The organism is Blautia liquoris, assembly GCF_015159595.1.
Classification (GTDB): domain Bacteria; phylum Bacillota; class Clostridia; order Lachnospirales; family Lachnospiraceae; genus Novisyntrophococcus; species Novisyntrophococcus liquoris.
In genome coordinates, this window is record NZ_CP063304.1 from 3,458,405 (window position 1) to 3,516,075 (window position 57,671).

A 57,671-nucleotide genomic window follows, 5' to 3' on the forward strand; every position below is an offset into this window, starting at 1 on the left:
CTATGCAGCTGCACTTTCCTAAAGCAGTTCACCAAAGTTATAGATATATTTGTCGGCCTGTTGTATGATCTCCTCTTTTTCATGGTCCGAGTGTATATCATAAACACCAACAGTATAAAAACCTCCCGATTTTGCTCCCTGAATGCCTTTTAAAATGTCCTCAAACACTATGGAGTCAGAAGGTACACATTGGACTTTTCGGACGGCTGCTTCATACACATCCGGATATTCCTTTCCCCTGCCATTCACGTCACGTACCGTTGCAATATGTTCAAAAAAGTGCAAAACTTCGTTGTGCAAAAGCGCTGGTTCGAACAGTTCAGGATCGGATGAAGTTGCTCCTGCAATATGGATACCTTGCTCTTTCAGTATCTCGAGGTATTCTTTGACATGAGGCTTTAACACCACCTTAGATGCATAGGCATCTCTTGCTATATCAAACCACTCTCGTATGATTGATTCCGTCATATCCTTCAATCCGAAACGACTCTTTGTATAATTTGCCGCAACATCATTCTCCATAGAATGAACCATCTTTAGATAATCATCCGGCATCGGAATTCCTCTTCTTCTTAGAAACTCGACATCCACAGATGCCCAGACTCCAATCGAATCCAAAAGTGTACCATCCAAATCAAAAATTGCTGCCTGGAAATTCTTCATTTGATTTTCTCCTCAATTCCCTGTCAATCAGCGAGTTTAAAATACCACCTGCACCAACAACATATAAACCGCGGTTCCGCCTATAATTGAAAGCAATGTATTATGTTTCAACTTGTGCAAGATTGTAACTATCAAAAGTGCAAGGATCTCGGGAATGCCGTGTGTTCTCCCGGTAAATGAGATGTTCCTCAGACAATAGACAACGAGCATGCTCATGATGGCATATGGAAACACATTTCCAAGATAGAGCACAGCCTTTGGTATATGCTTTCGAAATACTGCGAAGGGAAGAATTCTTATCATAATCGTGACAATGGATATCACCGCTATGAGCAGCAAAGTGTATGTATTTTTAGTCATCTATTACCTCTTCCTCCAGCCAGTGCTTTTCTGCAATAAGAACAACTGTGATGATAAGCATGCTCGGTATCAAAAACTGATCCGCTCCGAATATAATCAGACAGATAACTGAAATCGCCAGACCTGTAACCGAGGCAATATGATTTTCTGACTTCTCCCACTGCTCCAGCCATATAATTGCGAACAGAGCTGTCATCGCAAAATCAACCCCCGTCGTGTCAAATGACAAAGCACTCCCTATCAAACCGCCGAGAATACTGCCGAATACCCAGTAGAACTGATCCAGAGCCGAGACATAAAGATAGTATCTTTTTGACTCAACAGATTGTGGCAGATCCGGTGAGCACACCAGCGAAAATGTCTCATCCGTCAGAGAATAGATCAGATACGGTTTGGCCTTTCCCGTATTCTTATAGCGATTCAACATCGTAATTCCATAAAACAGATGTCTGATATTCACCATAATCGTCATCAGTGCCGCTGTAATCAAAGATGCACCACCCGCGATCAGATCCACTGCGACATACTGCATAGACCCGGCATAAATCGATATGCCCATCAGTGCCGCCCACCACCAGCCATAGCCCTTGTCCTGCAGCAAAATGCCAAAACCCATTCCAAGAACCAGATACCCCGCCATTACGGGAATTGAGGCCTTAAAAGCATATTTAAAAGTGTGTTTTTCTACGGCCATATCTTCCAATCAAAACTTCCTTTCCTCGAAATGTAAACCCATATTTTCGTATCCGTGCATCAGGTTTAATAATATTGTGACCTACTCCCACCACTTAAATCTCATGATTTTGAAGTGAGGGCTTCCTGTTCAATAGCCCCAACGGGCTAAGTATCTGCAGGCTATCCCCGTGTGCCCCACGGTTTTTGCCCGGTTACAGGCATTTTTTCGGTGAAGTTATGCACATAATATTTTTCTTCCCTCTTCACGGATATTGATTGCCGCGTTGACATCCCTGTCCATCCGGTTTCCACAACGACACTCATATATCCGCTCCGATAATTTTAATTCTTTTTTTACTGCTCCACATTTACAGCACGTCTTACTTGATGGATAGAACCTATCTATTCTCACCAGCCTCTTTCCCTGATCCGTCAGCTTGTATTCCAGCATTCCCAGAAACATTCCATATCCATTATCCATAACACTCTTCCCAAAGTGCAGACTCCGGCTCATGGTTTTCATGTTCAGATCTTCTACGCACACTGTATCATAACTGTCCGCCAATTTTCTGCCCGGCTTCCGTCTGAAAACACCGCCATACCGCTCATGGCAAAGTCCATTCCCAACATCTTTTCTACCACCTCTTTCTCCTCACTTATTTGGCTCTCATAAGTATAGAGAAGACTGGCATAATATTTTCCGGACGGTTCCTGAGTGACCGTCACCGATTTCAATTGATATTCTTTCGGTATCTGTCGGTGCTGTACCAGTTTTACATGAGACATTTTCGGAAGCTTCAGCTTTCCTTCTTCCAGTTTGATATTTCCATTTACTACATTCGTCGTATAACTTGCACGGCTTCTGTGTTTTGATTTGAACTTTGGAAAACCACTCTGCGGATTTCTAAAAAAGTTCTGATATGCCCTTTCCAGATGAAGCTGCACATTGGCTAGTGCCAGTGAATCCACCTCTTTCAGCCACGGATACTGTTTTTTATAAAAAGCCGGCGTATTCTTCAACCGCTTTTTACTTTTTTGATATTCTTTCATCTTATCTTCCAACATCACGTTGTATAGAAACCGGCAGCATCCAAAGGTTCTTGCAAACTGTTCTCCCTGCTCTTTATTTGGATAGATACGAAATTTTATGGCTTTGTTCATGCTTTCTCACCCTGACTTTCAATATAAGCCCGTATGGTTTCGATTGGTGCTCCTCCTGCACTGAGCAGACAAAAACTCTGGCTCCAGAATGCTTCTTTCCAAAGTTTCTCTCGAATCTGTGGATATTCTTTCTTAATTAACCGACTGCCTGCACTCTTATAGGCATTGATAAATTTGCTGAGTTCGCTTTTCGGCTAAGCCCGGAACATCACATGAACATGATCTCTGTCATGATTCCATTCTTCCAAGGTAATTCCATACTTGGGTGCAATATAAGAAAAAATCTCCTCCGCCCTTTTAGAACTATCATCATCAATCACTTTTCTCCTGTATTTTACGACCATAATCAGATGGTAATACAGGAGGAATACTGAATGTGCATTATTATCCAATTTATTTACATTGATCATCTCTTTTCTCTTATCGACTGATGATAGCATAACACATTTTTGTCATAAGAACAAGTGTTCTCTCCATGTTTTAGAAAAAGTTTTGGAGGATACAGTGCAAAAAGCAACGATCCCTATACTGGTCGCTGTATATAATCTTTTCCAAAGATTTGGACATTATGGTAATTCATCCCGCCACCTGAAGAGGAAGGGGAATTCTTGCTAATTTATGTTAAAAATTCATTACAGGCTGTGGATTGCCCGCAATCGTTCTGGCGGGTTCAGCAAAAGTATCTCACATATGCTCCACTTGCTGAAGTTCTATTAACGGGAGATAAAGGAATTATCTTTTTCAGATTAAATACTATTAACTGATTAGGCAAGGTTACTGCATCAGCTCTTGCGCTATCTTCTATTCCATATTAAACTATAACCATACCAAAACTAGTGCCTCCATATATATGGTATCTGGGGTACCTTTGTACGGACATGGTTTCCTCCCTTTTATCAGACGGCTCGTTTTGCCCTGGGACGCATGCAATATGAATATTCATCTTTTTTTCTGGATGAGTATTCTTTGAACGGAGTAACCCTGAAAAAGGGAGATAAAGTAATCAATATGCATATCCCTTCATCCGGTTCTTTTTCAGAAAAGACTCGAATGGATTCCTACCAAAGAGCATATCGATTTTTTGAGAAAGACTTTCCTGAAAAAACCGTACCCATTGTCTGCAGTTCTTGGCTCCTCTATCCGGGATATCGGGATATTACTGACTCTTGGAGAATCTTTGGAAAGGATGCCGGGAAACCACCTGTTGATTTGCCCAGAGACACTTCTCTGCAAAAAGCTTTTGCAGAATATCTGGAAAAAGGCGGAACTCCAGGTGTTGGTTATGGGATCTTATTTTCCACATGCAGCAAATAAGGCATTCTGGTTGGGGAGATATCATTGGTTATTATTCTAACTCCTGGGTGCTTTATAAACAATCCACGCTCCGTAGACATCGCCCTTCATTTATAGTAGAATGAAAGTACAAAATGTCTGGAGGCCGCTATGAAGCTCAATATTATGCGGGAATTTGTACGGCTGTCTGCCACCCGTAATTATTCTAAAACCGCAGATGAACTGTACATTGCCCAGTCGGCATTAAGCCGGCATATGTCAGCCCTGGAGGATGAATTAAATGTAAAGCTCATTGACCGAACCAGAAATTCCTTTGAGCTTACTCCTATGGGAAAAATAGTCCTTGAGGACTTTAAAAAAATTCTGAAAAACTATGAAGACCTGCTGGACAAGATAGCCAAGCAGACGGAAATCGAAAACGGGGAACTACATCTTGGATTCCTTTATTACGATATGAATTATTATGTGGCAAAAATCCGTCATATTTTCCATAAAAAATATCCAAAAATAAAGCTGATTCTCCACTCCTACCAGCCGATGCAACTGGAGGCAGACTTATTAGAGGGTAAACTTGATGTGGCCTTGATTTATGGTATGTCCGGGTGCTGCCACAGGGATATTGAATATATTCCATTCCTGAAAATCCCTTACTCCTTGATTTACTGTAACAATCACAGGTTTGCATCCCGAAAAGATATCCGTATTTCTGATTTAGACGGAGAAAGACTTCTCTGCCCGGAAGCACCATTTGAGCTCAACCATGTAGGTGATATGCTCGAGAAAATGTTTGCGGAAGGCGGAGCCCATACCTTTAAAAAAATCCAGATTCACAATTATGACGAAGTCCCCTGGCTCATGAAGGAAAACGACGCGATTTATATTTCGCCTATGGTCAACAACCAGGCATACGGCAGTGACACAAAATATCGTTTTCTGCTTCCGGAACTTTACCATACGGATGTCAGCGCTGTCTGGCTGTCTAAGAATACAAATGCTGCCATTCATCTCCTGTGTTCTGCCATCAAGGTCTGTTATCCATGAAATTTCATATTCTTTTATCTCTTTCATGCTGTTTTTGCATAGCTTATCCGAAAATAGAATAAGCTATGCAAAAACAGCATTTTACTTTCCCCCGTATCAGAAATTATAATGATTCTATGGAACAGTGGAAGGTGTGTTTCAAAATTATAATGAATGTGGAGGTGTTTTCTATGAGCAATGAAGTAAAAAAAGATGTACTCGATGTGGAGCCGTATTATCCTGACGTCTATAAATACGGTAATATTATGACAAAACACATCACCTGGGAGGGTGATCCATGGTACGAGGTGGGACAGAGCTATTTTGAAAATTCCTATATTCATGCAGGTCTCTCAGGACTGGAAGAAACTTTTAAAGGTCCTGATGCAGCAAAGCTTCTCTCTGATTGCAGCATCAATAACGTATATAAATGGAAAAGCGGAAAGTGCAAACATCTGGTTGCATTGACTCCGGACGGACTGGTTGCAAATCATGCACTTTTTTTTAAAGATGCTGAAGAAAGTTTCCGCACAACTGCGGGCTGTTCCGTTCCTTATCTTACGGCGCTTCAAAGCGGCAGCTACCAATGTGAATATCTTACCAAAAAAGTATTCATCTTTCAGTTTTCCGGGCCTTTATCTCTGACCATCCTGGAAAAATCGACACAGACAAGCCTGCGCGATGTAAAATTCCTTGATTTTTGCCCAGTCTCAATTCCCGGTATCGAAGCTGAACTGGAAATCTGCCGCATCGGCATGAGCGGGACACTCGCATATGAAGTCCACGGGCCGGCCGAGCTTGGACCAGCTGTCTATGACCACATTTACCAGATTGGGAAGCCAATGGGTATGAAGAGAATGGGCTGGAAGGATTATACTGTAAACCATACATTTGGCGGTTTCGCACAGATGACCGTTAACTTTGAGACATCCCTGTATCAGAGTCCTGAATTTTGTGCAAATGCCCCTTTCCCAATGGTGTGCAAAGGAAGTGTAGACCCAAAGGATATTCGTGCACGCTTTCGGACACCTCTGGAATGTGATTGGGCATGGATGGCAAAGCTCGACCACGAATTTGTAGGCCGGGAAACTCTGGAAAATGAGATTGCAAACCCAAAGAGAAAATTAGTAACCCTAGAATTTAATACAGATGACCTTGCAGATGTTTACCGTTCCCAGTTTACAGACTCTCCATATAAATATATGGATATGCCGTGTGCAGATCCGCAGCCGGCCGGCGGACATCAGGATTATGTAACCGATAAGGACGGGAACGTAATTGGCATTTCCGCTGATCCGACTTTTAGTTCCCATTTCCATACTATGATTTCACATGCGATTCTGGATGTTGATCAGATTGAAGAGGGAAAAGAAGTACTGGTGCAGTGGGGCGACTATGGGAAAAAGATCAAAAATCTCCGGGCATCCATTGCCAGATTCCCGTATATCCATGGTGTAATGGACAATCGTGATTATGATTTAAGTACCGTGCCCTCAGGAATTGAATAATTTATTTTTGCAGTAAACATATTGACGGGAGCTTCTTTGCTAAATAGAAGCTCCCGTCTTTCATAGGGAGGTACGCATTAAATCTGTATATATTGTATCCCAAATATGCTTTGCAGCAAAATCAGAACCAGCTGCCGATGCATGGGCACCATCTTCATAATACATCTCCAGGTTCGGCCAGCTTTTCATATATGGCCACCAGTTTTCGCCCACAGGCGCAAGCAATGCTCCTACTTCCTCCGCAATTTGCCTATGCGCATCAATCATTCTCTGTTGATTATATTCCTCATCTTTTTTCGCCCATGTCATATAAATAACCGGTTTGCTTCCGGTCTCCCGAATCCACGCATTTAATTTTCGAACCGCGTCAAAAAATACATCTTCCGGTCCAAACGGATGAGAATGCTCCTGCAAAACCACATAATCATAATGCCCATAGAAAATATTAAAGCGGACATCCGGCTCGTCCAGATGCTGTGCCAGAAACCAGCCTCCATGTGCGATCATCGTTACTTCACAATCATACCCACATTCTCTGGCTCTGGCAGCCACCATCCCGGGCATATCATTAAAATACGTATGACTGTTACCTATAAATAAAATTCTCAGTTTTTTGTCCTTTGTCAAAATTATACACCTTACTTTTCTTTGAAATCTTCTCACATTCTCTGGATATCTGCTCAAAATTCATCTGATCCTCTTCACCCAATTGTAGCAATTCCGGGTAATATTCCAATGCTCCCATCCCTGTACTTCCGACTATTCCCAGTCTTTGGACAGGGCGGACTGACACCGGAGATACACCTCTGGAAAGCAACATTCTGTCCACCAGCAACCGTCCCCATCCATCCGGAAGGCTGTCTGCAAATACACCAAATATGCCTTCAAAATTGCCCGATTTAGGCAAAAAAACTTTTTCGTCCAACGGCAAACTAAAGGGACTTATATCTGCTATTTTTATCAGTGAAACAAAAGAAATCTCTCCGGTCTGCTCAAAACGTTTTAAAGATGCAAGACTAACTCCTGCCCTCTTACTCAATTCTACCTGTGTCAGTTTTCTTTTCTTTCTTTTTTTCTTTTCCTGCAAAGCAATATCCTTTGCGATTTCTTGTGGAAACTTAAATCCGCCAAGCATTTCCCCCTCCATAAAGGCTATTATTTTATCTTATATTTTATTAGTTAATTACAAATTATAAGGCTTTACATACCTTCTTCCGTACAATTGGCAGCATCAATGGCGATTACAAGCATCATCCCCATTAACTCATCCGCCGGATTATCTATATCAATCACATAGGTATCACCGAAGCGGAGTAATTGCTTGGAAATGTGTATAATCGGTCTGCCACTGGAATACACATCATAATTCCAGCCAAAGAAGTCACCCTCCACGCTCCACTCATTACAGTCAATCTCATATTTGGGTTTCAAGAACGTTAATTTCTTCTGGATTCTTCCTCTTGTCACTCCACCAATCTCAATCTCAAATGCCGGAAGGAATGTAAGCAGCTTTTGCTTTATCATGCCTATCTCATTCCGATTTGCATCGTATATATGAAGTCTGTGCCCCAGTGCTATCAGTTCTGCTTTTACAAGGTATCTAACTCGTTCACTTTCATCATAGATATCATAGGAATCTGTCCAGGAAAACACTCGTTGTTTTATAAGTAATTTCATCAATTTTTCCCCTTTCGTTTTAGAGAAAATCCATATTTTTTATCTGCGTATAACATGATGAAATTATATCATACTTTCTATAATATTTCTTTTAAATTTATTCTATATTTTGCCTTAAGGTACAATTAAAGAAACGCTTTAGTGGGGAGGGTATAGTGGAAACAGTACTCCTTGAATCTACACTTTCTGCTTGTTTCTTAAAACGATAACAGCTTAAAATTGCACCTCGCACTTCTGTTTCGTTCAGAACAGGTACGATTGTTGCGATCATTGTTATTCGTTTCATCCTGACAGAGGCTGGATAAATGTCACGGGTTCCACTCAGGATTTCATTCACAATGTCCTCATCTATCTCGGTAACTACCTCTGTCAGCTTTTTCGAAATAAGGCTGTCACCAGTTTCATTGATCAACATCTCAAACTTTTTGTTTACATTTGTGATAATTCCGTTCCGATTGATCTTTATAATACCATTGATGGATGTGTCCAACACAGTTTCCATTTCGGCATTATAATCCTGTTCCGTCTCAACGGCAAACATTTCCCCACAATTCGGATATTATCGCCTTGATTGATCGTTCTGTAGGACAGGTGGCGATTGTGCCTGCTTTTGAACGTTGGGTGTGCGGCACGTTTCTGAAAGAAGTTTACAAAACCCCTGTCAAGGTCACGTAAAGACTGTTGCAATGCAATCGAATCCACCGCTTTTAGAAATGCAAAATCTTCACACTTTTTCAGGTCTGTAAGCATGGCAGATGTTTGTGCATAGCCAACTTTATTTCCATTCTTAAACGCATCTTCACGCATAGCAAGACCTCGGTTGTAGATGAGTCTGCAGCAGCCAAGGGTTTGATTGATTAAGTTTTTCTGCTCCCTGTTTGGGTAGATTCTAAACTTTATTCCTTTTTGCATGATCCCACCCTGTCCTTTGGTCTTTGCGATGTTTACTTTGGATCCCACACCACATGATATTGGCAAGAATAGCCTACGTTGTCATTTGACTTATATGTAATGATACCAGAGTCCCAAGGTCATGCGTTTCATGCTCGCATGAAAAAGCATGACCTTGGGACCCGAACAAACATGAGAAAGCAACCCGATTAGGGTGTATTTCGAATGTTTGTAAGATTGTGAGAGCTCGAAGAGCGTAACAATCTGTGTATCATTAGCGTCAAAATACCTTTTGACGCTTTCATCAAGTAATATCTATATTTGAATTATACAATATGGTTTTATCTTATACAAGTACATTTGTTCCATCTTCAATTACTTGCGCAAATTCGATGGAAGTGTCTTATATCCCCATAGCTAAAGCAAGGGGTTTTACGACACATGGGATAAATCTTTACCGGGAAATTTTCGTTGTATATTGAAAGAGCCGCACTCACATGCTATGATTTAATATATCTGAAAACATCATGATCCTACCTGTTCCTAACCTTAAGGAGGTGGCACAATTGTCTTTCCTACCAAATGATCCCAGCCAGCAGCAACTTTCTTTTCTTGATCCTTATAATACATTGACTGACCGCGAAAAGAAGGCTCTTAACCAGTCCTGGGCAAAATACTTTTTTGATCATATCTTCTCAAATATTGATGAGATGCCCTATGCCGTTCTATACAGTGATAAAGAATCCAAGCCCAATACTCCGGTCAATATTCAGGTCGGAGCTTTGATTATAAAAGAACTCCTCGGTTTATCGGATGAGGAGTTCATGAATGCTCTGATGTTTGATATTCGTTTTCAATATGCACTACACACAACTTCTTATATCGAGCAGCCTCTCAGTGTCAGAACCTTAAGCCGCTTTCGTGAGCGGTGCAGCACTTATAAGAAGGAGAGCGGGATTGATCTTCTGTGCAGCACACTTGAATCCTTATCTGATGAGTTAAACGAGATTTTGCATGTCGATCATTCTCTTAGACGAGTTGACAGCCTGACTGTTTGTGCCAACATTGAGAAAATGAACCAGCTGGAACTTCTCTATAACTGCGTTTCAAACCTTGTGAAAGAAATCCATGCAAATGGAGACTCTCTCCCGGAAGAACTGGTACATTATACACAAACTGATGACCGTAACGGCATCATTAACCATAATCGAAGTGAGGAGACCACAGATAAGATTAATACTCTCCTTGCGGATGCTCAAACACTAAAATCATTCTGTGGATCCGAATATGATGAGTCCAGCTGCTACCAGCTGCTTCTTCGTGTATTAAAAGAACACATGGCAGATGGTGCATCTGTTATTAAAAGCACTTGATGCAACCCTAACACACTGTAGAACCACCCTATGATACACGGAAATAAAAGGGGACTGCCTGGGCAGCCCCCTCATTCATTTTCCTGTTTTTACTCTTTCATAATTGTCTTCAACAGCCTTCCAGTTAATCACATTGTAGAAGGCTTTTACATAATCAGCACGGACATTCTTATACTTCAGATAATAAGCATGCTCCCACACATCAATTCCAAGAATCGGAACATATCCCGTTCCTTCCATCAGCGGATTGTCCTGATTGGGACTGGAGGACAACTTAATATTCCCGGCCTGATTTGCCGACAGCCATGCCCACCCAGATCCAAATTGACCGACAGCAAGCGCTGATAGCCTATCCTGGAACGAGGAAAATCCTCCGAAAGCATCATCCAGAAGTTTTCCAAAGGTTCCGCCGGGTTCTCCCCCGCCATTCGGAGCAATTGTGGAGAAGTAGAGGTTATGGTTATAAAACCCTCCGCCGTTATTTCGGATAGTCTTGCGCAGCCCCTCATCGGGAATCGAGTCCAGAGAAGAAAGAAGACCTTCGATATCCTTGTCAATCCCTGCTTTTTGTACGGCATCATTCAGATTATTCGTGTAAGTTACGTGGTGTTTGGAGTAATGGGTTTCCATTGTAAGTGCGTCAATATAAGGTTCAAGAGCATCATAAGAATATGGCAGTTTATATTGTGTAAACATAGGCAAAACCTCCTTATTAACTGTAAATTCAAGTGTTTGGTTAGTTATTGCTAACTTATGGATTTATCATACCAAACTATACTGAATATGTCAAGTTATAATAAATAAAAATAAACCTCTTCTCTTCTTTCCTATATTCAAATTCTTTTGTTTCGTGTATACTATGAGTTAAAGGTAAAAAGTATTTCCCCCAATCCTAAAAACATTCACAATCCACCTGTGGCGGATTATATCAGAGGTATACTACATGGCAATTAACCCTACAGCAAAGAAAATATTAAAGGCTTTATCTTTTGATGGAATCGAAGTAGAAGCCTCCAGACATCTGGCAGACCTAAAGAGGCTGGATCCTTTAAAGATTTTCTACAAGAAGATAGATTATCCGATCTATAACGGAGCACATGAAGTCCCCACCAGAATCTTTTTTCCACATGAGCGAGCATATGACAATTTCGAGACTAATCAATATAAAGTCATGATTTTTATTCACGGCGGAGGCTGGGTAACGGAAAGCATTGACAATTATGAGCGAATTTGCGCAAGACTTGCGAATGCCACCGAGCATGTTGTAGTCTCAATTGATTATCGGCTGGCACCGGAGAATAAATTCCCGACAGGTCTCGAAGACTGTTATGCCGTGACAAAAGCAATCTTTACCAATCAGTTTATTCTGAATACACAGCCGGAGGATATTACACTGATTGGCGACAGTGCGGGAGGGAATCTGACTGCTGCTCTCTCTCTGGCGGCGAGAGATAAAGGAGAGTTCATACCTCATCGGCAGATACTCATCTACCCGGCACTTTATAATGATTACTCTGAAAGGTCGCCATTTCCTTCCGTGAGGGAAAATGGTTCTGACTACTTACTTACTGCCGGAAAGATGCAGGATTATACCGATCTTTATGCCAAAGATGAAAACGATAAACAAAATCCATACTTTGCTCCTCTTCTGGAACAAGATCTGTCGAACCAGCCGGACACCCTTCTGATCACAGCCGAATATGACCCCTTAAGGGATGAAGGGGAAACCTATGGACGGAAACTTCGCGAAGCAGGAAATTATGTGGAAATCAGACGTATACCGGATGCACTGCACGGCTATTTTGCTTTAGGTATCAAAAATTCAAATGTAAGAAAGAGTTTCGATTATATAAACCGCTTTCTTGAAAACGAATCGGACAGGGAGGTGTAAAGAAGTGCCAAAAAGAGCACACTGGAGGAAGCTGGATAATGCCGCAAAACTATACTCTGCGACGAGTAACAAAAAGGATACACGAGTATTTCGGTTTTATTGTATTTTAAAGGAAGACATAGATCCTCGGAAACTGCAAGAGGCTCTTGATAAGACACTCCTTGTCTATCCTGTTTTCTTATCTGTCATGCGAAAAGGTCTCTTCTGGCATTATCTGGAGAATAGTACGCTTCATCCGGAAGTTGTAAAAGAACACAGAGAACCTTGCAGTACTCTATATATTAGGGATAAAAGGACTCTCTTATTTGAAGTCACCTATTTCAAAAACAGAATTAATCTTGAAGTTTTTCACGCACTAACCGATGGTACCGGAGCAACTGAATTTTTACGGGAATTGATAAAGAATTATCTCTGTCTCTCTCATAAATCAGAGGGACTTTCCGATATTTCCCTGACAGATCCAGACATTACCATACAAGATCAGGAAAATGACAGTTTTTCAAAATATTATACAAAGATGCAAAAACCAAAAGAGAAAAAGCCAAAAGCAGTACAGATAAAAAACCTTCAAAGAGAAACCGGACTTTTAAATATTGATGAACGAATTCTTTCTGTAAAGTATGTTCTCGCCCGCTCGCGAGAACTTGGCGTATCTATGACCGTATTTTTAACCGCCGTATATATGATGGCCATTCATCAGGAAATGTCCCATCGTCAGGAAAAAGATCCGGTTGTTCTCATGATTCCTGTCAATTTGAGAAAATTTTTCCCTTCTAATTCTATGCTTAACTTTTTTAACTGGATTGAGCCTGGATATCATTTTGACAAAGGCAGAGACACCTTTGAAGATGTCTTAATCTATGTAAAGGAGTACTTCAACACAGAACTGACTCTGGAACAGGTTTCCCGCCATATGAGCGAACTGGTTGCCCTGGAAATGCACCCTGTGCTCAGACTCGCCCCTCTGGAGTTAAAGAACCTGTGCATTCGGGCCGGTGCCTATTACGCAGAAAAATATGTTACTGCGATTTTCTCTAACATGAGTGCTGTTCACATGCCAGAAGCGTATTCCCCCTATATCGAACGTTTCGGTGTGTTCACCAATACACCGAAGATGGAACTTTGCGTGTGTTCTTTCGAGGATAAACTCTCCCTGGGATTCACTTCCCGTTATGAGACAACAAACATTCAGCGTAATTTTTATAGGATTTTGGAAGAACAGGGAATTCATGCGGAGAAACCCGAACCCGAATATCCCGAGCCAGACGTCCCCAGAAAATTGAAAGTTCGTATCTTTCACATCTATTCCTTTATTTGTCTGGCAGCGATACTCGCTTTCATCGCATTGAATTTTATGTTTCATCCAAAAACTCACTGGTCTTTATTCACCGCTGCCGGAATCGGCAGTATGTGGCTTGCAACCTGGATTGGTGTTTCGAAAAGATATAACCTGATGAAGAACCTCATGTGGCAGCTGATCCTGATGTCAGCAGGATCTTTCCTCTGGGATCTCTCAACAGGATGGCACGGCTGGTCCGTGGATTTTATACTCCCTGCCGTCTGTATCTCCGTTTCGCTCTCTCTGTTGATAATCGCAAAAATACAGGGACAAAGTGCGAGAGAATATATGATTTATTTTGTCATGTCAGGGTTATATGGAACTATATTACCATTAATCCTCCTCCTTGCAGGTGTAACAAAATTTCAGATTTTATCCCTCGTCTGTATTATCGTATGTTCTCTGATCCTACTGTCACTGCTCATCTTCCGATGGAAAGAACTCCAGGAAGAGATGAAAAAAAAATTTCATGTATAAACATACCGGCAGTGACTTCAAGTTCACTGCCGGTATGTTTTATAGATACAATTGTCACCTATACTGTTTTTTCAGCTGCAGGATTTCCAAAAGCCAACTTCATGGCAAACGGATTCGTAAACATAGAAATCACGAAGCAGACAAGATACATAGGAATAAAGGTTCCAAAAAAAGCAAAGATAAATCCCGGAAACTGTCTTACGTTATAAGCATTTAAGATCAATCCAATGATCACTACAAAGATAAGACAGACTGGAATATTCCCCAAGAGTCTCCCTGCAAAAGACTCCGGCGGCTGTTTGAACAGCTTTGAAAATTTTTCTGCAATCAGCGGAATTGGCACTGCCAGATTGACGATACATGCCAGCAGAAATGCAATCACAATATTTTCCATGATGTTGGAAAATACCATGGGAATTCCCATAACTAATGGTGCTGTGACAGACATGACAATCGCCATAGGTATGTTGTTGACAAGGTTCAGAACGACCACCGATTTTAAAGATGGTTTTTGTTTCATTTTGACAATCCTCCTTTTAATGGCCTGCAGCAACTGAATTATTTCTCCAAACAGCTTACTCTAGGCTGGTATCTACAGAATAACAGTTTTGTGCAGAATTACAATATCTATTTTTAGTGTTTGCCATAAGTAAATGTGATTTGTTTGTATAATCTCTTTAAATTAGATTTTCTATTTTGTATATTTTTCACAATAATACCTTCTCCTCGAATACGCTATACGGATTTTATTTGTTTTAATAAGTTTTTCTTATAAGATGTCGCACCGACCTTCGCTATAACTTCCCATGATTTTCGAACAGGTTTACTTTTATTGACAACAAATCGTATCAAAGCTATACTTATTTCGTATGACTTTTTAATTTTGAAAACTATAGTTCAATGTACGAGGAAACTCTTGTTTCGATCCTATATAGAGAAAGGCAATATTTATGACAAAAAAACAACTGGCACTTGAGGTAATTGAGCGTTTAAAGAAAGAGTATCCCGATGCAGGCTGCACACTGGATTATAACGAGGCCTGGAAACTGCTTGTCAGTGTTCGCCTCGCCGCTCAGTGCACCGATGCCCGGGTAAATGTAGTCGTACAGGATTTATATGAAAAATTTCCGGATGTTGATGCTCTGGCCACAGCAGATGTAAAGGAGATCGAAGACATCGTAAGGCCCTGTGGACTTGGAAAAACAAAGGCACGGGATATCAGTGCCTGTATGAAAATATTGAAGGAAGAATATGATGGAAAGGTTCCGAATGATTTCAATCAGCTTCTAAAACTTCCAGGCGTAGGCCGAAAAAGTGCAAATCTTATTATGGGAGATGTCTTTGGAGCACCTGCCATCGTGACCGATACGCACTGCATCCGCCTGACAAACCGCATCGGTCTTGTAGATCAAATCAAAGAACCAAAGAAAGTAGAGATGGCACTTTGGAAGATCATTCCGCCTGAAGAGGGTAATAATTTTTGCCATCGTCTGGTTATCCACGGCAGAGAAATATGTACAGCACGAAAAAAACCGTTCTGCGATAAATGCTGCCTCCATGACCTTTGTGAAAAGAATGGCGTGGAACCTGTTCCTGCCAGATAGGCAGAAAGGATGCTCACTTATGAATGAACATGAAAGATTTTCCACCCGCCGTCCTGGTATTATCGGCGGGCAACATTTTCATCAATACTCCGTACTGATCCCATTGATTTTAGCTTCTGACGATATTTATCTATTGTTCGAAAAACGTTCTGGATCCTTAAAGCATCAGCCCGGGGAAATCTGCTTTCCCGGAGGAAAACAGGAAAAGAACGAAAGTTTCGAAGAATGTGCCCTCCGCGAAACTATGGAAGAGTTGCTAGTTTCTTCTGAACAGATCGAAATCTTCGGTCCGGGTGATGTCTACATATCTCCTTTTAATCAGATACTCCACTCTTTTATAGGAACACTTCATAACTATCAAAACACATTCAGTACAGATGAAGTTGAAAAACTCATCAAAATCCCACTGAATTTTTTCAGAAAACAAGAACCAGAGAAATATGACAGCAGTGTCATTAATTGTCCACCGGAAAATTTTCCTTATGATAGTATTCCCCACGGTGAACAATACCCATGGAAAAAAGGGACGCATGAGATATTATTCTATCACTATGAAGATACAATTCTGTGGGGTATGACTGCACAGATCGCCAAATCTGCCGTAGACCTGATTGATGAATACCACCTGCTATAAAATTCCCACTCGATAAACCTTCGATTTTTACATTTTTATGGATAGATATTCGTCCCACCGCGCAAAACAGTCTGCACCTTTTGCGGCGTTAAAAGGTTATGAAGAAGCGATCCAAAGAAAAGAAGAAATCTTTTCTCCGTACGCGGAGCTCTCTGATGACAGAAAAGAAGAACTGGACTGGAAACTGCGTATGCTCAGTTACCACGATATGATTACCGCAACCTATTTTCAAAAAAATACAGCCCTCCCAGGCTGCTTTGGAAACTATCAGACAGATACCGGAAACATAGAATACCTGAACTCAAAGAAAATACGTGTCAGCGGAACAGACATTGATCTGGAAAATCTTGTGGATCTTCAGGGAAAATGCTTTTTTAAAGGGACAAAATCTTTTTCTTAAAGTTCTGTCCCTTTATAGATCATCTCATGAATTACAGTGGCGGTTTTGGGAATCCCTCCAGCTTATCAAATTCTGGATTGAAATAATAATAGTTTCTGGGATCCAGTTTATCCTTCGTCTTCTCGAGAGCTTCTCCAAATCGCTGAAAGTGGACAATTTCGCGAGCTCTCAGGAATTTCAACGGCTCCCTTACCTCAGGATCTGTGATCATTCGAAGCAGGTTATCATACACAGTTCTGGCTTTTTGTTCTGCCGCAAGGTCTTCTGTCAGGTCTGTGATCGCATCACCTTTTGCTGTGAACTCCAATGCTGAAAATGGCAGTCCGGCTGCTGCCTGCGGCCATAACGCTTTTGTATGGTCGACATAATAGGCATCGAATCCTGCCGTTTTAGCTTCCTCTATGGTAAGATCTCTTGTAAGCTGATAAACCATAGCACATATCATTTCCATATGTGCCAGTTCCTCTGTTCCTATATCCGTCAACAATCCTCCAACTTCTTTTACCGGCATGGTATAGCGCTGAGCGAGGTATCGCATGGAAGCACTCAGTTCACCATCCGGTCCTCCATACTGGCTGATAATCATCTGAGCCGTTTTTGGACAGGTCTTTGTAATTTTTACCGGAAATTGAAGTCGCTTTTCATAGTTCCACATTTAAACACACGCTCCTTCCCATGGGGCCGGCCCCAGTGCCCACAAGTTCTCTTGTCCTGCTCTGCTGCATTTTGCAATACAGTCACAGGTAAGAGGATAGAACTTCTCGGCAAATTCATGCATAAGCTCCGCTCTTTCTCTCACTTTGTCTGTCAACACATGTAAAGCATCCCGATCCTCACAATGGGTATCCAGATACAACGTCAGATCGTTTACAAAGAAAGAAACTTTATTTATTTTATCCATCAGCTGTTCCCGTTCCATCTGTTGTGGATCCACAGCAGCGGATCTTTTTCCCTGGGTAAGCGGGCTGTCTGTTGCAGGACACGTAACAAAAAATGGCTTATTCAAGTCAGGAAATACTGTTCCATTCGTCAAAGCCGTATTCTCATCAAACAACTGTCCCCACTTCTGACAGGGGACCGATGCAATTGCAAGTGACTCATTTGTAAATGATTCATTTGGCTCCATAATCATATCCACCTTTCTTTTAAAATATCAAAAAATTTTGACACGAATAGTATTTGTATTAATGGACATATTACTAAGGCAAAATTTTTTAAATAACCCAAAGAATAGAAAATAATAATCAATTCATCACCGCAAACACTTCCTTTTATCTCTTATTTTTCCATCATGCAATAGTCGACAGGTATATAAACGAAGCTTGTTTAAAAATCTCTTGTCGGAAACTGCCCTTAATCTGTCCCCAATCTTAAAGAAAACTGCTTAAAGAAATTCTTGTCGGAATGATTGATTTTATAAATGAACTATGTTAATATATAAGAGTTGCAAAACACTGCTTTAGCAGTGGGCTGCTATCTCCTAAGGTTACGTAAAATATAACCCTTAGGAAAAAGGAAAATGGTTACAAGTAAAAATTTTTAATAGATGTCTCTGTAGCTCAGTGGATAGAGCATTCGCCTCCTAAGCGAAGGGTCGGACGTTCAAATCGTCTCAGGGACGCCAAAAATTCCGCCGAAAACGTTGATTTTACAAGGTTTTCGGCGTTTCTTATTTTCTGAGAGAAATTGAACTTGGAGCAAACGGCGATTAGCAGGAGCGATTCTTGCTAATCAGATTGAGTAAAATGGAATCGAACTCTTGATTTTCTTCAGTGAGTGTTTATGGTTTAGATTTTAGGCGAGATTGCAGTATAATTAATAGAAGATGAATCGAAAAACTTAAATTTGAAGGATGGTTATTATGTGTAAATATAAAATTGTGCGGCTGGTTGATACGCCCGAAAGCAAGAATGAGATGGCTAATTGGTTTCATGAAAAATGGGGCGTTCCACTTGAAGCATATACGGAAAGTATGGAAGAATGCTTGAAGAAGAAAAACGGTGTCCCACAGTGGTATGTTGCTATCTCTGACGGAGAGATTATCGGTGGTCTGGGTGTCATAGAAAATGACTTTCATGACAGAAAGGACTTATCGCCCAACGTGTGTGCAGTTTATGTTGAAGAAGAATATCGTTGTAATGGTATAGCGGGTGAACTGCTATATTATGTATGCGAAGATATGAAAGCCAATGGAATAGATAAACTATATTTGGTTACAGACCACACTACTTTTTATGAAAGATATGGTTGGAAATTTTTATGCATGGTTCAAGGAGATGGTGAACCTGACATGACACGAATGTATATTTATGAGTAATACAAGTCCGATTTACACCTTTGAGCATCTTACAGCTTGCAGGTATAATGAAATAGGGGGGACGTATATGGATCAAAAAGACTATATTCAAAAAGGTCTGTTCGCAAAGGCTCTATTAAAAGTTATTTGCGTAGAAGTATTGAATGCGTTTCGGATGGAAAGATGGGTGTTGTATCATTAATATATGCAATGATGGATAGGGGCAAAGCAGAGGAAAAACTCTATAAGCTGATGGAAACAAATAAGGAATCTTATTATATGATCTATAGCGTTCCGCTTGATACAGATTTGATTAGACTTGAGCATTATCCATCAATAGCAATATCGAGGATTGATACGATGAAACAATTCCTGTGGTGAAAGATGAAGATCTCCAATTAAACCGCGTTCTTATGAAAATCTTAATAATTTCTCATGCAATAAATCACAAATATGGCCACTGTGTTTAGTAAAATGATAAAGTGTCATGTTTTGCCTGAAAGGAGCTGAAAGCTATGAATGATAAAGTTCTCGTTGTTGATGATGAGCATGAAATAGCAGATTTAATAGAAGTATATCTGCAAAATGAAAATTATGAAGTGTTAAAGTTTTATTCTGCCAAGGAAGCCCTTGCCTGTATTGAAGCGACGGAGCTTGACCTTGCAATTCTGGATATTATGCTGCCGGACATCAGTGGTTTCACGCTTTGCCAGAAAATACGGGAAAGGCAGTACACTTACCCCATCATTATGCTAACTGCTAAAGATGAAGAAATTGATAAAATTACCGGTCTTACATTGGGTGCTGACGATTATATCACCAAGCCCTTTCGCCCGCTTGAAGTCGTGGCACGAGTGAAAGCACAATTAAGGCGATATAAAAAATATAACCCTGGGTATGGGGAAGATGTGGAAAAAGATATCATCCTTCATTCCGGCCTTGTAATGAATATTAAAACACATGAGTGTCTCTTAAACGAAGAGCCGCTTACACTGACACCTACGGAATTTTCAATTTTGCGTATCCTTCTAGAGCATAAAGGCAATGTTGTAAGTGCAGAGGATTTATTCCATAAGATTTGGAGGGACGAATATTACAGCAAGAGCAACAATACGATCACTGTCCACGTTCGTCATCTCCGAGAAAAAATGAATGATACTGTTGAAAATCCCAAATATATTAAAACAATATGGGGGGTAGGATATAAAATTGAAGGCTAAAAATAAAAGACAATTTGATTATACCCGTTTACAAATTAAAATTTTGTTTGCCCTGATTGGAGTAATAGCCGCCTCCCTTTTTGCTTTTGTTCTAATGTACTTTTTCCATTGGAATAGCATCGGCGGAAGATGGATTACTCAGATAGCAGCAGATTTCCTTCAAGTGGGTCTTTTCGTGGTACAAAATATATACCCTCCATTTTTCATCTTGTTAGTATTGCTTATCTGTGCAGGGCTTTTTTTTATAATTCGCGCATTTTTGCGCTATGTTACCAAGCCACTGTCCGATGTTGAGCAGAGTCTGGGAATGCTTCTCATCGACAATTCCGAGGAAATCCGCCTGCCGGAAGAACTCACTGCCATCACCCAAAGGCTAAACGCCATGAAACAAACCTTGGAACGACGGAAGCTGGAAGCGCAATCAGCCGAACAACGTAAAAATGAGCTCGTGGTGTACCTTGCACACGACATTCGCACTCCACTTACTTCTGTAATAGGATATTTAAGTTTGCTGGAAGAAGTGGAAAATATGCCACTGGAGCAGAGAAAAAAGTACACACATATTGCGCTCGACAAATCATACAGACTGGAAAAAATGATCAATGAATTTTTTGAAATAACCCGGTATAATCTACAACAAATCCAAATAGAAAAAATGGATATAGACCTCTACTACATGTTGGTACAATTAACTGATGAACTGCTGCCCATTTTGTCAAGCCACGGAAACACTGCCGTTTTACATGCAGACGAAGAATTAATGATCTATGGCGATTCTGAAAAGCTGGGGCGGGTTTTTACCAATGTTCTGAAAAATGCAGCTGCTTATAGCTTCCCGAATACAGAAATTCACATCATAGCCCAAAAAAGCGAAGATACTGTAACAATCACATTTCAAAACACGGGAGATACCATACCCCCTGAAAAATGCGCCACTATATTTGAAAAGTTTTATCGTCTTGATGAAGCTCGAACAAGCGATACCGGAGGGGCAGGATTGGGACTTGCAATTGCTAAAGAGATTATTATTTTGCATGGTGGTTCAATTACTGTGGAAAGTCATGAACATCTAACTTCTTTTGTTATTACACTTCCGTTAAATCACACCGCATCTTAGTATTTTCTTAGGAATTTATCAAGAAAGTATTAAATTTGAGGCGGTACAGATGAGTTATACTGTAGTTAATAAATTGCGAAGATTTTATATTCAACTACAGTATAAAAACGGGGGACATTTCATGGACATTATTACAATTTTTCAAGTATTGCTCCGATGGGGTGTATTTGCACTCATCGGAGGCCTTTTATTAGCGCTTACCATTTTTGCAGGCTACATGATCTATAAAAAGGCGTTTCATGGTCAGAGGAGTATGTCAAAAACGCAGGGTATTATCCTGTTTTTTTTATCCTGTTGGCTGTTGCTGGTATTGGCGCTGACCACCTTAAGCCGCGGCGCAAACTTTACCGACAGCTTCAATATTGACTTTTTCAGCGCCTACGTCAACGCATGGAATAAGTGGTCGATCAGCGAATTACAGCTTATTATCTTCAACATGCTGATGTTTACGCCGTTGGGATTTTTATTGCCGCTTTTCTGGAAGAAAGCAGAGAAGTTTGAGGTAATCTTTTTCGTGTCTGTCGGGCTGACTGTCTGTATTGAAATCCTACAATTATTGACGGGAACGGGGATATTCGAGCTGGATGATCTATTTCACAACTGCATTGGAAGCCTATTTGGATACTTTTGTACCATGGCAGTGCTTTCCGTTATCAGGGAAAAGCGCATTCGTTTGGCTCCCATTGGCAAAGTGCTAATATTCCCATGTTTCATTGGAATGATCATCGGCACCGTGTCTTTGGTTTATGCGCGGCAGCCTTACGGAAACATGCCCATTCTTCCTGCGGTAAGGCAGGATATGTCAAGGACTCAGATTACCACTGACCTCTCCTTAGCAGATCAACCGGCCACGGCCTCCCTATACAAAAACGCCTATACGGGGGATCAGGATTATATAGAACGAATGGCAGCTCAGCTTTCCGAATCGGAAGAGGTTACCTTTGCCGGTATTCAACGACGTGAAGGCGAAAACCGTGTTTACACGGGCAAAAACCCCACCAGTGAGGAGGTTCAGCTCAACTTCTTTTTTAGGACAGGACATTGGCGCTACACAACATGGCATGATACCACCAAGTTGACGGTGGAAGCGGCAAAGAACCGTGGGGCCTTTTATAAAAACTGGCTAAAGGAAAGTGGATTGCTTCCCGATACCGCTGTTTTTACATTACAAAACAACGATACGCTTCGATGGGACGTACCGGAAAAGAACAACCTGTCAATTGCCAAAACCGCATTTACATCCGGCTCTGTCCTCATGCAGTTTGACAGCAATTTGGAGCTTGCGTCCATGGATTATGGAATCAGCTGGAATGAATATGTAACAACGGAAGAAATTATTTCTCCCAAAGCGGCCTTTGAACAGGTTGAAGATGGAAACTTTGAACAATATGTCCCCTTCCGGCAAGGAGATATCCTGTGGGTAAAAGAATGTAAGCTCACTTATGTTTACGATACCAAAGGATTTTATCAGCCTGTTTATCGATTTACCGGATATATCAACAATAAGGATAATTCATGGGATTGTCAGATCCCTGCTTTGGCAAGATAACACTTGATGTTTTTGGATTTTTCAAGACGGATAGGAAGGCGCATATTGGGTTTTTATCTGGTTTGTATGCACCTTCATTACGAAATAATATGAATCAGTTACATCGCCTTACGGCCATCTTCTGTTGTGTCAAGGGTATGCATTATACACATTCACAAAAGAAATATTTGACGCGTCTCTACATCCTGAGTGTCCTGATGGCCGTGTTTCAGGCATATGCACAGGCTGAATTAAATATGATCCGAACTTGGTTTTCTATATGTCTAATCATCTATATACTGGATATGAAGGAAAAAAATCCAGAAAGATATAAATGGACACTATGTGCTTATATCATTTATCAGGTTTTCGCCTGTATTATTAATGCTATTCTGGTTTTCCAAAGCAGCGCTTATTCAGAGACTTTTTTCATCTATCTCTTTCCTGCACTCATGGGGAGTATTTTTGCTTTGGATGGCGGACTTGTGTATGTTACCGTTGGCCTGGTCATATACCTTTTTCAAGATGATAAAGTGAAATTATCTGTGAGCTATAGCTTAGGTGTTGCTGCTTATACTTTTTTAATGGCATATCCGGTTATTCCAGCGGTTCTTTTTAGAATTCGGCAATTTTTTCCATTTGGTGATATCATAAGTGATGTTTTTACTTATCTGTTAGAAGCGATTATAGGAATTGAACCTATGCAGATGAGCTCTGATCTGCTTCACGAAAGTTACCAATGGATGATGATATTTGCCTTACCTTTTGTGCTGTTATATAATGAAAAAAAAGGCCATAATTTGAAATGGTTTTTCTATATATTCTACCCAGTACATATTATTCTCTTCTGGTTCATTTCTCACAAAGTATTTGGCCTTGCATAAGCATCCAAAATAATAAGTCCGACATCCTATTCAACCTTGTTGTTCAAGAAAGTAATGATCATGAAAACGAATTAATTTCTTCTATGCTCATAAATACATCTTCAAATTTTAAGGATTCCCCGACCGCAAAAACGTCTTTTTCTAAATCATATGATAATTCGAGGCGTTCACGCATTCTTCGAATCACAAAGTATGGATTTTTTAACATTCAGTTTTGACCCTTTGACACGATAGCTGTCACCCGTTATACTTAGCATATGGCAGTGATGAAGCAGCCGGTCAAGAATCGTTGTTGCCACAAGCTGTCCGGATATCATTTCATGATACAGTTGATCTACCAGTTCCTTTGCATTCACAAAAAGTACAGTTTTCCGAGTTCTTCAATCTTGTCTTTGTCCAGCGTATGATTGAAACTGTAATCAATGTCATTCCGTGTTGCCGGCGAATCGGAGCAAACAGCGATTAGCAGGAGCAATTCTTTGTTCAATGACTCGTTAAGTGGACTTAAAAGTTTCTAATTTTTAGATGGAATTGTGATATAATTGTTGTAGGATAAAAGATAAAATTGAATTTGGAGGGTTATCATATGCGCATAAACTTTAACGAAATAGAGGAGCAAAAGGTATCTGGAATGAATGGTGGCACGGGAGAAATGTCAGCCAAAATGTTTATGAACGAAAATGGTAAAATCATTCCATGCCGTATTCATGCGGGTGGCTCTATTGGTATTCACACTCATAAAACAAGTGATGATATTAACTATATCCTGTCAGGTTCCGGCAAAGCGATATGTAATGGTGTGGAAGAAGTTCTTGCTGCGGGAATCTGTCATATATGCCCGAAAGGTTCTGAGCATAGCATCATTAACACTGGTGATAATGATTTAGTTATGTTGACAGTTGTTGTAGAACGGTAACTTAGAATCTGCGGAGGAGATGACTATATGGATTTGGCAGGAAAATTATCGAAAGGATAAAAAACTATGGAATTTACTACAATTGAACAAAATGGTGTTAAGGTCACGATTGTTGCCAATGATGAGAAGATCATCACAGATATCCAGTCAGCATTGGATTTGCTGGCAACGGTAGACTATGAAACAGGAGCCAACAGAATCATTCTCAACAAGGATACGGTGGACGATTCATTCTTTGTCCTGAGTTCAGGACTTGCCGGTGATGTTTTACAGAAATTTATCACCTATCATGTGAAAGTTGCTATATATGGCGATTACAGTAAATATACAAGCAAACCATTGAAGGATTTTATTTACGAGTCGAACAGAGGCAATGATATTTTCTTTGTTTCAACAAAAGCGCAAGCTGTGGAGAAGCTAATCAATGCCCGATAATAAGAATATGAAAAACATTTTTCTAATTGGTGGAACCATGGGCGTAGGGAAAACAACTGTCTGCGAGATCTTGAAAAACAAACTGAATAACTGCGCCTTTCTTGATGGAGACTGGTGCTGGGACATGCATCCATTCCAAGTAACAGACGAAACAAAGCAGATGGTTCTGGAAAATATCTGTTTCCTTTTAAATAATTTCATCCAGTGCTCCGCTTATGAAAATATTGTATTTTGCTGGGTCATGCATGAACAAAGCATTATCGATACAATCCTATCCCGCCTCGATACTAGTGACTGCAGCATTCATGTAATATCTTTGGTGTGCGGCGAACAGGCACTCCAAAAACGACTGCAGAAAGATGTCGATGCGGGAGTCCGAACGAAAGATGTGATCCAACGGAGCATAGATCGGATACCACTTTACGAAAAGCTGGATTCCGTTAAGGTGGATGTATCAAAAATTGATGCGATGCAGGCAGCAGAACTTATTTGCTCCATAAAATGAAGTCCGGAGAAGCCAGTTCCATGCCATCTCTCGCTACATGAAGCAGGAAAATACAATGATTACCTAATAAAACAAACTTTCTCAATATATAAAGTAGAAGATTTATTTTTCCATTGCTTGGGCTTTCTTAAACACCATAATATTGTTGAATAGCTTCAGCTACATGCTTTGTTGTGCCAATACCGTATTGGTCATCCTGTGTTTCTGCAAGTTTTTGGTTTTGCAAATATTCATTTGCAAGGTCAAGTAAGAAATTCCTTGCATTATCCATGTTTAACATTTGTTTATATAAGAATTCCAGCCTTGCTACTAAAAAATACGTATCCTCCTCGTTGACATCTTCTGGAAGTCTGGAAAATTCTTTATAAATATCATCAAGCTCTGCTCGCAAACTTTCCATATCCTGAATTGGCTTCTGTCCCTCTATAATCTTTTCTTTGCTTCCATACCATCTTAGCATGGCAGTTTTATTAGATTCATTGTTAAGTGTCTGTTTTAGTTTTTCTTGATATGCATCAATACTACCGCCGCCATATTTTTTTATGAATTCATTAAATTGTTCTTCAGATAAATCTTTCTTCATATTTTCAATAATCACGTTAACATCAATTTCATCGAACTCATTAAAATTCATGGTATTGACCCCTTTCATTACATCGGATATCAACTCGATAATACCATTTAAGCGATTACGTTTCTTTTCAAGCATTGATTTTTGAACAGCCAAGAGCTGTTCTTTGTCGAGATATGAATGATCCATTATATTTTTAATATCCTTTAATGGTATTTCCAATTCTCTGAAGAACAGAATTTGCTGTAATCGCTCTAAGGCTTTTTGATCATAAAGCCGATATCCTGCTTTTGATAGTTCAGTTGGTTTTAACAACCCAATTTCATCATAGTATCGTAAGGTGCGGATGCTAATCCCAGTAATTTTAGAAATTTCCTTTACTGTATTCATGTTGTACCTCCCAAACCCAATTATAAAGTGTTACGCTGCGAGAGTGTCAAGTAGATTTTAAACCGTTACATCACTTATTATATCCTGATATCGACGAGCAAATTTTGCCAAAACAGAACGACAATCTCCTGTATACGCCTGAACCTTTTTCTGTGCATTCGTACTACCACATAAGGCTGCGGCAATAGCAACTGTCAATTCCAGATAAGACGAAAAAAACAAGGGCAATTCTTCAGGATCATATGTGTAAAAATTTCCGCCAATATTTTCCTGCTCTAATATATGCTCCAGAGCTTTTTTGGCCTGCGGTATTGGTCTCTTTGAAAAAACGTAGGCTAGATTAAAAATCCGCTCATAAAAAGGAACCTCAATCATATCACGCCGACTTGCATAATATGTAATCTTACTAACATGCGGCTGTCCCCCAGCTGTGGCCACTGTCGCCGCTCGAATCAGAAGCTCGTCAAAATCAGCATCACCTATTTTTTCACTAACCAATATTAGCTGGTTGAGTTCCCAATAATCATTAATATCTCCCTGCACTCCATGCTTCACCGCATCGCATCGAGTTGAAATATCACTATTTTCATCTATAACCTCATATTTGATGAGATATTCCATCCTCTTTTTTAACAGTTCTGATCCCGATGCATCTCCAAACCAAGCCAGGCATTTTGCGTAAGTCATTTTTTTTGTTTCCACTTCTGCTGTTGCAAAAGCATTACGTAAATAGGGCACAACTTCCTCCTCTTGCTGTAGAAGCACTTCAAGCAAACGATATGGATCTTTTTCATCAAGCTGGGTAACTGCCTCTTCTGCTCCTAACCGTTGCTGTTGTAAAAACTCTTTTGGTATAAGACCTTCCTCTTGCAGTTGCCCACAGACTTTTTCATAATCCGGATCTTTTTCTTTTAAGTTACTTTTTCTAACTGCTATACCTAGTGCATAACCTGCATTTTGAACATCGGCATTCATCCGTACAGTTCCGACTACATCTCTCTCAGCTGAAATGGCCTTTCCACCAACAAATAATCCGGCTATACCAAGAGGTCTAAAACATCCAAATGGCAAAGCAATTTTATATATTTTTTCACAGCAGGCTAATCCCATGCGTGCTAACTCCGTCGATGTTCTTCCATGATTATCAATGGTGCTTTCTGCAACCGCAAAAAATTGGTGTGGCTGCTTACCAGATATTGCTTCTGCAAGTGTTAGATATTCTTCTCCAACAATACGCCGACCTTCGCGATAGGAAACCGGATTTGAAGAGTAATATGTACTATTATTTAACTGTGCCACCGTTGACGCACGCATCATATCTGTAAAACTTGTTACATCTACAGCATCGTAATCACCGCTGAAACGTTGCTCATGAAAAAGAGGTACATTTTTTTCGTCAATTCCCCATTGACTGAACGTCTGAGGTACGCCATCCTGTGGATCGCCATATTCAAATCTGCAGCCAGCCAATGCCGCAACATCTCCATTTCCACTTGTATCAATCGTATTGGTTGCTTTAATATAACAAAGTCCCCAACTATCATTTACAAGAATCGTATGTAAACGCTCCTCCTTACAATACGCACCACAAACCACAGCTTGTAATAGCATTTTATCATTATTCTCATATGCCTCACTGTGGAACATAAGTGCAAGTGAATTACGATCTAATTGGTTTGGATCAGTCTTGTGGAGATTCAGCACCTGTTTTTCAAAATCCTTCAAACGACGATTAAGTTTTTCTGTATGACCACCTCGATAACCATAATAATAATTCGGAACATGTCCCGCAGTACGAGTCCCCCCAAGCAAACTTTGTAATTCAACCCCAATATATTGCGAATCCTGACGAATTGCCTCAAGTGCGGCCATTCCCGAAGCACCCAGACCTACTATTGTAGCATCTGTCAGATACAACGGTAATTCTGTTTCCATAAGCTGCAGCGGCCACATCTCAACGTCCATCCATACTATCGCTTCATCTTCCAATCTACACAACTGCTTTTGTTCCAACGCTTCTCCATAAAGATATAGCTGACTTGAAGTTGCCCCCTCTCGCTTATGAATTTTAGCGGCTAAGGATGCCGCCTCATTCATAAGATTTATTAAATCTCTCTCTGAAAAATTAAAATGTAAGACATATGGGTTTTGATATATATTATCTATCACTGCCAATTGGGGAACCCACTCTTCCTCATACTCGACTGCTGCCTCAAAACCAATATTTTTCACTTCTACTTGCTCATTACCTGGGATTTTCCGTAATTGTCCAATAACATCTGCTGCAACACTCTTAACACGGTTTTCCTCTTTGCTGCGGGAAAATCTATCGCCAGCTGACATTTCATTCTTCATTAGAGCAATACTAAGCAGGGACGTATCTGCTCTCTTTGAATGATGATAGTTTACGGAGCCATTCCAGTTTGCAGTTCCTGATAATCTTGTCTCCTTTGTCTTAATGTTTTCAACTTCTATTGTGTATGCACTGTGCAAAAGACGTGAAGGAGATTTCTCTATGCTCAGAATATGTCGGACAGTGTCTTCACCGGAACAATCCACCAAATGGCTCGCTTTAACTTGATACAGTCCATAACTATTTGCTAAAAGCACAGCAGACAATTGATTATATTCATCCGTAAATACACCTGCAAGACTACAGAAAAAGAGATACGGAATACTTTCTTCGCGAAGGCGCCGTAATAACTGAGCTTTTGTTTCCCCTTGGTAGAAACAATATTCATTTTCAATCTGAACAGGCTGTAATGAAAACTCGGTCTGCCAAGCGGAAGTTTCTTCATCCGTTTCTGCATTCTTTTCAACATACATCTGATAACGGCCTACCATCTCATAACCAAGATAAGCCCTCTTCTCTACAACGAGTGGGTTACCGCCAGCTCGTTTAACAGCCAATGCCAGTGCTATACCTGACAAACCGCCACCAATAATTACCGTATATGATTTTGAATAACTCATATCTATACTCCTTCAACAACTAATATTTTTCTGGACGCGCTTATCCTTTAACTGCTCCAAGTACCATTCCCTTTGTAAAATATTTCTGTAAAAACGGGTAGATTATAATAATCGGTACAGAACTTACAATCACGGCAGCCATTTGCAAAGTTGTTGACGGCAATACTTGCTCAACGTTTTGAATACTGCTATTTATCGTCAGCAATTTACGCAATACTACTTGCAAGGGCTGCATCTTATCATTTGTAATATACATTATCGCATCAAAATATGTATTCCAATATGAAACCAAGTAAAAGAGCCCAATTGTCATAATTACCGGTCTTGATAATGGTAATACAATTCGGAGCAGAATTATAAATTCATTGGCCCCATCAATTCGAGCTGCTTCCAGTAATTCATATGGCAAGCCTTCAAAAAAAGCCTTTGTAACTAATATGTTGTAGGTACTCATTGCCGCCGGCAACAACAGCGCCAAGTAAGTACCAGTCAGTCCTAAATTTTTAACCACTAGATATGTTGGAATAATTCCTCCCGAAAAAAGCATCGTGAAAATAAAGTATGGTACAAATATTTTTCTTCCGGGTAAATCCTTACGACTAATAGGATATGCTACCAAAACAGTCAACACAAGAGATAAAATTGTACCTACAAAGGATACGCAGATAGTGATGATTAAAGCCCTTGGAATTCCACTTTTAAAAATAATATTCTTATAAGCATCTAAAGTAAAAGATCGAGGGATTACCACAAAACCACCATTTTTATAAATTTCTGCCATTGGTGTCACTGATACAGAAAATACATACATCAAAGGGAACAAGCACAAAATTCCAACCACAAATAATATTATAATTACAATTGCATCAAAACTATGTAATTTTTTTCTCTTTACCATAATCCATACTCCCACTTTCTTGCAACCTTATTAGCTGTTGTAACAAAAATCAATCCAATAACCGACTTAAATAATCCAACAGCACTAGCCAAGGAATAGTTCATTTTTTGTAGTCCTTCCTTGAATACCCAAGTGTCAAGAATTTCAGACACACTTAAAACTTGTGGAGATGATAAAATATAAATCTGATCAAACCCGGCATTTAAAATAGATCCCAATTTCATAATCAACAATAATATAAATACACCTCGTAAATGTGGAATCGTTATATACCAGATTCTCCCAAATCTACTACAGCCATCTATTTCAGCTGCCTCATATACGGAGGGGTTTATCGCACTTATTGACGAAAGGTAGATAATTGCCCCCCACCCTACTGTTTGCCAAATATCCGAACCTATTAAAACACTCCGGAAGTATTTTGTACTAGTCAAAAATGGTATTGTATGTCCCCCCATTTCCGTTAGCCAGCGGTTTATCAATCCTGTACTCTCGGAAAAAAATGCCACAAGAATACCATAGATGATAACCCAGGAGAGAAAATGTGGTAAATAGGTTAGGGTCTGCACCACACGTCCAAACCATGTTACTCTGCACTCATAAATCAAGATTGCCAAAATCATTGGCGGCAGCATGCCAACTATTATTTTTAGTACACTTATGATAATAGTATTGGCAATAATCTGTTTTGCATATGGTCCATTAAAAAAATACTGAAAATATTTAAATATTGGCGTTGCCCATGAACTACCCATAATTCCCGCATTAATATCAAAATCCTTAAATGCAATAATAACACCATACATCGGCAAATATTTAAAGATCAGAAACCATATGATTCCTGGCGTCAGCATTAAATAAAGTGGCCAATAACGTTTCAAAATTTTTACTAATGATTTTTTGTTCTTTTTTTTCAACTTATTATCTTCTTGCAAATCAAGCGCCTTCGTTTTCTGCGCACTCATAAAAAAGTCCTCCCTTCAAAGCTATAAAAAAATTATAGCATTGAAGAGAGGCCGGAAACATACATAGATATTATGATTCTGTCTAAAATCTTATGCTTTTCTCTCGCTATCTTACTGTTCAAATACTCGAAATGGTATACAGATTCGCACAATTGTTCCCTGACCAAATACACTGCGTATCTTAAGTCCATAACCTTCACCATAGACAAGTCGAATGCGATCATGTACATTGATAATGCCAATATTGGAAAAGCGATCCTTTTTATAAGTTTCAAACGTTCCAGAAAATATCTGCCGAATAGTCTCCGGCTTCATCCCTATACCGTTATCCGCTACCAGAATACTAAGCGTAGAACCATGTCGGTAAGCCCTCAAAACAATTCTGCCTTCCCCCTCTTCCACAGATGCCAACCCGTGACTAATTGAATTTTCAACTAGCGGTTGTAGCGTTAACTTAAGAACACTGCAATTAAGAAACTGTTCTTTTATCTGGTTATCATAGTGAAAGATATTCCCATAACGCATTTTCATAATATCCATGAACCTTTTCAAACTATCGTTTTCGTTCGCTAAGGTCACTTCATTGTTAACAGTATCAAAACTGTAGGATAATAAATCACTAAGTGCAATCATCGCATGATTTGCTTCATCCAGACGTCCTTGTCTAATTAGACTTGATATACAATAAAGTGCATTATGTAGGAAATGCGGTCCAATCTGACTTTGATGCATACGAAACTCATATTGTGCCTTAGCCTGCTCGGCAGCTTTAACGTTATTAACCAGAATGTGAATTCGCTTTACTAAAAGATTATAACTTTGTGTTAGCTTACCGATTTCATCATCCTTTTCGTATTCAATCGGTATAAGGTTATCGAGATTGTTCACATTCGCCATTTTTTTACCTAACCGGCGAATTGGCTTTGTAAAATACGTAACTACAAGTAGAACAGCAATTAAAATTGAAAACACGCCAATTATAAATAAAATCAACAAATTTTGCAGCATTCCATGACTATTGGAATTTAATTCCGAGGTATTATATATTACCAATAATTTCCAACCAATTTTATTTCGTAAAGACTGCATATAACATAACCCATTATCTCCATTCATTATTTCTTCTTGGTAAGGTTGATATTGTGTCTGACGCCCTATCCTGGCATAGTAGGAGGCAAGATGCAATGGATATTGGCCGGTAACCATCTCCAATAGCGAAGTCTGATTACGATCAAAAATCAGTTCTTTCCCTTCCCTTGAAAACAAAATAAAAGACATTCCTTTATTTCTTAATGCCGCACTTAAATTCATATATATGGGATTAAAATTAAACTCAACTGCTATTGTCTGTTTCCACGCAGAATCATGCAAAGCTACCGCTACAGTCGTATTCGCCGTCATCGAGCTATAATATGGCTCTGACCATATTATCATACTCTCTTCTTTATGGGCTGCCTCCATACAAGTGTCGACATCTGGATTTCCACGCAGCTGATATAGCAAATGATTATTAGAATACATTTCTCCATCATCCATCTGTACGAAAATATTATAAATATCACTGCTTTCCCCCACAATCTGTGTCAAATACCGTTCAAATTTATTAACTCCCTCCTCTGATTGACTATCAATTCTAGTTAGACGTACAATGTTCTCTACTACTCGAATTTGCGTATCGACTAAAGAATTTGCCACCTTCATCCGTTCTCGCATGTCCTCATAAAATTCCCTCTGCAGAGTACTTCTCTGACGTTGATAATTTACAATCAAAACCGTACTAAGGATCACTGCTCCAATTTCAAATAGTAGAATAAATTGCCGAGCAGCAAATCCTCTTTGATTGATCTTTTTCTTGATCTTTTGATTGATTCCATGCTTAACTTTTTCTTTTCCACTCATCACTCTTACCACTGCGTAACTGTGTTGGACTCACACCAACAATTTTTCGGAATAGGGTACTAAAATATCGATAATTAGGCATTCCCACCATGTCAGCGATCTCATATACCTTATGATGTCCCTCCAACACAAGATCCTTTGCCTTCTGAATGCGTATTCTCGTGAGGTATTCCACAAAGTTTTCTCCTGCCTGTTCCCGAAAAACTCGACTCAAATACTGAGGACTTAAACCTACTTGTTCAGCAACACTCGTAAGTGTCAATGGGTTAGCATACTCTTCTCGAATAATTCGAATCGCACGATATACCTCTGGTCGATACAAGACTTCGATTAAACATGTATTTTGAATATAAGAAGCTAATTGTTCAATATTATAGACCTCCAGTTTATCAATTTGTAAATGTTCGGGATAGTCTTTTTGATTTTTTTTAAAATAACTTTTAATCAGACCAATCGAAACCTCTTTCAATTGGTCTACACTTAACTTATGCCGTTTGGCATATAAACAATAGGCCTTTTCAAAGTCAATGCGGTCTAAATCAAGTTTAGAAAAAATTGATGACATTGCCTGTAAGTCTTCATCTGTCATTGCATTCGTTTTCAGTATTTCCTGTTGACGGAAGGTTGTCTTATCAGAATAATAAAAGTGCGTCTCATACCATCCATAAATATGATTTATATATTCTAGAAAGGTATGAAATCTTGAGGTATATGGATAAACAACAAAGTATGCTTTCGGCAATTCTATTAATGATTGAAAATATGATTTAATGCCATCTCTGAGTGCTTGTGTAACGCTATTGATCCTTTCACTTAATACTTTAATAACATATATACCAGGACACAGCTCCATCCACTCATCCACAAATTTACACCCTTCAAGATACTCCAACAGTTCGCTATCAATTACCTGGCGATACTTGCCAGAAATATCTTGTATCAAAAAAAGAAATTCTTTCTTACTGTCCAGAAAACTCATTTCGATCATCGTCTGTTCCAACTCACTCATATGACTTCTATTCATTTTCTGTTCAATAAAGTAATAAGAAAAAAGTTTAGATAATTTTTGCCGTTTTGTTCGATTAGACATTTTTGTCAAAAAATCTTCCTTTTCCATTATATTACGAGCCTTATCTAATACTTTGGCAATGCTGCTTTCCTGCATCTGAAATTTGACTATATAATCAATTACATTAAGTTGAATCGCATGTTGCGCATATTCAAAATTTTCCAAAACGGTCAAAAACACAATCTGGATGTCAGGATAATAAACACGTAATTTTTCAGCTAACTCAATTCCGTTCATAATAGGCATTGCAAGGTCAGTAATAATCATATTGGGATGTAATTCCGCACAAAGCTGCAGAGCCTCCTTTCCATTCCTGGCTTCACCCACTATTCTGCAGGTATACTTTGCCCATGGAAATGCTGCGAGTTCCTCACGCACTGGCAGTTCATCATCCGCTATTAACACCTTTATTTCTTCCATATGCTCACCTCATCATGGACCATTATAGCATATCTGATACATCACATGGATCATAAACAACAATTAATTCTTTGCTTTATAGTATTCATTCTACTTTCTTAATCTTCTTATTATAATGCATATTAACACACTTATTCTTCCGAAAATATACAAGATATTTATGATAATGTTCACTTATATATGAGAATTTTTTCACCTGTTCGACACCATAAAAAAGCAAACACTTACTTAAAATGTATGTATATCTTAATCTTTTAAAATCTGTTACTATGATTCTTGAAAACAAGGCCTTAATACATTCGCAATAGGTCGAAGAACTTAATAGTCGGAGGGAGAAAAAATTGAAAAAAAAGTATGCAGCAATCGTAATCACTTCAATTCTGGCATGCACTATTGTTGCCGGTTGTAGTGGAAAAAAGAGCAATGACTCAGCAACATCCCAATCTCAGAAAAGTGCTACTAATGATAAAGACAGCGATATTACGATTGAAATTGTCGCAGGTGATACCGTGCAGCTTCCACCAGAGGGAGAAAACTTCATTGAAAAGGGACTTTCAGAGGCAATTGGATCAAAGGTAAAACTAACGATTCTTGGAACTGGCAATGACTATGACAGCGCCTTAAATGTTCGCCTTACAAGCGGAGAAATTCCTGATTTATTTATGATTCCCAATAAAAAAGGCAATGGTGAATCCGTTATGACGGCTTCCGTAGTCAAGCAATATGCTGACAGTAACCTGATCATGAGCCTTAATCCCTATCTGGATCAACTCAAACCTATGTTCAAAGTAACTGGAGAACCACGCGAAACAGATAAATACAAGGATAATGCATACCTAATTCCAACGATTGGCAGTAAAGGTTACTCCAAAGAAGAGATTGCAAAAAAACCAGAGTTAAAATTTCAAAAGAAAGGTTTCAGAACTTACGGCTACCTTGGAATTATGTACCGAAACGATTGGTTAGAAAAAGTTGGCAGCACAATACCAAAAACTTCTGATGAATTTATCAATGTTTGTGAGAAATTTACAAATGATGACCCTGATGGAAATGGAAAAAAAGATACCTATGGCTTAAGCGGTAAAGGACTTGCTGCATTCAATCCCATTCTGAATGCTTATGGTGCCTCAGCAAATAGTGATATCATTGTTGAAGACGGTAAAGTAACCTCGACTTTAGAAAGTAAACACATGACCGAAGCACTCGAAATGTGCAAAAAGTTAGTCGATACCGGCGCAGTTGATCCCGATTTACTTTCTAATACCGCATCTACTGTTGATGATAAAGCTATTCAGGGTTTTAACGGTATTACCGTTGGTTCTTATGCAGGAATCATGCGAAAAAGTACGCAAGACGAAATACATTCTGTCAATAAAAACGCTGATTGGAAATTAATGGATTCTTTAAGTGGCCCTAGTGGTAAACAGTTCGGTAATATGGATCTCACTGAATCCGGTGGTAAAACAGTAATTGGAAAAAATGTTGAAAAAGACAAAGCTAAGTTGCAGAAAATTTTTGACCTTCTGAACTATCTTGCTTCCGTTGAAGGACAACGACTCGTCTGCTATGGTGAAGAAGGAGTACACTATAATCTGGAAGATGGAAAAATTACACCTACGGACAAAATGGCATCTGAGACTAATTTCACTTATGTCTACCAGCTTATTGGCCGTGATGATGAGCAATACCTGATTACCAAGTTTCCAGAATGGAATGAAATTATTCCTTTTTCTGCAAAAATACCACGTTTCACTGTCTACAATAACGGTGTAGAAGCTCCGGAAGGATTTTACCTAGAAGACTTTAACAAATACGTAAATGAGGAACTAACAAAGTTCATTTACGGAAAACGTCCAATCTCCGAATATAAAGATTTTCTGAGTGAATTAGATAAGACTTTTGGATATCAAGAATATATGAAATCAGCAGCAGAACAATTAAAAGAAAAAGGGTTCATAGATAAATAGCTATAAAGGATTCGAGGCTGTGAAAGCTTCTCTATAACTAAAGTATAAATAGGTCACCTATGATAAAATCAAAATCATAGGCGGCCTATTATTCTTTTATCCATAACTTTTTAAAGTAAATTCCGTTGCGCAAAATCCTATATCAAGATATAATATAGGCTATCAGAAAGACAGAAATATCTCTGAAAAATACATTTATTAAAAACATCAGGAGAATATATTATGGAAACCAATCAGAAACTAAAGAAGAATTTCGGTGTCTGGACGGCGATATCCACGGTTGTGGGATGTGTCATCGGTGCCGGAGTATTCTTCAAGCCATATGCGATCTATCAGGCCACAGGAGGTGCTCCCGGCATGGGGATCCTGGCATGGATCTTTGGCGGACTGGCAAGCATCGTGGCTGCTCTCACATTTGCGGAAGTTGCCGTCTTGATCCCAGAAACCGGAGGTATGGTGGCTTATCTGGGTGAGGTCTACAATGAAAAAATCGGCTTTTTGGCCGGGTGGATGCAGACTGTAATTTTTTATCCGGCATTTTTGGCCGGATACGGTGTAAAAGTTGGCTCGGAGATTGGAGAATATATAGGAATGAGGTATGAGCTTCCCATTGCAATAGCCGTCATCCTATTCCTGGTTTCACTAAACACTTTAGGCTCCAGAACCTCCGGACGTATTCAAGTCGTTTCCACCATATGTAAACTAATTCCGCTTATCTTATTGATGGTTTTTGGATTCATCTTTGGAGGCGGAAACAATCCGATTTTTACACCGATAGTTGCAGCAGATAAAAATCCTTCCTCTGTTCTCGGTTCTACCCTGCTGGCCGTTCTTTTTGCTTTTGAAGGCTGGACAAATGTAGGTGCAATTGCCGGAGAGATGAAACATCCCGGTCGTGACCTTCCCCGTGCTATTGTCGGCGGTGTCTCTATCATCATGGCAGTATATCTTATAATTAACGTTGCATACTTATGGGTACTTCCGGCTAATCAGCTTATGACTCTGGAATCACCCGCATCTGCAGTGGCTATGAAAATCTTTGGACCGACTGGAGGTTTATTAATTAAGATTGGTATCATCATATCCGTCATAGGAGCCGCCAATGGTTTCCTGATGTCCGGATCACGGGTTACATATCTGCTTGCATCAAAAAAATCTCTTCCCGCAAGTAGTTCTCTTAGTAAACTAAATAGAAATCAGGTGCCTGCCAACGCAATCATCCTGATTGGATTTCTTGCCTGTCTTTATTCATTAAGCGGAAGATTCGATATGTTGACAGATCTTGCTGTATTTTCCTGTTGGATCTTTTATACCTTAACCTTCACCTGTGTCATAAAGCTGCGCAGGATAAAACCAGGTGTACCACGCAAATACAAAGTCCCTTTTTATCCTGTTACTCCGATTCTGGCAATTCTAAGCGGTTTTTATGTGATAATCAGCCAGCTCTTCCTTTCAGGCAGATTCACTCGGGTCCTCTCTTTTGGAAGTATCCTCATCACTTTGCTAGGACTTCCGGTATATCATCTTTCAAAAAAATATTATAGTGCCTCAACGAAATAATATGAATACGAATTAAAAAAAGCAGGTCATTCTTTTTATTTGAATGGCCTGCCTTTAGCATTTAATCCGCCGGTGAGTTATCTTCCGGTACAATGATGTTCAAGATGAATACAATCAGGAAAGAAACCATCAGAGAACTTCCCATGATGTTTTTAACCATTTGCGGACAGAACTGAAGAATCTGTGGAACTGCATCGATTCCAACACCAATAGCAAGAGAAATACCGACAATCATCTTATTGCGGTAATTCAATGGCTGTTCCGTCAACAGCTGAATCCCTGACATTGTGATTGCTGCAAATACGGTAATTGTAGCACCTCCAAGTACAGGCTGAGGAATTGTAGCCACCAGTGCACTGAATTTCGGACATACACCTGCAAGAGCCATAAATCCAACAACCAGAACAAATACTCTCTTTGAAACAACTTTCGTTGTTGCTATCAGTCCGACGTTCTGGCTATAAGGATCTGTCGGAAGTCCTCCAAAACAAGCACCTATCATACCACAAATACTTTGTCCTTTAATTGCTCCGCCGAGTTCCTTATCAGTTGCCTGTCTTCCGAAACCACCCATTGCAGTTGATGATACATCACCGATCGTCTGTACTGCCTGTACTACATACATTAATATCATCATAATGATTGCATCAGGATGAAATTCCAGTCCAAAATGAAATGGCGTAGGTACTGAAAGAATTTTCGCATCTACCACACCTTTAAAACTAATGGTATCTCCCATAAATAGAGCTACAATATAACCGATTACAATACCAATCAGCATTCCGGAAACTTTTATGTAGCCTTTTCCGAATAAACTGCAGCCAAGAGTAACAACTAGAGTAATAATTGCAAGAATCCATGCTTTCCCCGAACCAAAATCTTCCGCCTGAGCATTTCCTCCTCCAATGTACGTAAGGGCTGTTTTATACAGTGATAACCCAATACTAAGAACCACCGTTCCACTGACAATCGGAGGAAAAAATCTTCGTATCTTGCTCATTGCCATTCCAATGAATATTGAAACAAACCCTGCTACTAGCTGTGCTCCGAAGATTGCCGCTATGCCATACTGTTTACCAATCATAGTAAGTATCGGCATATATGCGAATGCAACACCCATGACATTCGGCAATCCCATACCGAATCCGAATACCGGGAATAGTTGTAACAAAGTAGTGATTGCACCAATCAGCATAGCTGCCTGAGTCAGCATGATCTGATCTTTTGCTGAGAGATTACATGTAGCTGCTATTAGCATTGGCGGTGTAATATTCCCTACCAACATAGCGAGCACATGCTGAAGTGCCTGAGGAACTGCACTTCCCCACGATGGTGTTCCATCCAATTTAAAGAGTTCGGAGTTTGATCTTCTTGTTGCCTTTTCCATATTCCATCCTAACCTTTCTTATCCTTTTGTACAAGAATTACTTCATCATATAATTCTTTTTTGTACATTAAAGATAATATAAGATAGATTTATCAACTTGTCAATCTAAATAATTTTTTTGATTTTCAAAATATAATATTATGTTAACTTTATATATTCAAAAAGCACATGTAAATTGTATAATTACAATTTACATGATACCAGGGTCAAAAGGTCCTGCGTTTCATGCTTGCATGAAAAAGCATGACCTTGGGACCCGAACAAACATGAGAAAGTAACCCGATTAGGGTGTATTTCGAATGTTTGTAGGATTGTGAGAGCTCGAAGAGCGTAACAATCCGTGTATCATAAGGGGTCAAATTACTTTTGACCCCAACACCATTTACATGTGCTTACGATCAATGGAAGAGAAAGCTTCTTAAAATCTTTCCCTGACTGTCATAAACCATTTTATAAACTTCTGCATATTCCGGATGATTTATATAATCGTAAGAGACACCCAAAGGCTCTTCATAATAACCACAGTAGCCATCTTTTTCTGACATCTTATACTGGTTATTATTTTCAGACTGATAACTTGGATCTTTAATAACTAAAATATGAAAAATCTCTCCTGATTCTAGTGCTCCCTTCTGGTAGGCAAGATACTGTTCACTGTGATAGCATGTGATAACAACACTGCCATCTTCCTTTGTTTCATTGGAAAATATTACTTTTCCATCCCAGGCAGACGGATAGTTGAAACTGAATTTTTTTCCGTCTATGTAATTCTCATATATAACATCCTGCTCCGGATCATCTGGTGATTGAATTACCTTATCATTACTTTGTGAATCCGATGAATCTTCTGTCTTATCATTAGTCTCTGGCATCGCCTCCGCCGCCAATGTTGTATCTTGATCCATATCCTGATCTATTTTCTTATCTGTTTCATTCTCAGGTGCTGATTCTTCGTTTTCTCTGGTATCGGCTATAACCTGCTCCCTGAGTTTTTTGTATTCATTTTGAACCTTCACTGTTTTTTCTGCCATTTTCTTGTTAAAATTATAGGAATAGATAACACAACCTGAAAGCAATATAACTGCCAGGACAAGGATCAGAATACCAAACCCGGCAATATATTTTCTCTTCTTCTTTTCTTCAGAACTTTCAATATCCTCAACGGTTTCATCTTGTTCATTCTGTATTTTTTTATCTTCGGTCATCTTACGGTCCTCCGGCTATATAAAAAACTTCTTAGAAATTTATCTCACCCAAAAGCCAGATCACTCCCTTGAAACGTCTTCCAACTTCAGGTATTCCTGTCAGATCTTGATCATTAATACATATATCTAATTCAATATCATTGCACAAAATTGTGATCAGATGAAGTTTTTCCCCCGTATACTCATTGACAGTGGTGTCATATTCAATAATATCTCCCATAACACTATATTGATCGCATTCAATACCATATGGCATGAAATAGGAATCTACAATTGTAAGAACATCATCTTTTTTCCGTATTCTTCTGCTGATTGTGGAATACGTATTGATCTCTTCCATTGTAAGGTTCTCCATCGCCTCTTCATCACCATTTCTCGCAGCGGCAATTAATTCATTATGTTGCTTCCATTCCTGATCTATATCTTTCTTCCCTTCCTTTTTTAAGGGAAGGAGAATCATTCCTTTTCTGGAAAGTGCAGATAATGTCAGCGAGATACTTGGATCCCGAAATGACTTTTTTGATTTTTCACTTTGATATTCTGCAGCATTTAACAGATAAAAGATCAGAGTTATTCCAACTCTGTAATCATCACAGGCTCCTGCATAAGAAATCTTATCCACATGACGTTCCACCATAAGGTTTTCCTGACTTGTCACTTTCGAACCTCTGTAAAACGGAAAACAATAATCTATATGCAAATTATCCTCTTCATCCAACTCTCCACATATGGTAAGTCCACAATCATATCCATACTCCCTTGAGATCTCTACAAACAAATGGTGTTCCTCATCTTCTACTACTTTTTTGCTGTCACAATTTGTAATTACATCCCGCAATACCTTTTCCATATCACTTCTGGAAGAAATGTCTGAAAAACCCACAGCTTTCAAGTATGCATGCATCGGAACACCTCCCAGTATATCTTCATTTACTTTATTCATTTTTTATCAGGAACCATCTTTTCTTTCCCACCCATATAAGGCTGTAATACTTTAGGTATATTGACAGTTCCGTCCTCATTGAGGTTGTTTTCTAAAAATGCTATCAACATACGTGGTGGTGCAACTACTGTATTATTCAGGGTATTTGCCAGATATTTTCCGTCTTTTCCATTTACTCGAATTTTTAGCCGTCTTGCTTGTGCATCCCCTAGATTTGAACAGCTTCCGACCTCAAAATACTTTTTTTGTCTCGGAGACCATGCTTCTACATCAACAGACTTAACCTTAAGATCTGCAAGGTCGCCGGAACAGCATTCTAGCGTACGAACCGGAATATCCAGACTGCGGAACAGATCTACCGTATTCTTCCATAGCCTGTCATACCATATTGCAGATTCTTCTGGTTTGCATACTACAATCATCTCCTGTTTTTCGAACTGATGGATTCGATAAACTCCTCTTTCCTCGATTCCATGTGCACCTTTTTCTTTGCGAAAACACGGAGAATAACTCGTTAATGTCAGTGGAAGCTGCTCTTCTGGTATGATCTGATCAATAAACTTTCCGATCATGGAATGCTCACTTGTACCAATCAGATACAAGTCTTCCCCTTCTATCTTATACATCATGGCATCCATTTCATCAAAGCTCATAACTCCTGTGACAACATCACTTCGAATCATAAATGGAGGTACACAGTAAGTAAAGCCCCTGTCAATCATAAAATCTCTTGCATAAGAAATCACAGAAGAATGCAGTCTCGCAACATCTCCCATCAGATAATAAAAACCATTCCCCGCCACACGTCTTGCAGCATCAAGGTCTATTCCACTTAATGATTCCATAATATCCGTGTGATAAGGAATTTCAAAATCAGGGACAATCGGATCACCAAATTTTTCTACTTCTACATTCTCACTGTCATCTTTTCCTATTGGAACTGATGGGTCTATAATATTGGGAATAATCATCATTCTCTTATTAATTTCTTCTTCCAGATTCTTTTGCTTTTCTGTAAGCTCATTAATCCGGGAACCCGAAGCAGCAACTTCTTTCTTTACTTCTTCTGCTTCCTCTTTCTTTCCATGAGCCATCAGTTTTCCTATTTCCTTCGAAACTTTATTTCTGCTGGCCCGAAGTGCTTCAACCTCCTGAAGAATACCACGATTCTCTTTATCAAGTTCAATCACCTCATCCACCAACGAAAGTTTATGATTCTGGAATTTATTTCTAATATTTTGTTTTACTATTTCCGGATTTTCTCTCACAAATCTAATATCTAACATAAAAAACATGTCCTCCTATAATTAAAACGCCAGCATGATGCCAACACTTTACCTTCTGAATAGTTTATCCTAGTATTAGCATTTTTTCAAGTGTTGAAACAAGATTAACCAGCGATTCCTCATCCAAACTATATACCTAAAACATCATTCTGAATATTTCAAACGCACATAATGCATAAATATTCATTATGTTGTTTACATAATATATTAACATAATTGTGATAATTTTTTATCGAAAGTAAACGATCTAGTAAGCGTCAGGTAAGTAAAAAATGTAGAAATACAGCAAAAGAGTGAAATATCTTCCACTCTTTTGCTATAGAATGTTCTCATCCATTCAATCCATATCCTCGTTATTAAAATTTACTGCTTGTTTCAAAGCCTGTATTTCTTCATCACTTAACATGATATAAGATTCGCCTTTTACTATTTCCTTTATATATAAAAAACAATTATCCCTGCTGTGAATAGCATCCAGAACAAATCCGGTGTTATTTCGATCAAGCATGGCCAAAGCAAAACTAAGTTTACCCCCTACATCATCGAATGCATCATACTTAACAATCCCATACTTGCTCAGCACTTTGTTATGATCTTTTTTAATCATATCAATGTCAAATTGGTACTCTTCGTTTAGCTTTGTAATCTTATCAACATTTCTAAATTTTACTGCGAATGTTCGTTCCAGTGACTGCGCATCTTTCCCCTTCATAAAGATCTTATACTTTCGTTTTAAGCGATCGATCTGCATCGCCTGTTTGGCAGTCATCACAATAAGAATTATAACGAGTATCATCAGTAATATAACCAGAATACCCACATCTATTCCCATCCTGTCCAGTATTTTACTCATCTGTTTATTCTCCCTTAATTAATCGATTCAAGTAATTCCATAATTCTTTCCAGTTCATCCTGAGAATAATATTCGATCTCAATTCTGCCTTTTTGTTTACCGGCACTTTTAATCTCAGCTTTTGTCCCTAATATTCCCTTAATTCGTTCCTCAAGATGATGATATATTGCTTCTAAAGCAGGATCTTTATCTTTCTTTTTTTGTATTCTGGGATTCAGGATATCTTTTACCATTTTTTCCGTGTCACGAACACTTAATTTTTCATCTACAACTCTCATCGCAATCGAATACTGTAGTTTCGGATCTTCAATACCAATTAAAGCTCTTGCATGTCCTGTACTAATCATATCATCTACAACCATCTGTTGAACCTTATCAGTCAGTTTCAACAATCTTATAGAATTTGTAACAGCTGCCCTGCTTTTTGAAACCCTTTCTGCCACTTCATCTTGTTTCAGGGAAAATTCTTCAATCAAGCGCTTAAAAGCAATAGCTTCTTCTATAGGATTCAAGTTTTCTCTCTGTATGTTCTCTATCAGAGAAATTTCAACAATTTCCTGGTCCGAAAATTCCTTTATAACCACGGGAACTTTTTTGAGACCTGCAAGCTTAGCCGCTCTCCATCTTCTCTCTCCCGCAATAATTTCATAATACTTATTCTTTTTCTGTACGACAAGTGGTTGAATAATTCCAAACTGTTTGATTGAGTCTGCCAGCTCAACGAGTGCATCCTCATCGAAGTTTTTTCTCGGCTGTTTTCTGTTTGGCTCTATTTGGTTAATATTTAGATATACATCTGCAGGTTTTTCTACAATCTTTTCTACAACTTTTTCAACAGTTCTCACATTTTCAGTGTTCTGTTCTGACCTTGTTTCATTCGATGACTTTGTTTTTATGGATGAATTGGAAGGTATCAGAGAATCAAGTCCCTTTCCAAGTCCTGCTCTTCTTACTGCCATTCTTCGTCCCCCCTATGTAGTACTTCTTGCGCCAATAATCGATAGCTTTCTGCTCCTGTCGACTTACCGTCATATAATGTAATCGGCATGCCATAGCTCGGTGCCTCCGCTAGTCTCACATTTCGTGGTATAATTGTTTTATATATGTTCTGGTTCAGATTTTCTTTTACATTTTCAACTACTTGCAGGGACAGATTCGTCCGTGCATCATACATGGTAAAGACAACACCTTCTATCTCCAGATTTGGATTCAAACGTTCCTGTACAAGGTCAATTGTATGCATAAGCTGTGTCAAACCTTCTAATGCATAATACTCACATTGTATCGGTACCAAAACTGAATCTGCTGTAGTCATAGCATTGATTGTCAGCATATTTAAGGAAGGCGGACAATCAATAATAATAAAATCAAAGTTTCTTTTAACTAAATTTACATTTTCTTTTAAAATATATTCTTTGTCTTCTACTCCAATTAATTCAATCTCTGCTCCAGAAAGATTAATATTTGCCGGTATGAGTGATAAATTATCAATATTCAACTGCATAATACAGTCATCAATATCGCAAGTTCCCAAAAGTAATTCATAAATTGAGTTCTCAACATTGTTTTTATCAATACCTAAACCACTTGTAGTATTTCCCTGGGGATCTATGTCTATAGCTAATACTTTTTTTCCCTCCTCGGCAAGACACGCTGATAAATTAATGGCTGTGGTTGACTTTCCCACACCGCCTTTTTGATTTGCGATTGCAATCGTTCTTTTCAATCTTATTCCTCCCCAATTTTCTCTTACATATGTGTCAATAACTAGTATACCATTATAAATCATAAAATGCCACTCAAAGATGTTTCACGTGAAACATTTTTTATTTTCTTTCAATGTTTCACGTGAAACATAACTATTCATATAAAGTGTTTCACGTGAAACACTTTAATCTCAATAAAATAACATCAAGGATTATAAACAAAAAAGATTAAAGATATTTTTCTCTTGTAAATGCTTGTCTTATAGGCTATACTTAATATAAGATTGAATGCATAAAGGTCATGTTTCATTCTTATACATATAGGAAAGGAGAATGCAAGATATATTTATTCTACAAATAATTCTTGCTAAAACCAGATGAAATCCACAAACAAAAAGCTGGTTACCATCAGTGCATTAGCCGGTGGAACCGCAATAGCAATACACTTGCTGAATAAAGTAATCACTGAATCAGCAGTAGCGAAAAATATATTGTTCTCCAATGAAACTGATTATTATAAGTGGCGTTATGGAGATATCTACTATTCAAAAACAGGTTCTGGAGACCCAATATTATTGATTCATGATCTTACTCCTTCCGGAAGCTCTTACGAATGGATAAAAATTATTGATGAACTATCTGAATCTCACACAGTTTATACTATGGATTTATTGGGATGCGGAAGATCTGAAAAACCCGCAATGACCTATACAAACTATCTTTATGTCCAATTAATTGCTGATTTTATAAAAGAAGTGATCACATGTCCAACTGATGTAATTGCAACAGGGCTATCTACTTCTTTTGTAATTACTGCGTGTGCTTCCGATAAAAATTTATTCAAGAAAATTATGTTAATAAATCCGGAGCAGCTTTCCGTTTTAAATCAAATTCCCGGAAAATGTAGTAAACTCAGAAAAAATCTCTTAGAATTGCCACTTATAGGTACCCTGCTTTATTATACAATTAATTCACATTCCAACATTGAGCTTCAATTTACAGAAAATTGGCTTTATAATCCGTTTCATATTACAAATTACGATGTGGATGCTTACTACGAAAGTTCACATCGCGGTAAAGGAAATGGAAGATATCTACTCTCCAGTATCTCGGGAAACTACGCATATCTTAATATATCACATGCATTAAGATGCATTGACAACTCCGTTTATCTTATCGGTGGAGCAAAGGAAAAAGCGATACAGGAAACTATCGATATGTATTCTTCCCTTAATTCATCAGTTGAATCCGTGATACTGCCAAAAGCATGTCATTTGCCACAGATTGAAATACCAGTGGAGCTAATGAAACAGATTAATATATATATGGAATGAGATTCACACAGTTTTGATAAAAATACCGCCGTACTAAAAAATACGGCGGTATTTTTTTATCTTTAATTCTGATGACTTTACCTACTTAATCTCCTCATAAGCATGAAAGAATTCTTTTATTGTCGTTTTGCTTACAAGTCCCGGTCTACCCTCATCATCAACAATCATGTAAAAATTTTCATCATATATAGAAAAGGAAACTTGCTTTACTCCCTTCTCTGTATCAACCATAATTGTCATCTCAGGATCATTTTTCTGCCTTAAATCTCTATCCTTTTTCTGTGCCTGAATAGATGTCAGTTTGTTGAAAAATACATCAAAAGTATCTGAATCTATTTGTTTACCATCCATTTTATAACTAATATCTGTACTTGCATTTCCCTTCTTATCTTTTTCTTCTTTTGAAATCTTCTCGATTTTATTCTTTACCCCCTTATAATCAACCGTAAGACTGTTCAGTTGATCACTTCTGAGAGAAATCATTGATTTATTCCAGTAATTCTGTGCAGTCTGATTTATAATACTATCAAGGGATCCTGCTGCCAGGCTATGAACTTCGTTGGATCCTTCAATTTGTACATAATACGATCCATCTGACCCAATATTTCCAACATTCAAAGTCATATCCTTTTCAATTTTTTCCTGATTTTCTGACGATGACTTACTTGAATTATTTTCTTTCGAAGAAGATTCCTTCGATCCATCCTTTTTATTTGATTCATTATTTTTAATCTCATAATAATGGACCTTCAATATAAGAGAAGGATCCTTCAATCCATATTGGTCTCGGTTTTCACCAGAATAATCTACAAGATTGTCAAACTTTAAACCCGTAATTGCTGTTTTCAAAGCTCCAACTGACTCTGAAGATGCTGTAGATTTCTGATTTTGGTTATCATCTACATACCACTGTCCTTCATCATTGTCCAGGGTAAGAACATTCGATAAATCCTGGATTTCTATCTTTGTGATATTCGAATCCGTAATTGACGGATATGTCTCATTCTTAACAAGATCCATTTTTGATGCAGGAAGCAAGGCACTTAAATCGGGACTGACCATATACACAACATCTGTGCTATCTCCGACATTAATATAAGTATTGCTGGTGGTTTTATTTCTCATACCAATATGAACTGATATCGCTTTATCATCATTGTTTTTAAGTGAAATCTGATTTTCAGGAGTCAAAAGTCCATATTCTTCTAAGTTATCAACATTCTTTATCGTCCTGGAAGCTTTCAATCCTGCTACACTGTTAATAAGTGAGGATAATTTTGTAGAATCAATCGGAAGATCCGGATCATCATCAATTACCCAAGAATCACCTTTCTTTGTAAAGGAGGCTTTATGTCCTTCTATATCAAATGATATATTAATAATGTCATTTGATTTCATATCTATCAGCGTAGTATCCTCTTCATCTTTTTTCGTGCCATTGTCCTTTGTGCTATGATTCTTCATTCCTAAATACAATCCGAGCAGAAGAATCAAAACAGTCATACAAAGCACAGGCATCAGCCATTGCTTTCTTTTCATTACTGTTTTCTCCTCTTCATCCATATTAAAAATCCTGTCAGTAAAAAGATCAGCGGTATTATACCTGTGATCACAACGCTCCAAAAGCCTGCATCGCGGGCTGTCATACTTAGATTACCACTTGTAAGGCTCTTTACTGGAATTGTCACTGATGACCCTTTTTCAGCCTTACACAAACTATTGACAGCTGCCGTAACAATGCTCGTATCTCCACCATTTACTAAGGTATCTGAATCATTACTTAACATTCCTGCTGAGGAAAAGTATACCAGTTCCGAAGTCTTACCATCTTCCAGTTTCTCTGAAACTGAAACTCCAATATCGAATTTTCCCTCTTCATCACCATCCTCCTTCTCAGCAGTTATCTTGCCCTCATCATTTACTTTCTTTATATATGCCTTATCTGTTGTAGACATCAGGCTGTCAATTGTCAGAGTATCTCTATAGTTATCTAATTTTTTTATAGCTTGAGCATTTGGTGCAAGAACGAATGTATCCTTCGATAAATCAGATATAATTTTCGAACTACTGTTCAACTCAGGAATCAGATATTGTGGATATTTGGGGATATAATGACTGGAATCCCCTTCAATCACAATACCCGGATCTCTCTTAAGACCATAATTGGTCAAGATTGAATTGAAGTTATTCATATCATCCTTATTAAATCCGGTAAACATTAATACCTTTCCACCATTTTCAAGATATTGGATAATCTTATCAGTCTCTTCTTTCGATAAATCTTTCCCGGGTGCACCAACCATAAGCACTCCTGCATCATCCGGTACCTGATCGCTTGTCAGAAGATTTAATGGTTTCATATCAACATTTGATTTTTCCATTGAAGATTTCAGATTTGTTCCCATCTCAATTTCATCATGACCTGTAAGTGTATAAAGAACAGGCATTTTATCGTTTGTTACATAATTGATAGCACTGATAATCTGTCCTTCCCCGTCAAATCCCGTTACTTGCTGAGACATCGTCTGATAATCAACCTGTGTCTCATATAAATCACTCTGACTTAAGATTTTATTGCGATCCTTAGAAACTACGATAACACTACCACTTGTCATCGTATCCGATGTATATTTCGCTGCAAATGCGGGATGAAGCTCCGGGTCAATTTTTTCAACTTTAATTTTTTTCGAGGTTTCCTTGAAGTTATTGAGAAGCTTCGATATATTATCATCCTCACTGCCACTTTTCACATAATAATATAGAGTTACTTTTTGTGAAATATTTTTCACAGCCTTCCTTCCTTCATCACTCAGCGAATATAACTTCGAAGTGCTGGTATCAATCTGCGTTTTCGATGATGGAATCTGTCCCATAACCAGATTAATGACAAAGATAACTGCAATTACAATCACCGTCATGAAAGAAGCATATACCCCGTGCTGAAGATGTTTTTTATGTTCTTCTCCGGCAAATGTATTCTTTATTCTTTTTTTTATATTTACATTCGACTTTTTTTTATCTGTTTTCATATTCTCCTCCTAGTTCCAACGTCTCTTCGAAATTGCCTGATCAGTGAGGAAGAGGCAGATTACAATCACCGACAAGAAATATACAATCCCATTCAGATCTAAAATACCTTTTGTAAAATTATTGAAATGATTTGTAAAGTTAAATATATTAAAAAACTTCTGTATGGATCCCTCAAATAGAGATGATTTAACTATATAAGTAATAACTAATGCCCCTTCAGCAACAACAGTAAAAATACCAGTAATAATCGTATTTTTTATCATAGAACCAATCCAGAGACAGACGCAGAAAATCAATACAATAAATACTGCAAAAGAACTTTTCGCCGTCTGTGGAAACAGTGAACCAATTCCATCTGAAAGATAACAGATAAACAAAATTGCGAAGGACAATATAGCTGCAATCATCTGACTTTCTGTGACAGACGACAGGAATAACCCAACCGCTATCTCAGCACATCCCAGAAGAAAGAAACCTAATATTGATGTATAGGACATTCCCATGGATACTGTTCCAAATTTTCTTAAGATTAACGGATATAGGGATATCACTACCAAAGGAATAAAAAAAATCGTTATCAAAGCCAAATATTTTCCTGTAATAATCTCCCCTATCCTGACAGGTGTCGTGAGAAGCAGTTGATCCGTCTTCTGCTTCCTCTCCTCGGCAATTACCCTCATCGTAAGAATTGGAACACAAATTAAAAATGCAAAAGTCGAACTACTGAGAGAATATCCAATCTGAGGACTCCCTGAACTGATATTGACAGCACTAAAATAAAGCCCAACAATAGCTAAAATAAACGCCATAAACACATACCCAATCATCGACGTCATATAGTTTCGGATCTCTTTTTTATAAATCGCTTTCATCAGATCTATCCTCCTGTTTCTCAGATTCAAAGGGAACATCAGGTACATCCACATCTTCAACTTCAGTCTCTTTTTCATTTTCCGTCAGTTCCAAAAAAACGTCTTCAAGTGACATTGTCGTCAGCTGCATTTTTAATATTGGTCTGTGGCTATCTGCCATCTTATAGAATACTTTTTCCCGGAGGTCAATATCTTTTTTTGTACTGATCGTGATATCCACACATCCTTCTTCAGAGGATCCTTTCAATTTTATATGATCCGACTCTACAAGAGTGCCTAATTCCTTTACTAATTCATCCGGACTGCCTTTTATTGTAAGTTCCAGTGTGTTCGATCCAATCAGATGCCTACTTAAGTTATCCGGAGTATCACTCGCCACTAACTTTCCGTGTGATATGATCATGATAACATCACAAACTGCACTGACCTCTGATAAAATATGTGAACTTAAAATTACAGTATGTTTCTCACCGAGATTTTTGATTAGTTCTCTGATCTCAATAATCTGTTTCGGATCCAGCCCCACTGTGGGCTCATCAAGAATAATAGTTTCCGGATATCCAAGAACCGCCTGAGCAAGTCCTACTCTTTGGCGATATCCTTTTGAAAGATTTTTAATCAGACGATTCTTCATATCTTTAACCTGAACCAGATCCATAACCTCGTCGATATGTTTTTCTCTTTCCTTTTTTGAAATTTTCTTAAGCTCAGCAACAAACATCAAGTACTCAATGACAGTCATATCTGGATATAACGGTGGAATCTCTGGCAGATAGCCGATACATTCCTTCGCCTTCTCCGGCTCCTGCAGAATATCGTGTCCGTCAATTATGATACTTCCCTGTGTGGATGCCAGGTATCCAGTCATCATATTCATCGTAGTAGACTTACCTGCTCCGTTTGGTCCGAGCAAACCATAAATTTTTCCATTTTCAATCGTAAAATTTAAATTATCAACTGCTACATGATCCTGGTAACGTTTCACCAAATTCTTAACCTCAATCAATTGATCCTCCTTCAGGCAATATGCCAAAATAAAATTAAAAATCAGAGACTATGTGATGAAAGCAAATGTCTCTTTTGGAGTCATTTGCTTTCAATCCCCTAGAATAAGTTATAAGAATTTTTTTTGCCCAAAGTGTGGTAATTGTGTGAAAAAATTGTGAATTATTTTATGGGATCTTTGCCCGGAAGACCTGCTTTTCTCGGATATGATTTTGGTGTATATCTTTTTTTTTCGATGATAATAAGCGAACGATTTATATCACTTTCAGGCAGTTGGAAATTAAGAATTTTTATTAATTCTCCACCCATTACATGAATGGCCTTTTGCGCCTTTGTCGCCTCATCTTCAGCATCCTTTGCCTTATAGGATACAAACGTTCCTTCTTTTTTTACATATGGCAGACAGTATTCTGAAAGCGAAGAGAGATTTGCCACAGCACGAGATACACATAAATCATATTTTTCCCGGTATTTTGGATCTTTTGCAAAGTCTTCTGCTCTTCCATGAACTGCACGTATCTCTTCTAGCTTCAAAACGGTTATAACTTCATTTAAGAATTTTACTCTTTTACTTAAAGAATCAAGGAGCGTAACTTTCAGATGTGGAAACGCTATTTTAAGTGGAATTCCAGGAAATCCCGCTCCAGTTCCCACATCTATCATTGTAACAATCTCACTCATATCAATTCCATTTACAATAGATAAACTGTCAGCAAAATGTTTTAAAAATACTTCATCAAATTTTGTGACCGTTGTAAGATTCATAAAGGAATTCCACTCTGTTAATTTCTCATAGAACATAAGAAACTGACTTATCTGCTGTTCATTCAAAGTAAGTTTGAGCTGTTCCAATTCCTTGTTGAATTTTTCTAAGTTATATTCATTCATGATATCTCTCACTTTTTTTATATTGTTCCAGATACACCAAAAGAACCGAAATATCTGCCGGAGATACCCCTGAGATTCGGGATGCCTGTCCAATACTGAGGGGTTTGATGGTTTCTAATTTTTGTTTTGCTTCATTGCGAAGACTTTTGATGTTCCTATAATTGATTTCCTCTGGAATTTTTTTGTTTTCCATCTTTCGGAACTGATCTACCTGTTTCATCTGTCTTTTGATATATCCTTCATACTTGATGTTAATATTTACTTGTTCTTTCACATCATCAGGCAGTGGAGGGCGATTTTCATCTATTTCTGCAAGTGACTGAAAGTTGAGTTCCGGCCTGCGAATTAGTTCTGCCAGAGAGCTTCCGCTGTTTAACGGCGTTGATTCCATTTTTTCTAAATAATCCTGTACATTCTTTGTGTTTCCGACAAAGGTATGTTCCACTCTCTCTATTTCCTCTTGAATCAGTTCTTCTTTTTTCAAAAGAGCCTGATATTGTTTTTCATTGATTAAACCAATCTGATATCCATATTTGCGGAGTCTTAAATCTGCATTATCCTGGCGGAGCAAGAGGCGATATTCCGCTCTGCTCGTCATCATCCTGTAAGGTTCATGGGTCTCCTTGGTAACCAAATCATCAATAAGCACACCTATATAGGATTCAGACCTGTCTAAGATCAGAAAGTCCTGTTCTTGAATCTCCATGGCAGCATTGATCCCTGCAATCAGACCCTGCGCTGCTGCTTCTTCATATCCCGAGCTTCCGTTGAACTGTCCGCCGGAGAACAGACCTTTTATTTTCTTAAATTCAAGTGTTGATTTCAACTGCATGGGATTAATACAGTCATATTCAATTGCATATGCATTTCGAACAATCTTGGCGTGTTCCAGTCCTGCAACTGACCGATACATCTCATGCTGAACATCCTCAGGCATAGAACTTGACATTCCAGAGACATACATCTCATTCGTATATAAACCTTCCGGCTCCAAAAATACCTGATGGCGATCCTTATCTGCAAATTTTACTACTTTATCTTCAATCGACGGGCAGTATCTAGGACCAGTTCCATGTATAACACCTGAATAAAGAGGTGAACGATCCAGATTGTCGCGAATAATCTCATGTGTTTTTTCATTCGTATACGTAAGCCAGCAGGAAACCTGATCAATCTGTACATCATCGGGATTGGTAGAAAATGAAAACGGAATTACTCTCTTATCTCCTACCTGTTCTTCCATTTTATCAAAGTCAATACTTCTCTTATCTATTCGTGCGGGAGTACCCGTCTTAAACCGATACATCTCAATTCCATTAGAAATCAAAGAATTCGTCAGATGATTGGCTGGCTTTAGCCCATTTGGTCCTGTATATTCGCTGACATCTCCATAAACACAGCGCGCATTCAGATAAACCCCCGTACAAAGTATGGCAGCCTTACATTGATATATGGCTCCTGCAATCGTCTTGACACCTGTAAGAACGCCATGATCAACAATCAAATCGCTGATTTCCGTCTGCCTGATTGTCAGATGGTCCGTATTCTCCAGGACTTTTCTCATAGAACGACTGTATTCACTCTTATCTGCCTGAGCTCTCAGTGAATGCACTGCAGGACCTTTCGATTTATTCAACATCTTTGACTGGATAAATGTCCGGTCAATATTTTTTCCCATTTCACCTCCAAGGGCATCTATTTCACGCACCAGATGTCCTTTCGAGGTTCCTCCTATATTTGGATTGCATGCCATTAATGCGATAGAATCAACACTGATTGTGAAAACAATTGTCTCAAGACCTAATCTGGCACATGCAAGGGCCGCTTCACAGCCAGCATGTCCTGCTCCTATCACAACTACATCATACTCTTCTGTATGCGGCATCGTATTACCTCCACTTTCATGTATTTATCAACACTGCCTTTTAACTTCAGAGGCATTTTCCACATTTGTTTATTTTCCTGTGCAAAACTTACTGAATATCTCATTTACCAGATCCTCTCCGACAGACTCTCCTGTAATTTCTCCCAGAGATTCACAGGCATTCACCAAATCAATAGTAAAAAAATCTTCAGGCATATTTAACCGAATACTTTCTTCAACTAATTCTAAGCTTTTTCTGGCGTCCTGCAGTGATTTCTTGTGTCGTTCATTCGTGATATAAACTTCGTCATTGAATGAAATTTCTCCATTAAAAAACAAATCTTTAATAGTATTTTCTAACTCTTCAATTCCTAAACCTTTCTTGGCAGATACAGATAGAATAGGTACTTTAAGTATACTTTCTATATCTTCTTTTTCCACAACACAATCAAGATCGCTTTTATTCAGTAATACAATTGATTTTTTATCACATATCAGTTCCATAATATCTCTATCATTATCATCGAGCACAACATTCGCGTCAATCACATAGAGAATCAGATCTGCATCTTTTGCATGTTTTTTGGCACGCTCAACTCCTATCTGTTCTACCTTATCTGATGCTTCGCGAATTCCGGCAGTGTCTAGCATTTTCAAAGAGATTCCCTGCAGATTAATCGTCTCTTCCAGTATATCTCTGGTAGTTCCTGCAACATCCGTAACGATAGCCTTTTCCTCTCCTGCCAGCAGATTTAAAAGAGACGATTTCCCAACATTCGGCTTTCCGACAATCACAGTCTTAATTCCTTCCTGGATCATCTTTCCTTCACCTGCCGTAGATAAAAGTTTATCTATTTTTTTTATCTGTTCGTCGACAATGTTTTTTAATTTACAGCCATATCCGTCAATATTAATGTGTTCCGGATCATCGAGAGCCGATTCGATATATGCATCCTCGTATAAGATAGCACCTCTGATATCTTTGATTTTTTCAAGTACAGAACCTTTTAACTGACCCAAAGAATTCTTCAGCGCATAATCATTTTTGGCAGAAATCACATCCATGACAGCCTCCGCCTGAGACAGATCAATACGTCCCCTTAAGAACGCTCTTTTTGTAAATTCTCCCGGTTCAGCCGGGCGGGCACCATGATTTATAACAGTTTCAAGTACCTTTTTAACAGACAGAATTCCACCATGACAGTTTATCTCCACTGTATCCTCTCCTGTATAGGTATGGGGTCCACGCATCAACATTAGCAAAACTTCATCCACAAAGTCATCGCCGTCTTTAATCCATCCATAATGAATCGTATGCGATAGCTGGCCGGACAGTTTTTTATTTCTATTTGGTGAATGATAAATTTGCTCGGCAATACTCACAGCATCACTTCCACTTATGCGTACAATTCCAATACCTGAGGGTGACATAGCTGTAGATATCGCAGCAATAGTATCTTCATCTAATCTCATATACACCAGTCCTTTCTAAAAAATGAAAGAGCCTGTCAGACTTATCATAATGTCCGACAGGGCTCCCGCAATCCTGGTATCATCTTCTCTTCTATTATTTCTTTAAAGCAATGACCACATGCCGGTAAGGTTCTTTTCCTTCACTATAGGTCTCTACCCACTTATTTCCCTGTAATGCCGAATGAATGATTCTTCTTTCATAGGGATTCATAGGTTCCAGTGAAACTGCCTTCTTAGTCTTTCTGACCTTATATCCAATATTTCTGGCAAGATTCTCAAGGGTTTCTTTTCTACGCTTTCTGTAGTTTTCAGTATCCAACTTTACTCTTACGTAAGTTTCCTGATCCTTATTAACAACCAGACCTGTAAGATACTGAAGGGAATCAAGCGTCTGACCTCTTTTTCCAATGAGAATACCCATATTATCTCCTGAAAAATCAATATTCAGGCATTCATGCATATCATCATAGCTCATCTCAATATCGACATCCATATCCATGGAATGAAAAACACTATCCAGAAACTTTTGTGCAGAAGCTTTCATAACCACAATATCTTCTTCCGTCTTTGGAATCTTGATTCTCTGGGTGGTCTGTACCCCCGGAGATTCTAATTTTTTTTCTTCAGAAGATTTGACTTCTCTCTTATCAAGGTTTATCTCTTCATGTTTTATATTTTTTTTATTTTCTTCTTTTTTTTCTTCGAAAACTGACTTTATGTCTTCCAGATCTAAAATTGGATCTTCCTTTTTTCTGGCCTTTATTACTGCCGGTTTTGCCCCAAATCCAAGAAATCCCGAACTACCCTCACTAACCACTTGAATTTCCAGATTATCGCTTGACACTTTAAGCTCAATACACGCTTTCGTGATTGCATCATCAACGGTTTTTGCAGATACTTCTACGAAATCCATAAGCTCATCCCCCTATTTTTTATTCTTTTTTTTGTTATCATACTGGCTGACCATATTCGCCTTAGAAGCCAGACTGCCGGGTTTTAAATCTGAATTATTTTTATAATATTCTGTAGAATCTTTTATATCCTGGTTTTTCTTCTCCTGATTGACAGGCTTTTTAGGCTCTTCAATATTGCGGACATTCATCGTCGCCTGCTTCGTAATCTTTTGAGGCGGCAATCCTTGTTTTGCCCGCTTTTTGTTCACCTTATCCTGATTTGCGGCAATTAAATCGTCTATATCTACTTTAGCCATCTGACGGTTAATAACAACCTGCTGAATAGAGCGAAT

Annotated in this window: 58 protein-coding genes, 1 tRNA gene and 1 pseudogene (1 of these 60 cut by a window edge); 22 read left to right on the top strand and 38 right to left on the bottom strand. The window is 38.7% G+C overall.

Going from position 1 to position 57,671, the window contains the following annotated elements:
* Positions 1–18: 18 nt before the first annotated feature.
* The 6 genes and pseudogenes from INP51_RS15740 to tnpA form a co-directional block, all read right to left on the bottom strand.
* A complete protein-coding gene (locus tag INP51_RS15740; RefSeq protein ID WP_193735684.1) occupies positions 19–663 on the bottom strand; it encodes an HAD family hydrolase in 645 nt (214 codons plus the stop codon).
* 36 nt (positions 664–699) lie between these two features.
* Positions 700–1,023, bottom strand: a complete 324-nt coding sequence (locus tag INP51_RS15745; protein ID WP_193735685.1) for a branched-chain amino acid transporter permease — start codon at positions 1,021–1,023, stop codon at positions 700–702.
* A complete protein-coding gene (locus tag INP51_RS15750; RefSeq protein ID WP_193735686.1) occupies positions 1,016–1,717 on the bottom strand; it encodes an AzlC family ABC transporter permease in 702 nt (233 codons plus the stop codon). Before INP51_RS15750 ends, INP51_RS15745 begins: the two co-directional genes overlap by 8 nt.
* A gap of 216 nt (positions 1,718–1,933) precedes the next feature.
* Positions 1,934–2,242 carry an RNA-guided endonuclease InsQ/TnpB family protein gene (locus INP51_RS16385; protein ID WP_329602316.1) on the bottom strand — a complete coding sequence of 103 codons (309 nt, stop codon included), beginning with the start codon at positions 2,240–2,242 and terminating at the stop codon, positions 1,934–1,936.
* A complete protein-coding gene (locus INP51_RS15755; protein WP_329602317.1) occupies positions 2,233–2,859 on the bottom strand; it encodes an RNA-guided endonuclease TnpB family protein in 627 nt (208 codons plus the stop codon). The genes INP51_RS16385 and INP51_RS15755 overlap by 10 nt, the downstream gene beginning before the upstream one ends.
* A pseudogene (gene tnpA / locus INP51_RS15760) lies at positions 2,856–3,269 on the bottom strand (IS200/IS605 family transposase). Before tnpA ends, INP51_RS15755 begins: the two are co-directional and overlap by 4 nt.
* Before the next feature lie 505 nt (positions 3,270–3,774).
* On the opposite strand from tnpA, the gene INP51_RS15765 reads away from it, so the two are divergent.
* The 3 genes from INP51_RS15765 to INP51_RS15775 all read left to right on the top strand — a co-directional run bounded on the left by INP51_RS15765 (position 3,775) and on the right by INP51_RS15775 (position 6,680).
* Positions 3,775–4,173: a hypothetical protein gene (locus INP51_RS15765; RefSeq protein ID WP_268885835.1), complete on the top strand. Its 399-nt coding sequence runs from the start codon at positions 3,775–3,777 to the stop codon at positions 4,171–4,173.
* 129 nt (positions 4,174–4,302) lie between these two features.
* Positions 4,303–5,193, top strand: coding sequence for a LysR family transcriptional regulator (locus tag INP51_RS15770; RefSeq protein WP_193735688.1), 891 nt, complete (start codon positions 4,303–4,305; stop codon positions 5,191–5,193).
* A gap of 170 nt (positions 5,194–5,363) precedes the next feature.
* The gene (locus INP51_RS15775) at positions 5,364–6,680 is read left to right on the top strand and encodes an aminomethyl transferase family protein (RefSeq protein ID WP_193735689.1); all 1,317 of its coding nucleotides are present in this window, start codon (positions 5,364–5,366) and stop codon (positions 6,678–6,680) included.
* A gap of 60 nt (positions 6,681–6,740) precedes the next feature.
* Here INP51_RS15775 and INP51_RS15780 read toward each other — a convergent pair whose 3' ends face one another.
* The 5 genes from INP51_RS15780 to INP51_RS15800 form a co-directional block, all read right to left on the bottom strand.
* Positions 6,741–7,307: an SGNH/GDSL hydrolase family protein gene (locus INP51_RS15780; RefSeq protein WP_193735690.1), complete on the bottom strand. Its 567-nt coding sequence runs from the start codon at positions 7,305–7,307 to the stop codon at positions 6,741–6,743.
* Positions 7,267–7,827 (bottom strand): HipA N-terminal domain-containing protein, encoded by a 561-nt coding sequence (locus tag INP51_RS15785; protein ID WP_193735691.1) that lies wholly within the window; start codon positions 7,825–7,827, stop codon positions 7,267–7,269. Before INP51_RS15785 ends, INP51_RS15780 begins: the two co-directional genes overlap by 41 nt.
* A 53-nt stretch (positions 7,828–7,880) precedes the next feature.
* Positions 7,881–8,357: an LURP-one-related/scramblase family protein gene (locus INP51_RS15790; protein WP_193735692.1), complete on the bottom strand. Its 477-nt coding sequence runs from the start codon at positions 8,355–8,357 to the stop codon at positions 7,881–7,883.
* A gap of 97 nt (positions 8,358–8,454) precedes the next feature.
* On the bottom strand, positions 8,455–8,859 hold the full coding sequence (locus tag INP51_RS15795) for a PAS domain-containing protein (RefSeq protein ID WP_193735693.1): 405 nt from the start codon (positions 8,857–8,859) through the stop codon (positions 8,455–8,457).
* On the bottom strand, positions 8,820–9,269 hold the full coding sequence (locus INP51_RS15800; RefSeq protein WP_230406835.1) for a helix-turn-helix domain-containing protein: 450 nt from the start codon (positions 9,267–9,269) through the stop codon (positions 8,820–8,822). The genes INP51_RS15795 and INP51_RS15800 overlap by 40 nt, the downstream gene beginning before the upstream one ends.
* Before the next feature lie 545 nt (positions 9,270–9,814).
* On the opposite strand from INP51_RS15800, the gene INP51_RS16275 reads away from it, so the two are divergent.
* The gene (locus INP51_RS16275) at positions 9,815–10,621 is read left to right on the top strand and encodes a transposase (protein WP_230406836.1); all 807 of its coding nucleotides are present in this window, start codon (positions 9,815–9,817) and stop codon (positions 10,619–10,621) included.
* Positions 10,622–10,696: 75 nt separating this feature from the next.
* Here the strand turns inward: INP51_RS16275 and INP51_RS15810 are convergent, their stop codons facing one another.
* Positions 10,697–11,317, bottom strand: coding sequence for a superoxide dismutase (locus tag INP51_RS15810; RefSeq protein WP_193735694.1), 621 nt, complete (start codon positions 11,315–11,317; stop codon positions 10,697–10,699).
* A 247-nt stretch (positions 11,318–11,564) separates the two neighbouring features.
* Between INP51_RS15810 and INP51_RS15815 the strand changes: the two genes are divergently transcribed.
* The gene (locus tag INP51_RS15815) at positions 11,565–12,512 is read left to right on the top strand and encodes an alpha/beta hydrolase (protein ID WP_193735695.1); all 948 of its coding nucleotides are present in this window, start codon (positions 11,565–11,567) and stop codon (positions 12,510–12,512) included.
* Between the two features lie 187 nt (positions 12,513–12,699).
* Positions 12,700–14,328, top strand: coding sequence for a DUF6320 domain-containing protein (locus INP51_RS15820; protein WP_408610556.1), 1,629 nt, complete (start codon positions 12,700–12,702; stop codon positions 14,326–14,328).
* Between the two features lie 58 nt (positions 14,329–14,386).
* Here the strand turns inward: INP51_RS15820 and INP51_RS15825 are convergent, their stop codons facing one another.
* Positions 14,387–14,848: a hypothetical protein gene (locus INP51_RS15825; protein WP_193735697.1), complete on the bottom strand. Its 462-nt coding sequence runs from the start codon at positions 14,846–14,848 to the stop codon at positions 14,387–14,389.
* Between the two features lie 430 nt (positions 14,849–15,278).
* On the opposite strand from INP51_RS15825, the gene INP51_RS15830 reads away from it, so the two are divergent.
* The 3 genes from INP51_RS15830 to INP51_RS15840 are packed head-to-tail and all read left to right on the top strand — an operon-like array spanning position 15,279 to position 16,966.
* On the top strand, positions 15,279–15,932 hold the full coding sequence (locus INP51_RS15830) for an endonuclease III domain-containing protein (RefSeq protein ID WP_193735698.1): 654 nt from the start codon (positions 15,279–15,281) through the stop codon (positions 15,930–15,932).
* Positions 15,933–15,951: 19 nt separating this feature from the next.
* The gene (locus INP51_RS15835; RefSeq protein WP_193735699.1) at positions 15,952–16,566 is read left to right on the top strand and encodes an NUDIX hydrolase; all 615 of its coding nucleotides are present in this window, start codon (positions 15,952–15,954) and stop codon (positions 16,564–16,566) included.
* A 37-nt stretch (positions 16,567–16,603) separates the two neighbouring features.
* On the top strand, positions 16,604–16,966 hold the full coding sequence (locus INP51_RS15840; RefSeq protein ID WP_193735700.1) for a hypothetical protein: 363 nt from the start codon (positions 16,604–16,606) through the stop codon (positions 16,964–16,966).
* Between the two features lie 31 nt (positions 16,967–16,997).
* Here the strand turns inward: INP51_RS15840 and INP51_RS15845 are convergent, their stop codons facing one another.
* Positions 16,998–17,621 carry a manganese catalase family protein gene (locus tag INP51_RS15845; RefSeq protein WP_193735701.1) on the bottom strand — a complete coding sequence of 208 codons (624 nt, stop codon included), beginning with the start codon at positions 17,619–17,621 and terminating at the stop codon, positions 16,998–17,000.
* Complete coding sequence (locus INP51_RS15850) at positions 17,622–18,092, bottom strand: spore coat protein CotJB (RefSeq protein ID WP_230406837.1); 471 nt, start codon at positions 18,090–18,092, stop codon at positions 17,622–17,624. It abuts the gene before it with no gap.
* Positions 18,093–18,514: 422 nt separating this feature from the next.
* Between INP51_RS15850 and INP51_RS15855 the strand changes: the two genes are divergently transcribed.
* From INP51_RS15855 to INP51_RS15885, 7 genes are all read left to right on the top strand, one after another.
* A tRNA-Arg gene (locus INP51_RS15855) sits at positions 18,515–18,590 on the top strand.
* A 237-nt stretch (positions 18,591–18,827) separates the two neighbouring features.
* Positions 18,828–19,283, top strand: coding sequence for a GNAT family N-acetyltransferase (locus INP51_RS15860; protein WP_193735703.1), 456 nt, complete (start codon positions 18,828–18,830; stop codon positions 19,281–19,283).
* A gap of 231 nt (positions 19,284–19,514) precedes the next feature.
* Positions 19,515–19,643 (top strand): hypothetical protein, encoded by a 129-nt coding sequence (locus tag INP51_RS16345; RefSeq protein WP_268885805.1) that lies wholly within the window; start codon positions 19,515–19,517, stop codon positions 19,641–19,643.
* Between the two features lie 134 nt (positions 19,644–19,777).
* Complete coding sequence (gene vanR / locus INP51_RS15870; RefSeq protein WP_193735704.1) at positions 19,778–20,482, top strand: VanR-ABDEGLN family response regulator transcription factor; 705 nt, start codon at positions 19,778–19,780, stop codon at positions 20,480–20,482.
* The gene (locus INP51_RS15875) at positions 20,472–21,599 is read left to right on the top strand and encodes a sensor histidine kinase (protein WP_329602318.1); all 1,128 of its coding nucleotides are present in this window, start codon (positions 20,472–20,474) and stop codon (positions 21,597–21,599) included. Before vanR ends, INP51_RS15875 begins: the two co-directional genes overlap by 11 nt.
* A gap of 49 nt (positions 21,600–21,648) precedes the next feature.
* Positions 21,649–23,148 (top strand): VanZ family protein, encoded by a 1,500-nt coding sequence (locus INP51_RS15880; protein WP_193735705.1) that lies wholly within the window; start codon positions 21,649–21,651, stop codon positions 23,146–23,148.
* A gap of 284 nt (positions 23,149–23,432) precedes the next feature.
* A complete protein-coding gene (locus INP51_RS15885; RefSeq protein WP_230406838.1) occupies positions 23,433–24,011 on the top strand; it encodes a TraX family protein in 579 nt (192 codons plus the stop codon).
* A 167-nt stretch (positions 24,012–24,178) separates the two neighbouring features.
* Here the strand turns inward: INP51_RS15885 and INP51_RS15890 are convergent, their stop codons facing one another.
* On the bottom strand, positions 24,179–24,367 hold the full coding sequence (locus INP51_RS15890) for an ATP-binding protein (RefSeq protein ID WP_193735707.1): 189 nt from the start codon (positions 24,365–24,367) through the stop codon (positions 24,179–24,181).
* A 230-nt stretch (positions 24,368–24,597) separates the two neighbouring features.
* Here INP51_RS15890 and INP51_RS15895 point away from each other — a divergent pair, with 230 nt between their 5' ends.
* From INP51_RS15895 to INP51_RS15905, 3 genes are all read left to right on the top strand, one after another.
* Positions 24,598–24,927, top strand: coding sequence for a cupin domain-containing protein (locus INP51_RS15895; protein WP_193735708.1), 330 nt, complete (start codon positions 24,598–24,600; stop codon positions 24,925–24,927).
* A 66-nt stretch (positions 24,928–24,993) separates the two neighbouring features.
* Positions 24,994–25,362 (top strand): DUF4180 domain-containing protein, encoded by a 369-nt coding sequence (locus INP51_RS15900; protein WP_193735709.1) that lies wholly within the window; start codon positions 24,994–24,996, stop codon positions 25,360–25,362.
* Positions 25,352–25,867: an AAA family ATPase gene (locus INP51_RS15905; RefSeq protein ID WP_331463472.1), complete on the top strand. Its 516-nt coding sequence runs from the start codon at positions 25,352–25,354 to the stop codon at positions 25,865–25,867. Before INP51_RS15900 ends, INP51_RS15905 begins: the two co-directional genes overlap by 11 nt.
* 127 nt (positions 25,868–25,994) lie before the next feature.
* On the opposite strand, the gene INP51_RS15910 is transcribed toward INP51_RS15905, so the two are convergent.
* The 6 genes from INP51_RS15910 to INP51_RS15935 form a co-directional block, all read right to left on the bottom strand.
* Positions 25,995–26,828: a MerR family transcriptional regulator gene (locus tag INP51_RS15910; protein WP_193735710.1), complete on the bottom strand. Its 834-nt coding sequence runs from the start codon at positions 26,826–26,828 to the stop codon at positions 25,995–25,997.
* Between the two features lie 57 nt (positions 26,829–26,885).
* Entirely contained in the window at positions 26,886–29,801 is a 2,916-nt protein-coding gene (locus INP51_RS15915; protein ID WP_193735711.1) for an FAD-dependent oxidoreductase, read from the bottom strand.
* A 40-nt stretch (positions 29,802–29,841) separates the two neighbouring features.
* Entirely contained in the window at positions 29,842–30,699 is an 858-nt protein-coding gene (locus INP51_RS15920; RefSeq protein WP_193735712.1) for a carbohydrate ABC transporter permease, read from the bottom strand.
* Entirely contained in the window at positions 30,693–31,664 is a 972-nt protein-coding gene (locus INP51_RS15925; RefSeq protein ID WP_193735713.1) for an ABC transporter permease, read from the bottom strand. The genes INP51_RS15920 and INP51_RS15925 overlap by 7 nt, the downstream gene beginning before the upstream one ends.
* Positions 31,665–31,775: 111 nt before the next feature.
* Entirely contained in the window at positions 31,776–33,563 is a 1,788-nt protein-coding gene (locus INP51_RS15930) for a sensor histidine kinase (protein ID WP_193735714.1), read from the bottom strand.
* Positions 33,541–35,052, bottom strand: a complete 1,512-nt coding sequence (locus INP51_RS15935; protein ID WP_193735715.1) for a response regulator transcription factor — start codon at positions 35,050–35,052, stop codon at positions 33,541–33,543. Before INP51_RS15935 ends, INP51_RS15930 begins: the two co-directional genes overlap by 23 nt.
* Before the next feature lie 341 nt (positions 35,053–35,393).
* Between INP51_RS15935 and INP51_RS15940 the strand changes: the two genes are divergently transcribed.
* Positions 35,394–37,019: an extracellular solute-binding protein gene (locus INP51_RS15940; protein WP_193735716.1), complete on the top strand. Its 1,626-nt coding sequence runs from the start codon at positions 35,394–35,396 to the stop codon at positions 37,017–37,019.
* A gap of 222 nt (positions 37,020–37,241) precedes the next feature.
* On the top strand, positions 37,242–38,579 hold the full coding sequence (locus tag INP51_RS15945) for an APC family permease (protein ID WP_193735717.1): 1,338 nt from the start codon (positions 37,242–37,244) through the stop codon (positions 38,577–38,579).
* 61 nt (positions 38,580–38,640) lie between these two features.
* On the opposite strand, the gene INP51_RS15950 is transcribed toward INP51_RS15945, so the two are convergent.
* From INP51_RS15950 to INP51_RS15980, 7 genes are all read right to left on the bottom strand, one after another.
* Entirely contained in the window at positions 38,641–39,966 is a 1,326-nt protein-coding gene (locus INP51_RS15950) for a uracil-xanthine permease family protein (protein ID WP_193735718.1), read from the bottom strand.
* A gap of 398 nt (positions 39,967–40,364) precedes the next feature.
* Positions 40,365–41,171, bottom strand: a complete 807-nt coding sequence (locus INP51_RS15955) for a hypothetical protein (protein WP_193735719.1) — start codon at positions 41,169–41,171, stop codon at positions 40,365–40,367.
* Between the two features lie 31 nt (positions 41,172–41,202).
* A complete protein-coding gene (locus INP51_RS15960) occupies positions 41,203–42,114 on the bottom strand; it encodes a DUF3881 family protein (protein WP_230406839.1) in 912 nt (303 codons plus the stop codon).
* Positions 42,111–43,400 carry a serine--tRNA ligase gene (serS, locus tag INP51_RS15965; protein WP_193735720.1) on the bottom strand — a complete coding sequence of 430 codons (1,290 nt, stop codon included), beginning with the start codon at positions 43,398–43,400 and terminating at the stop codon, positions 42,111–42,113. Before serS ends, INP51_RS15960 begins: the two co-directional genes overlap by 4 nt.
* A 337-nt stretch (positions 43,401–43,737) precedes the next feature.
* Complete coding sequence (locus INP51_RS15970) at positions 43,738–44,253, bottom strand: DUF4446 family protein (RefSeq protein WP_193735721.1); 516 nt, start codon at positions 44,251–44,253, stop codon at positions 43,738–43,740.
* Between the two features lie 14 nt (positions 44,254–44,267).
* Positions 44,268–45,212, bottom strand: a complete 945-nt coding sequence (locus INP51_RS15975) for a ParB/RepB/Spo0J family partition protein (protein WP_193735722.1) — start codon at positions 45,210–45,212, stop codon at positions 44,268–44,270.
* On the bottom strand, positions 45,203–45,979 hold the full coding sequence (locus INP51_RS15980; protein ID WP_193735723.1) for a ParA family protein: 777 nt from the start codon (positions 45,977–45,979) through the stop codon (positions 45,203–45,205). The genes INP51_RS15975 and INP51_RS15980 overlap by 10 nt, the downstream gene beginning before the upstream one ends.
* A gap of 357 nt (positions 45,980–46,336) precedes the next feature.
* Between INP51_RS15980 and INP51_RS15985 the strand changes: the two genes are divergently transcribed.
* Positions 46,337–47,293 carry an alpha/beta fold hydrolase gene (locus INP51_RS15985; protein ID WP_193735724.1) on the top strand — a complete coding sequence of 319 codons (957 nt, stop codon included), beginning with the start codon at positions 46,337–46,339 and terminating at the stop codon, positions 47,291–47,293.
* An 81-nt stretch (positions 47,294–47,374) separates the two neighbouring features.
* Here INP51_RS15985 and INP51_RS15990 read toward each other — a convergent pair whose 3' ends face one another.
* The 9 genes from INP51_RS15990 to INP51_RS16030 form a co-directional block, all read right to left on the bottom strand.
* The gene (locus INP51_RS15990; RefSeq protein WP_193735725.1) at positions 47,375–48,832 is read right to left on the bottom strand and encodes a DUF4340 domain-containing protein; all 1,458 of its coding nucleotides are present in this window, start codon (positions 48,830–48,832) and stop codon (positions 47,375–47,377) included.
* A complete protein-coding gene (locus tag INP51_RS15995; RefSeq protein WP_193735726.1) occupies positions 48,832–50,322 on the bottom strand; it encodes a GldG family protein in 1,491 nt (496 codons plus the stop codon). Before INP51_RS15995 ends, INP51_RS15990 begins: the two co-directional genes overlap by 1 nt.
* A gap of 9 nt (positions 50,323–50,331) precedes the next feature.
* The gene (locus INP51_RS16000; protein WP_193735727.1) at positions 50,332–51,195 is read right to left on the bottom strand and encodes an ABC transporter permease subunit; all 864 of its coding nucleotides are present in this window, start codon (positions 51,193–51,195) and stop codon (positions 50,332–50,334) included.
* Entirely contained in the window at positions 51,179–52,201 is a 1,023-nt protein-coding gene (locus INP51_RS16005) for an ABC transporter ATP-binding protein (RefSeq protein WP_193735728.1), read from the bottom strand. Before INP51_RS16005 ends, INP51_RS16000 begins: the two co-directional genes overlap by 17 nt.
* Before the next feature lie 161 nt (positions 52,202–52,362).
* Positions 52,363–53,088 carry a 16S rRNA (guanine(527)-N(7))-methyltransferase RsmG gene (gene rsmG / locus INP51_RS16010; protein WP_193735729.1) on the bottom strand — a complete coding sequence of 242 codons (726 nt, stop codon included), beginning with the start codon at positions 53,086–53,088 and terminating at the stop codon, positions 52,363–52,365.
* Positions 53,081–54,973 carry a tRNA uridine-5-carboxymethylaminomethyl(34) synthesis enzyme MnmG gene (gene mnmG / locus INP51_RS16015; protein ID WP_193735730.1) on the bottom strand — a complete coding sequence of 631 codons (1,893 nt, stop codon included), beginning with the start codon at positions 54,971–54,973 and terminating at the stop codon, positions 53,081–53,083. The genes rsmG and mnmG overlap by 8 nt, the downstream gene beginning before the upstream one ends.
* A gap of 69 nt (positions 54,974–55,042) precedes the next feature.
* Positions 55,043–56,425: a tRNA uridine-5-carboxymethylaminomethyl(34) synthesis GTPase MnmE gene (gene mnmE / locus INP51_RS16020; RefSeq protein ID WP_193735731.1), complete on the bottom strand. Its 1,383-nt coding sequence runs from the start codon at positions 56,423–56,425 to the stop codon at positions 55,043–55,045.
* Between the two features lie 94 nt (positions 56,426–56,519).
* Positions 56,520–57,338, bottom strand: coding sequence for an RNA-binding cell elongation regulator Jag/EloR (gene jag / locus INP51_RS16025; protein ID WP_193735732.1), 819 nt, complete (start codon positions 57,336–57,338; stop codon positions 56,520–56,522).
* A 12-nt stretch (positions 57,339–57,350) separates the two neighbouring features.
* A protein-coding gene (locus tag INP51_RS16030; RefSeq protein WP_193735733.1) for a YidC/Oxa1 family membrane protein insertase crosses the window boundary here: on the bottom strand, positions 57,351–57,671 show its end. 966 nt of this gene lie beyond the right edge of the window; the window shows 321 of its 1,287 coding nt (coding positions 967–1,287); its start codon lies beyond the right edge, outside the window — the gene reads right to left on this strand; its stop codon occupies positions 57,351–57,353.

What these genes read in the sequence shown, in the direction of transcription:
- jag (WP_193735732.1), bottom strand. Translation starts at nt 57,338, where the DNA reads ATGGATTTCGTAGAAGTATCTGCAAAAACCGTTGATGATGCAATCACG.
- INP51_RS15970 (WP_193735721.1), bottom strand. Translation starts at nt 44,253, where the DNA reads ATGAGTAAAATACTGGACAGGATGGGAATAGATGTGGGTATTCTGGTT.
- INP51_RS16000 (WP_193735727.1), bottom strand. Translation starts at nt 51,195, where the DNA reads ATGAAAGCGATTTATAAAAAAGAGATCCGAAACTATATGACGTCGATG.
- INP51_RS15755 (WP_329602317.1), bottom strand. Translation starts at nt 2,859, where the DNA reads ATGAACAAAGCCATAAAATTTCGTATCTATCCAAATAAAGAGCAGGGA.
- INP51_RS15785 (WP_193735691.1), bottom strand. Translation starts at nt 7,827, where the DNA reads ATGGAGGGGGAAATGCTTGGCGGATTTAAGTTTCCACAAGAAATCGCA.
- serS (WP_193735720.1), bottom strand. Translation starts at nt 43,400, where the DNA reads ATGTTAGATATTAGATTTGTGAGAGAAAATCCGGAAATAGTAAAACAA.
- INP51_RS15945 (WP_193735717.1), top strand. Translation starts at nt 37,242, where the DNA reads ATGGAAACCAATCAGAAACTAAAGAAGAATTTCGGTGTCTGGACGGCG.
- INP51_RS15880 (WP_193735705.1), top strand. Translation starts at nt 21,649, where the DNA reads ATGAGTTATACTGTAGTTAATAAATTGCGAAGATTTTATATTCAACTA.
- INP51_RS15900 (WP_193735709.1), top strand. Translation starts at nt 24,994, where the DNA reads ATGGAATTTACTACAATTGAACAAAATGGTGTTAAGGTCACGATTGTT.
- INP51_RS15955 (WP_193735719.1), bottom strand. Translation starts at nt 41,171, where the DNA reads ATGACCGAAGATAAAAAAATACAGAATGAACAAGATGAAACCGTTGAG.
- INP51_RS15845 (WP_193735701.1), bottom strand. Translation starts at nt 17,621, where the DNA reads ATGTGGAACTATGAAAAGCGACTTCAATTTCCGGTAAAAATTACAAAG.
- INP51_RS15745 (WP_193735685.1), bottom strand. Translation starts at nt 1,023, where the DNA reads ATGACTAAAAATACATACACTTTGCTGCTCATAGCGGTGATATCCATT.
- INP51_RS15810 (WP_193735694.1), bottom strand. Translation starts at nt 11,317, where the DNA reads ATGTTTACACAATATAAACTGCCATATTCTTATGATGCTCTTGAACCT.
- INP51_RS15775 (WP_193735689.1), top strand. Translation starts at nt 5,364, where the DNA reads ATGAGCAATGAAGTAAAAAAAGATGTACTCGATGTGGAGCCGTATTAT.
- INP51_RS15930 (WP_193735714.1), bottom strand. Translation starts at nt 33,563, where the DNA reads ATGAGTGGAAAAGAAAAAGTTAAGCATGGAATCAATCAAAAGATCAAG.
- INP51_RS15925 (WP_193735713.1), bottom strand. Translation starts at nt 31,664, where the DNA reads ATGAGTGCGCAGAAAACGAAGGCGCTTGATTTGCAAGAAGATAATAAG.
- INP51_RS15885 (WP_230406838.1), top strand. Translation starts at nt 23,433, where the DNA reads ATGAAGGAAAAAAATCCAGAAAGATATAAATGGACACTATGTGCTTAT.
- INP51_RS15830 (WP_193735698.1), top strand. Translation starts at nt 15,279, where the DNA reads ATGACAAAAAAACAACTGGCACTTGAGGTAATTGAGCGTTTAAAGAAA.
- INP51_RS15895 (WP_193735708.1), top strand. Translation starts at nt 24,598, where the DNA reads ATGCGCATAAACTTTAACGAAATAGAGGAGCAAAAGGTATCTGGAATG.
- INP51_RS15850 (WP_230406837.1), bottom strand. Translation starts at nt 18,092, where the DNA reads ATGGAGCCAAATGAATCATTTACAAATGAGTCACTTGCAATTGCATCG.
- INP51_RS15815 (WP_193735695.1), top strand. Translation starts at nt 11,565, where the DNA reads ATGGCAATTAACCCTACAGCAAAGAAAATATTAAAGGCTTTATCTTTT.
- INP51_RS15990 (WP_193735725.1), bottom strand. Translation starts at nt 48,832, where the DNA reads ATGAAAAGAAAGCAATGGCTGATGCCTGTGCTTTGTATGACTGTTTTG.
- INP51_RS15985 (WP_193735724.1), top strand. Translation starts at nt 46,337, where the DNA reads ATGAAATCCACAAACAAAAAGCTGGTTACCATCAGTGCATTAGCCGGT.
- INP51_RS15840 (WP_193735700.1), top strand. Translation starts at nt 16,604, where the DNA reads ATGGATAGATATTCGTCCCACCGCGCAAAACAGTCTGCACCTTTTGCG.
- INP51_RS15740 (WP_193735684.1), bottom strand. Translation starts at nt 663, where the DNA reads ATGAAGAATTTCCAGGCAGCAATTTTTGATTTGGATGGTACACTTTTG.
- INP51_RS15860 (WP_193735703.1), top strand. Translation starts at nt 18,828, where the DNA reads ATGTGTAAATATAAAATTGTGCGGCTGGTTGATACGCCCGAAAGCAAG.
- mnmE (WP_193735731.1), bottom strand. Translation starts at nt 56,425, where the DNA reads ATGAGATTAGATGAAGATACTATTGCTGCGATATCTACAGCTATGTCA.
- INP51_RS15910 (WP_193735710.1), bottom strand. Translation starts at nt 26,828, where the DNA reads ATGAATACAGTAAAGGAAATTTCTAAAATTACTGGGATTAGCATCCGC.
- INP51_RS15995 (WP_193735726.1), bottom strand. Translation starts at nt 50,322, where the DNA reads ATGAAAACAGATAAAAAAAAGTCGAATGTAAATATAAAAAAAAGAATA.
- INP51_RS15800 (WP_230406835.1), bottom strand. Translation starts at nt 9,269, where the DNA reads ATGCAAAAAGGAATAAAGTTTAGAATCTACCCAAACAGGGAGCAGAAA.
- INP51_RS15960 (WP_230406839.1), bottom strand. Translation starts at nt 42,114, where the DNA reads ATGAATAAAGTAAATGAAGATATACTGGGAGGTGTTCCGATGCATGCA.
- INP51_RS16345 (WP_268885805.1), top strand. Translation starts at nt 19,515, where the DNA reads ATGGAAACAAATAAGGAATCTTATTATATGATCTATAGCGTTCCGCTT.
- INP51_RS15750 (WP_193735686.1), bottom strand. Translation starts at nt 1,717, where the DNA reads ATGGCCGTAGAAAAACACACTTTTAAATATGCTTTTAAGGCCTCAATT.
- INP51_RS15975 (WP_193735722.1), bottom strand. Translation starts at nt 45,212, where the DNA reads ATGGCAGTAAGAAGAGCAGGACTTGGAAAGGGACTTGATTCTCTGATA.
- rsmG (WP_193735729.1), bottom strand. Translation starts at nt 53,088, where the DNA reads ATGAATGAATATAACTTAGAAAAATTCAACAAGGAATTGGAACAGCTC.
- INP51_RS15825 (WP_193735697.1), bottom strand. Translation starts at nt 14,848, where the DNA reads ATGAAACAAAAACCATCTTTAAAATCGGTGGTCGTTCTGAACCTTGTC.
- vanR (WP_193735704.1), top strand. Translation starts at nt 19,778, where the DNA reads ATGAATGATAAAGTTCTCGTTGTTGATGATGAGCATGAAATAGCAGAT.
- INP51_RS15835 (WP_193735699.1), top strand. Translation starts at nt 15,952, where the DNA reads ATGAATGAACATGAAAGATTTTCCACCCGCCGTCCTGGTATTATCGGC.
- INP51_RS15820 (WP_408610556.1), top strand. Translation starts at nt 12,700, where the DNA reads ATGCGAAAAGGTCTCTTCTGGCATTATCTGGAGAATAGTACGCTTCAT.
- INP51_RS15935 (WP_193735715.1), bottom strand. Translation starts at nt 35,052, where the DNA reads ATGGAAGAAATAAAGGTGTTAATAGCGGATGATGAACTGCCAGTGCGT.
- INP51_RS15950 (WP_193735718.1), bottom strand. Translation starts at nt 39,966, where the DNA reads ATGGAAAAGGCAACAAGAAGATCAAACTCCGAACTCTTTAAATTGGAT.
- INP51_RS15920 (WP_193735712.1), bottom strand. Translation starts at nt 30,699, where the DNA reads ATGGTAAAGAGAAAAAAATTACATAGTTTTGATGCAATTGTAATTATA.
- INP51_RS15905 (WP_331463472.1), top strand. Translation starts at nt 25,352, where the DNA reads ATGCCCGATAATAAGAATATGAAAAACATTTTTCTAATTGGTGGAACC.
- INP51_RS15795 (WP_193735693.1), bottom strand. Translation starts at nt 8,859, where the DNA reads ATGGAAACTGTGTTGGACACATCCATCAATGGTATTATAAAGATCAAT.
- INP51_RS15790 (WP_193735692.1), bottom strand. Translation starts at nt 8,357, where the DNA reads ATGAAATTACTTATAAAACAACGAGTGTTTTCCTGGACAGATTCCTAT.
- INP51_RS15770 (WP_193735688.1), top strand. Translation starts at nt 4,303, where the DNA reads ATGAAGCTCAATATTATGCGGGAATTTGTACGGCTGTCTGCCACCCGT.
- INP51_RS15915 (WP_193735711.1), bottom strand. Translation starts at nt 29,801, where the DNA reads ATGAGTTATTCAAAATCATATACGGTAATTATTGGTGGCGGTTTGTCA.
- mnmG (WP_193735730.1), bottom strand. Translation starts at nt 54,973, where the DNA reads ATGCCGCATACAGAAGAGTATGATGTAGTTGTGATAGGAGCAGGACAT.